49 protein-coding genes and 8 tRNA genes (2 of these 57 cut by a window edge) are annotated in these 57,671 nt (G+C 41.5%); 24 read left to right on the forward strand and 33 right to left on the reverse strand.

Annotated elements, in window-relative coordinates:
* From aroG to nadA, 3 genes are all read right to left on the reverse strand, one after another.
* Window positions 1–498, reverse strand: partial view of a 3-deoxy-7-phosphoheptulonate synthase AroG gene (gene aroG, locus M992_RS13250; RefSeq protein WP_053909025.1) — the beginning only. The gene continues 555 nt to the left of window position 1, outside the view; 498 of the gene's 1,053 nt are visible here — the first part of the coding sequence; the start codon lies at window positions 496–498; the stop codon falls past the left edge of the window.
* Between the two features lie 257 nt (window positions 499–755).
* Entirely contained in the window at window positions 756–1,478 is a 723-nt protein-coding gene (gene pnuC, locus M992_RS13255) for a nicotinamide riboside transporter PnuC (protein ID WP_053909026.1), read from the reverse strand.
* Window positions 1,479–1,537: 59 nt separating this feature from the next.
* Window positions 1,538–2,578, reverse strand: a complete 1,041-nt coding sequence (nadA, locus tag M992_RS13260; protein ID WP_053909027.1) for a quinolinate synthase NadA — start codon at window positions 2,576–2,578, stop codon at window positions 1,538–1,540.
* A gap of 193 nt (window positions 2,579–2,771) precedes the next feature.
* Between nadA and M992_RS13265 the strand changes: the two genes are divergently transcribed.
* Window positions 2,772–3,635 carry an aminoglycoside 6-adenylyltransferase gene (locus tag M992_RS13265; RefSeq protein WP_053909028.1) on the forward strand — a complete coding sequence of 288 codons (864 nt, stop codon included), beginning with the start codon at window positions 2,772–2,774 and terminating at the stop codon, window positions 3,633–3,635.
* Window positions 3,636–4,070: 435 nt separating this feature from the next.
* On the opposite strand, the gene M992_RS13270 is transcribed toward M992_RS13265, so the two are convergent.
* The 21 genes from M992_RS13270 to sdhC form a co-directional block, all read right to left on the reverse strand.
* Window positions 4,071–4,146 (reverse strand) — tRNA-Lys (locus tag M992_RS13270).
* A gap of 82 nt (window positions 4,147–4,228) precedes the next feature.
* A tRNA-Lys gene (locus tag M992_RS13275) sits at window positions 4,229–4,304 on the reverse strand.
* A 209-nt stretch (window positions 4,305–4,513) separates the two neighbouring features.
* The gene (gene ybgF / locus M992_RS13280) at window positions 4,514–5,278 is read right to left on the reverse strand and encodes a tol-pal system protein YbgF (RefSeq protein WP_053909029.1); all 765 of its coding nucleotides are present in this window, start codon (window positions 5,276–5,278) and stop codon (window positions 4,514–4,516) included.
* 18 nt (window positions 5,279–5,296) lie between these two features.
* Window positions 5,297–5,797, reverse strand: a complete 501-nt coding sequence (pal, locus tag M992_RS13285) for a peptidoglycan-associated lipoprotein Pal (protein ID WP_047255725.1) — start codon at window positions 5,795–5,797, stop codon at window positions 5,297–5,299.
* A 49-nt stretch (window positions 5,798–5,846) separates the two neighbouring features.
* Complete coding sequence (tolB, locus tag M992_RS13290) at window positions 5,847–7,151, reverse strand: Tol-Pal system beta propeller repeat protein TolB (RefSeq protein WP_053909030.1); 1,305 nt, start codon at window positions 7,149–7,151, stop codon at window positions 5,847–5,849.
* 135 nt (window positions 7,152–7,286) lie between these two features.
* A complete protein-coding gene (tolA, locus tag M992_RS13295) occupies window positions 7,287–8,471 on the reverse strand; it encodes a cell envelope integrity protein TolA (protein ID WP_053909031.1) in 1,185 nt (394 codons plus the stop codon).
* Between the two features lie 38 nt (window positions 8,472–8,509).
* A complete protein-coding gene (gene tolR / locus M992_RS13300; protein WP_047255728.1) occupies window positions 8,510–8,932 on the reverse strand; it encodes a colicin uptake protein TolR in 423 nt (140 codons plus the stop codon).
* A gap of 17 nt (window positions 8,933–8,949) precedes the next feature.
* Entirely contained in the window at window positions 8,950–9,633 is a 684-nt protein-coding gene (gene tolQ, locus M992_RS13305; protein ID WP_053909032.1) for a Tol-Pal system protein TolQ, read from the reverse strand.
* The gene (gene ybgC, locus M992_RS13310) at window positions 9,630–10,025 is read right to left on the reverse strand and encodes a tol-pal system-associated acyl-CoA thioesterase (RefSeq protein WP_053909033.1); all 396 of its coding nucleotides are present in this window, start codon (window positions 10,023–10,025) and stop codon (window positions 9,630–9,632) included. The genes tolQ and ybgC overlap by 4 nt, the downstream gene beginning before the upstream one ends.
* A gap of 130 nt (window positions 10,026–10,155) precedes the next feature.
* Window positions 10,156–10,443, reverse strand: coding sequence for a cyd operon protein YbgE (ybgE, locus tag M992_RS13315; protein WP_047255731.1), 288 nt, complete (start codon window positions 10,441–10,443; stop codon window positions 10,156–10,158).
* A complete protein-coding gene (gene cydX, locus M992_RS14850; protein ID WP_072057345.1) occupies window positions 10,443–10,559 on the reverse strand; it encodes a cytochrome bd-I oxidase subunit CydX in 117 nt (38 codons plus the stop codon). The genes ybgE and cydX overlap by 1 nt, the downstream gene beginning before the upstream one ends.
* Window positions 10,560–10,571: 12 nt before the next feature.
* Entirely contained in the window at window positions 10,572–11,711 is a 1,140-nt protein-coding gene (gene cydB / locus M992_RS13320) for a cytochrome d ubiquinol oxidase subunit II (RefSeq protein ID WP_053909034.1), read from the reverse strand.
* 14 nt (window positions 11,712–11,725) lie between these two features.
* Window positions 11,726–13,294, reverse strand: a complete 1,569-nt coding sequence (cydA, locus tag M992_RS13325; RefSeq protein ID WP_047255733.1) for a cytochrome ubiquinol oxidase subunit I — start codon at window positions 13,292–13,294, stop codon at window positions 11,726–11,728.
* 1,166 nt (window positions 13,295–14,460) lie between these two features.
* A complete protein-coding gene (gene sucD / locus M992_RS13330; RefSeq protein WP_053909035.1) occupies window positions 14,461–15,336 on the reverse strand; it encodes a succinate--CoA ligase subunit alpha in 876 nt (291 codons plus the stop codon).
* On the reverse strand, window positions 15,336–16,502 hold the full coding sequence (sucC, locus tag M992_RS13335) for an ADP-forming succinate--CoA ligase subunit beta (protein WP_053909036.1): 1,167 nt from the start codon (window positions 16,500–16,502) through the stop codon (window positions 15,336–15,338). The genes sucD and sucC overlap by 1 nt, the downstream gene beginning before the upstream one ends.
* A gap of 134 nt (window positions 16,503–16,636) precedes the next feature.
* Window positions 16,637–17,854 (reverse strand): 2-oxoglutarate dehydrogenase complex dihydrolipoyllysine-residue succinyltransferase, encoded by a 1,218-nt coding sequence (gene odhB, locus M992_RS13340; protein WP_047255736.1) that lies wholly within the window; start codon window positions 17,852–17,854, stop codon window positions 16,637–16,639.
* A 14-nt stretch (window positions 17,855–17,868) separates the two neighbouring features.
* Entirely contained in the window at window positions 17,869–20,676 is a 2,808-nt protein-coding gene (gene sucA / locus M992_RS13345) for a 2-oxoglutarate dehydrogenase E1 component (protein WP_053909037.1), read from the reverse strand.
* Between the two features lie 310 nt (window positions 20,677–20,986).
* The gene (locus M992_RS13350) at window positions 20,987–21,703 is read right to left on the reverse strand and encodes a succinate dehydrogenase iron-sulfur subunit (RefSeq protein ID WP_053909038.1); all 717 of its coding nucleotides are present in this window, start codon (window positions 21,701–21,703) and stop codon (window positions 20,987–20,989) included.
* Between the two features lie 35 nt (window positions 21,704–21,738).
* A complete protein-coding gene (gene sdhA, locus M992_RS13355; RefSeq protein ID WP_053909039.1) occupies window positions 21,739–23,505 on the reverse strand; it encodes a succinate dehydrogenase flavoprotein subunit in 1,767 nt (588 codons plus the stop codon).
* Window positions 23,506–23,850 carry a succinate dehydrogenase membrane anchor subunit gene (sdhD, locus tag M992_RS13360; RefSeq protein WP_053909040.1) on the reverse strand — a complete coding sequence of 115 codons (345 nt, stop codon included), beginning with the start codon at window positions 23,848–23,850 and terminating at the stop codon, window positions 23,506–23,508.
* Window positions 23,844–24,224 (reverse strand): succinate dehydrogenase cytochrome b556 subunit, encoded by a 381-nt coding sequence (gene sdhC, locus M992_RS13365; protein WP_134473743.1) that lies wholly within the window; start codon window positions 24,222–24,224, stop codon window positions 23,844–23,846. Before sdhC ends, sdhD begins: the two co-directional genes overlap by 7 nt.
* A gap of 637 nt (window positions 24,225–24,861) precedes the next feature.
* Here sdhC and M992_RS13370 point away from each other — a divergent pair.
* Window positions 24,862–26,166, forward strand: a complete 1,305-nt coding sequence (locus tag M992_RS13370) for a citrate synthase (protein WP_053909042.1) — start codon at window positions 24,862–24,864, stop codon at window positions 26,164–26,166.
* Between the two features lie 539 nt (window positions 26,167–26,705).
* Here the strand turns inward: M992_RS13370 and M992_RS13375 are convergent.
* Both M992_RS13375 and M992_RS13380 read right to left on the reverse strand, forming a co-directional pair.
* Window positions 26,706–27,449: a type 2 GTP cyclohydrolase I gene (locus tag M992_RS13375; protein ID WP_053909043.1), complete on the reverse strand. Its 744-nt coding sequence runs from the start codon at window positions 27,447–27,449 to the stop codon at window positions 26,706–26,708.
* 498 nt (window positions 27,450–27,947) lie between these two features.
* On the reverse strand, window positions 27,948–28,160 hold the full coding sequence (locus tag M992_RS13380; protein WP_053909044.1) for a YbfA family protein: 213 nt from the start codon (window positions 28,158–28,160) through the stop codon (window positions 27,948–27,950).
* A gap of 382 nt (window positions 28,161–28,542) precedes the next feature.
* Between M992_RS13380 and M992_RS13385 the strand changes: the two genes are divergently transcribed.
* A complete protein-coding gene (locus M992_RS13385) occupies window positions 28,543–28,971 on the forward strand; it encodes an EamA family transporter (protein ID WP_047255745.1) in 429 nt (142 codons plus the stop codon).
* Between the two features lie 131 nt (window positions 28,972–29,102).
* Here the strand turns inward: M992_RS13385 and glnS are convergent, their stop codons facing one another.
* A complete protein-coding gene (gene glnS / locus M992_RS13390; RefSeq protein WP_053909045.1) occupies window positions 29,103–30,773 on the reverse strand; it encodes a glutamine--tRNA ligase in 1,671 nt (556 codons plus the stop codon).
* 379 nt (window positions 30,774–31,152) lie between these two features.
* Window positions 31,153–33,180 carry an N-acetylglucosamine-specific PTS transporter subunit IIBC gene (gene nagE, locus M992_RS13395; RefSeq protein WP_053909046.1) on the reverse strand — a complete coding sequence of 676 codons (2,028 nt, stop codon included), beginning with the start codon at window positions 33,178–33,180 and terminating at the stop codon, window positions 31,153–31,155.
* A gap of 362 nt (window positions 33,181–33,542) precedes the next feature.
* Between nagE and nagB the strand changes: the two genes are divergently transcribed.
* From nagB to M992_RS13440, 9 genes are all read left to right on the forward strand, one after another.
* Complete coding sequence (gene nagB, locus M992_RS13400) at window positions 33,543–34,352, forward strand: glucosamine-6-phosphate deaminase (RefSeq protein WP_053909047.1); 810 nt, start codon at window positions 33,543–33,545, stop codon at window positions 34,350–34,352.
* A 75-nt stretch (window positions 34,353–34,427) separates the two neighbouring features.
* Window positions 34,428–35,585 carry an N-acetylglucosamine-6-phosphate deacetylase gene (gene nagA, locus M992_RS13405; RefSeq protein WP_053909048.1) on the forward strand — a complete coding sequence of 386 codons (1,158 nt, stop codon included), beginning with the start codon at window positions 34,428–34,430 and terminating at the stop codon, window positions 35,583–35,585.
* Window positions 35,586–35,603: 18 nt separating this feature from the next.
* Complete coding sequence (gene nagC / locus M992_RS13410; protein WP_053909049.1) at window positions 35,604–36,827, forward strand: DNA-binding transcriptional regulator NagC; 1,224 nt, start codon at window positions 35,604–35,606, stop codon at window positions 36,825–36,827.
* A gap of 564 nt (window positions 36,828–37,391) precedes the next feature.
* Window positions 37,392–37,468: transfer RNA gene (locus tag M992_RS13415), tRNA-Met, on the forward strand.
* Between the two features lie 12 nt (window positions 37,469–37,480).
* Window positions 37,481–37,565: transfer RNA gene (locus M992_RS13420), tRNA-Leu, on the forward strand.
* Window positions 37,566–37,618: 53 nt separating this feature from the next.
* A tRNA-Gln gene (locus M992_RS13425) sits at window positions 37,619–37,693 on the forward strand.
* Between the two features lie 39 nt (window positions 37,694–37,732).
* Window positions 37,733–37,807, forward strand: a tRNA-Gln gene (locus tag M992_RS13430).
* 53 nt (window positions 37,808–37,860) lie between these two features.
* Window positions 37,861–37,937, forward strand: a tRNA-Met gene (locus tag M992_RS13435).
* Between the two features lie 5 nt (window positions 37,938–37,942).
* Window positions 37,943–38,016, forward strand: a tRNA-Gln gene (locus M992_RS13440).
* A 189-nt stretch (window positions 38,017–38,205) separates the two neighbouring features.
* Here the strand turns inward: M992_RS13440 and ubiF are convergent.
* Window positions 38,206–39,387, reverse strand: coding sequence for a 3-demethoxyubiquinol 3-hydroxylase (gene ubiF / locus M992_RS13445; RefSeq protein ID WP_053909050.1), 1,182 nt, complete (start codon window positions 39,385–39,387; stop codon window positions 38,206–38,208).
* 510 nt (window positions 39,388–39,897) lie between these two features.
* Here ubiF and miaB point away from each other — a divergent pair.
* The 5 genes from miaB to lnt all read left to right on the forward strand — a co-directional run bounded on the left by miaB (window position 39,898) and on the right by lnt (window position 45,383).
* Window positions 39,898–41,328: a tRNA (N6-isopentenyl adenosine(37)-C2)-methylthiotransferase MiaB gene (gene miaB, locus M992_RS13450; protein ID WP_047255752.1), complete on the forward strand. Its 1,431-nt coding sequence runs from the start codon at window positions 39,898–39,900 to the stop codon at window positions 41,326–41,328.
* 87 nt (window positions 41,329–41,415) lie between these two features.
* Window positions 41,416–42,417 (forward strand): PhoH family protein, encoded by a 1,002-nt coding sequence (locus M992_RS13455; RefSeq protein WP_047255797.1) that lies wholly within the window; start codon window positions 41,416–41,418, stop codon window positions 42,415–42,417.
* The gene (gene ybeY / locus M992_RS13460) at window positions 42,414–42,881 is read left to right on the forward strand and encodes an rRNA maturation RNase YbeY (RefSeq protein WP_047255753.1); all 468 of its coding nucleotides are present in this window, start codon (window positions 42,414–42,416) and stop codon (window positions 42,879–42,881) included. The genes M992_RS13455 and ybeY overlap by 4 nt, the downstream gene beginning before the upstream one ends.
* 82 nt (window positions 42,882–42,963) lie before the next feature.
* Window positions 42,964–43,848 carry a CNNM family magnesium/cobalt transport protein CorC gene (gene corC / locus M992_RS13465; protein ID WP_047255754.1) on the forward strand — a complete coding sequence of 295 codons (885 nt, stop codon included), beginning with the start codon at window positions 42,964–42,966 and terminating at the stop codon, window positions 43,846–43,848.
* Window positions 43,848–45,383, forward strand: a complete 1,536-nt coding sequence (gene lnt / locus M992_RS13470) for an apolipoprotein N-acyltransferase (protein WP_053909051.1) — start codon at window positions 43,848–43,850, stop codon at window positions 45,381–45,383. Before corC ends, lnt begins: the two co-directional genes overlap by 1 nt.
* Window positions 45,384–45,482: 99 nt before the next feature.
* On the opposite strand, the gene M992_RS13475 is transcribed toward lnt, so the two are convergent.
* The 4 genes from M992_RS13475 to M992_RS13490 are packed head-to-tail and all read right to left on the reverse strand — an operon-like array spanning window position 45,483 to window position 49,288.
* Window positions 45,483–45,983: a protein disulfide oxidoreductase gene (locus M992_RS13475; RefSeq protein WP_053909052.1), complete on the reverse strand. Its 501-nt coding sequence runs from the start codon at window positions 45,981–45,983 to the stop codon at window positions 45,483–45,485.
* Window positions 45,984–45,991: 8 nt separating this feature from the next.
* A complete protein-coding gene (locus M992_RS13480; RefSeq protein ID WP_053909053.1) occupies window positions 45,992–46,735 on the reverse strand; it encodes a DsbA family protein in 744 nt (247 codons plus the stop codon).
* A complete protein-coding gene (locus M992_RS13485; protein WP_053909054.1) occupies window positions 46,732–48,837 on the reverse strand; it encodes a protein-disulfide reductase DsbD family protein in 2,106 nt (701 codons plus the stop codon). The genes M992_RS13480 and M992_RS13485 overlap by 4 nt, the downstream gene beginning before the upstream one ends.
* Before the next feature lie 49 nt (window positions 48,838–48,886).
* Window positions 48,887–49,288 (reverse strand): hypothetical protein, encoded by a 402-nt coding sequence (locus M992_RS13490; RefSeq protein WP_053909055.1) that lies wholly within the window; start codon window positions 49,286–49,288, stop codon window positions 48,887–48,889.
* Between the two features lie 799 nt (window positions 49,289–50,087).
* Between M992_RS13490 and M992_RS13495 the strand changes: the two genes are divergently transcribed.
* The 7 genes from M992_RS13495 to holA all read left to right on the forward strand — a co-directional run.
* Window positions 50,088–50,981, forward strand: a complete 894-nt coding sequence (locus tag M992_RS13495) for a glutamate/aspartate ABC transporter substrate-binding protein (RefSeq protein WP_053909056.1) — start codon at window positions 50,088–50,090, stop codon at window positions 50,979–50,981.
* Window positions 50,982–51,111: 130 nt separating this feature from the next.
* The gene (locus tag M992_RS13500) at window positions 51,112–51,852 is read left to right on the forward strand and encodes an amino acid ABC transporter permease (protein ID WP_047255760.1); all 741 of its coding nucleotides are present in this window, start codon (window positions 51,112–51,114) and stop codon (window positions 51,850–51,852) included.
* A 1-nt stretch (window position 51,853) separates the two neighbouring features.
* Window positions 51,854–52,534, forward strand: coding sequence for a glutamate/aspartate ABC transporter permease GltK (gene gltK, locus M992_RS13505; protein WP_047255761.1), 681 nt, complete (start codon window positions 51,854–51,856; stop codon window positions 52,532–52,534).
* Window positions 52,531–53,256 carry an amino acid ABC transporter ATP-binding protein gene (locus M992_RS13510; RefSeq protein ID WP_053909057.1) on the forward strand — a complete coding sequence of 242 codons (726 nt, stop codon included), beginning with the start codon at window positions 52,531–52,533 and terminating at the stop codon, window positions 53,254–53,256. The genes gltK and M992_RS13510 overlap by 4 nt, the downstream gene beginning before the upstream one ends.
* Before the next feature lie 317 nt (window positions 53,257–53,573).
* On the forward strand, window positions 53,574–56,156 hold the full coding sequence (gene leuS, locus M992_RS13515; RefSeq protein WP_053909058.1) for a leucine--tRNA ligase: 2,583 nt from the start codon (window positions 53,574–53,576) through the stop codon (window positions 56,154–56,156).
* A gap of 13 nt (window positions 56,157–56,169) precedes the next feature.
* Window positions 56,170–56,721, forward strand: coding sequence for an LPS assembly lipoprotein LptE (lptE, locus tag M992_RS13520; RefSeq protein WP_053909059.1), 552 nt, complete (start codon window positions 56,170–56,172; stop codon window positions 56,719–56,721).
* A protein-coding gene (gene holA, locus M992_RS13525; protein WP_053909060.1) for a DNA polymerase III subunit delta crosses the window boundary here: on the forward strand, window positions 56,718–57,671 show its 5' portion. It continues 84 nt past the right edge of the window; the window shows 954 of its 1,038 coding nt (coding positions 1–954); the start codon lies at window positions 56,718–56,720; its stop codon lies beyond the right edge, outside the window. Before lptE ends, holA begins: the two co-directional genes overlap by 4 nt.

The following is a 57,671-nucleotide window of genomic DNA, read 5'->3' on the forward strand; positions in this document are numbered from 1 at the left end:
GGTGCGCGCACCAATCGCGCCCCAACTCATTAAATCTGCAACATATTGTGGAGAAATCATGTCTAAGAATTCCCCCGCTGTCGGCATGCCTAAATCGTTTATTGTCAGCAATAACTGACGGGCGATTTTTAATCCCTCATTAATATTAAAGCTATTATCCATATGAGGATCGTTAATCAAACCTTTCCAACCGACCGTAGTCCGTGGTTTCTCAAAATAAACACGCATCACAATTTCAAGAGAGCCTTTTAACTCATCTCGCAAGGCATTTAAACGCTCCGCATATTCTAATGCAGCTTTGGTATCATGAATTGAGCAAGGCCCAATAATGACTAATAGGCGGTCATCTTCCCCTGTCAGTATGTTATGGATTGCATGGCGGGCTTCATGAACGGTAAACGCAGCTTTATCGGTCGCTGGAAATTTTTCTAATAATGCCACTGGCGGTAATAATTCTCTAATTTCTTTAATTCTTACGTCATCGTTCTGATAATTCATACCCGTTTAGTCCATTGTCAATTACATCATTAAAATATTATCTTTGTGATTTTAATTTAACTGTTCATTCACTCGGTGTAAACAGCCTTTCTAAGCACTAAAATGTTTTTTTCTTTGGCTTTATATGACATATAGGTATGAAAGGCTTTTTTATAGCAGAATATTTGGTGATTTAACCCAGATAATTGAGGAATAACTATAAAAAAGGCTAAAGTTCGAGAATGCTACTTTAGCCTTTTTACTTTGTTTTGCTTATCTTAATTGCGTTCTAATGGTACAGAACCATTTTCTTTAGCTGATTTTATCCATAAACGAGAACCATTAACGGCAATACCGAGAAGAATTAAATATTCTACTGACATCGCCAATACGCCCTGTTGATAGAAAATAACAATACTAATTACATTGATTACAGCCCAAACTAGCCAATTCTCAACATATTTACGGGTCATTAAGATCATTGCAACCACAGAAAGGATGGTCATTACTGAATCCCATAATGGGAATGCATCAGGCTCTAATAATGGCACACTTAAATCTGCACCCAGTATATTGAGGATCTTAATCGCCAGATCGGCTAAGACACCAAAAACTAGATCGATATTATAGGTAAGCAAAAGAATAGCTAAAATAGAGACTATCAAGGTAATCAAGGTCTTTGGTAGGCTCATCCAACGGATTTTTAATTCCACTTGTTGATGATTATCGACTCGACTCCATGCATACCAACCATAAATATTAGCTACAAAGAAAAATACTTGTAATAACAAACTCGCATACAGTTGGATTTGGAAAAAAATAATACCGAATAACACGACATTAATAATACCAAAAAAATAATTAATAATTTTTTCTTGGCTAGCTAACCAAATACATAATAATCCTGCTAACGTTCCAACTGCTTCAATATACGACAGCTGATACCCTTCTTGACCTAAGGGTATATATATCCAAATATTTGCTGTACTAAAGAAATCCATACCATCCCCTTAACTAAATGAATTAAATTTTAATTTGATCTTATTTAAATAGCCTTTAATTATTTCAATAATGTAGAAAAATCTAACATCCGCATTAACGGGCGCAACGCTTGTTGGCGTAATTCAAGATCAACATGGATTTCATGCTTTGCGCCCATCTCTTGTAACCCCTGAGCAATCGCCTGTAAACCGTTCATCGCCATCCATGGACAATGCGCACAAGTTCGGCAACTGGCACCTTCCCCTGCCGTTGGAGCAATAAGTAATGTTTTTTCAGGACAGACTTGTTGCATTTTGTAAAAAATACCTTTGTCTGTTGCCACTATAAGTTCTTGATTTGGCAGTGACTGTGCAGCCTTAATCAACTGACTGGTGGAGCCAACAACATCGGCAAGTTCAACTATCGCCTGCGGTGATTCAGGGTGAACAAGCAATGCCGCAGCAGGATACAACATTCTCATTTTAGCTAACGATTGAATTTTAAATTCATCATGAACAATACAGGCGCCCTGCCAACACAGAATATCAGCCCCTGTTTGCTGCTGAACATAATTGCCTAAATGGCGATCTGGTGCCCAAATGATTTTTTTACCCTGACTATCCAAATGATCAATTAATTCAACGGCAATACTAGAAGTCACTACCCAATCAGCTTGGGCCTTCACCGCCGCAGAGGTATTGGCATAAACTACCACGGTTCGTTCTGGATGTTGCGCACAAAATTGCCTAAAATCATCAGAAGGGCACCCTAAATCTAACGAACATTCAGCTTCTAATGTTGGCATTAATATCGTTTTTTGTGGGCTAAGTATTTTGGCTGTTTCCCCCATAAATCGCACGCCAGCAACTAATAAGGTGGAAGCCGGATGATTAGCCCCAAAACGTGCCATCTCTAATGAATCGGCAACACAGCCCCCAGTTTCTTCAGCCAGTGCTTGAATTTCAGGATCGGTATAATAATGTGCCACAATCACAGCATTGTGTTTTTTAAGTAGCGTTTTTATTTGTTGGCGATAAAATGATTTTTCTGCATCATCGAGCACAGCAGGTTTGGTCGGAAACGGATAAATAGACTGATTAAAATCAATAAATTCGTTCATAGCTTCTTTCTGTTTAGTATAGAGGTTAATTTGGTCGTTTATTGTAAGATAGTGACAGCTTTACGACCATTTTTGTTTAATATGCTAAACAAGATACCCGATCTAAATAAAGAAGTCTCTCCTATTTTCAATTGTTTCTCTCCGTATCATTTACAGGTATCCTTAAGGGTTAAATGCTTATCTGGATAAATATATGGAATCTACCGCTCAATTATTAAATCGTATTATTTCATTTGCTCTGTTAGATCCGCGCATTGACGCTGTAATTATGACCGGTTCTCGGGCGAGAGTGACTGGGGTAGATAATTATTCTGATTTAGATATTGAGTTCGTGGGGCATGGAGTCAATGATTTTACACAATCAACTCAATGGTTAAATCAATTTGGTAACCCATTAATTACTTTACAATTAGCTAATGAAAAGCCCAATGAACCCGACTGGCCAACCTGTTTAGTGATTTTTGAGCAAGGTCGAAAAATTGATTTTACATTTGCGGAGCCAATACGTTTAACCACCATGAAACATGCCGGACTCGATGCAATATACGCGCGCGGTTATGGGGTTTTATTAGATAAAAGCGGTGTTACTAATGGATTACCTGAATACATACCAGGGCAACATCCTCGCATATCACTGCCTAGCGCCGAGCAATTTAACGCATTAGTCACCGACTTTTGGTTTGAAGCCCATCAAGTGGCTATTTTACTTACTCGTGATGAACGTTGGTTAGCATGGCAACGCGATCACAGTATGAAAAATGGATTATTGACCTTACTAGAGTGGCTAGTCACGATTGATAATCCAAACCAAGATTGCTGGTATCAAGGTAAGTCTTTTAACCAATGGATGCCTAAGCGATATTTGGCCTGTATGGATAAAATATTTAATTTTAATAATGCGAATACAGCGGCGAGCGGATTAATATTATTATTAGATACCTTTGCTAAAGCCAGCAAAGAAGTAGCAAATGCATTAAATTATCCTGATTATTCTTCAGTTAGCCAAAAAATAACCGAGTTAGCGAATGATATTTTGCTAGATAACCAGTTAATTTAATTAAAAAACGATTATATCGTTTTGCCGCCCCCGTCATTGGGCGGCAATAGATCGCTTAAACTTACCCTAAAAGCGATTATTTAAAGTATCAATTCAAAAATTCATAATTCAATTAATTGTCAAAATATTAATACAATAACTAAATGGTTATTATCTAATTACAACGCCTCTGCACGGCTGTATATGCATAATTCTAATCAATATAGGCATGCCTATCTTTAAGTAGACAAAACGCATCAGCGAGCGTAGGTAAGCCAATAAATCAATTAGACTTTACCTAGCATCCAGTAATTAACGGTCAATTACTGCATTGATATACACATGTCTAATGAATCAAAAAATAATAATGATTTGGAATAAATGATTAAATAATCAGTTTTATACAAATGCGACTAAAATAATGAAAGAGATAATAATATGGGGGAATGTAAATGATGGTGGGTCGTGCAGGATTCGAACCTGCGACCAATTGATTAAAAGTCAACTGCTCTACCAACTGAGCTAACGACCCATTTGAAGCTGATGATATTAATTAATAATATCTATCTTTTGGCTTATTAAATGGCTTACTAAATACTTTACTCATAATAAGATGGTGGGTCGTGCAGGATTCGAACCTGCGACCAATTGATTAAAAGTCAACTGCTCTACCAACTGAGCTAACGACCCATCTTTCACTTTTTGTTGACATTAGTTACAGGCTAATAAATAGACTCTTTAATAACTTATCTGTAACAGGTAAGTTCCTAACTCAACGGCGGCTTATATTACTGATTTCTGACAGCGGTGCAATGATTTTTTTGAAAAAAATGCTTAAGTGCACACTTATCGTTCGCTTAACCCCGAAAATAACCGATATATCCCTTCGGGGTTAAGAATTAAAGGGCGCTAAGTTTCTTTTCAGCTTGTTTTGCGCCAGTACTGTTTGGATACTGTTTCAAAACTTGTTGATAAACCGCTTTGGCTTTATCTGTTTGTCCTTTATCTTGCATAATCAAACCGACTTTATACAATGATTCGCTGCTTTTTTGTGATTTTGGATACTGCTTAACCACGGTCGCAAAGTAGAATGCGGCATCATCTTTGCTACCTTTATTGTAATTAAGCTGCCCTAACCAATAATTAGCATTTGATTGATAAGAAGACTTAGGATAAGACTTAATAAAACCTTGTAATGCGTTTATAGCTTCATCGATTTGCGCTTTCGATTTACTATTCATCGCTAATTGTACTGCTTGATTATAATCATCTTTCTCGTTACCACTCTGGCTAGATATCGCTGGAGCTGGAGTTGTTGAAGATGAATTATCCGCAGATGCAGCGGGTGTATCGCTGCCACTCACCTGATCTAACTTCATGTACAGATCTTTTTGGTTTTCAACTAGCTGATTCAGTTTGTATTGATTTTCTTGAATTTGACCGCGGAGCATATCAATATCACGCTGGCTATCTGAAAGCTGCTGCTGAATTTGATATAACAATTGGCCTTGAGAATTGACCGCTGTCTCAATTTGAGAGAGGCGATCACTGTTAGATCCTGACCCGACATTAATGATTGGCGCGCGGGCTGTAGCGGTCCCATTGACCGCTACGCCAACCAATAACGACAGACCAACTACTACACGTCTGAAGTTACTGTTCATTAGATACTAAATCTCTTATTAGTAAGCCAGTACTGCGCGACGGTTTTTCGCGTAGTCAGCTTCAGTGTGACCTAACACTGCTGGTTTTTCTTTACCGTATGAAACGATAGAGATTTGGTCTGCTGCAACGCCTTTGCTTTGCAAATATTTTTTAACTGCATCCGCACGACGCTCGCCCAACGCTACGTTGTATTCTGGAGTACCACGCTCATCGGCATGACCTTCAACAACGATACGTACAGATGGGTTAGTGCGCAGGAATGCTGCATGCTTGTCTAACAGCTGAGCATATTCAGGCGAGATGCTATATTTATCAAAACCAAAATACACGACGTTCTCATTTTGCAGCTCTTGCATTTGCTGGCGTGCCAGTTCTTCTGCAGACAGACCAGAGTTAGTAGTTTGATTCATAGAAGAATCTGTACCAGTCTGATCAGTGTTTTTGTTTGAGCTACAAGCTGCAACAGCCATGATAGGTAACGCTAACATCAACCCTTTGAGCACTTTATTCAGTTGCATCTTTATAATCCTTAAATAGTTTGCCATACATTACATTTATTATTATGCATCACAGATACGGCGACCAGGCAGGGAATTTTACCTGTCCATCAGTTGCCGGAAGACGCGCTTTGAAACGCCCATCGGTCGAAACTAGCTGCAATACAGTGCCCAAGCCTTGGGATGAGCTGTAAATAACCATAGTGCCGTTAGGTGCGATACTTGGCGTTTCATCCAGAAACGTTTTCGTTAAATATTCAACGTTACCCGTTGCTAGATCCTGTTTAGCGATATGCTGTTGACCGCCACCGGAACTGACCATAACAAGGAAAGAACCGTCTGGGCTAACATCACCGTCCTGATTTTGTGTACCTTCCCAGGTCACACGTTCAGGCGTACCGCCATTAATATTAATTTTATAGATCTGTGGTCTACCGGCCTGATCAGAGGTATAAACCAATGTTTGACTATCAGGCATCCAGCTTGGCTCAGTATTATTATTACGGCCATCAGTCACTTGACGAATTTGACCACTCGCTAGATCCATAACATATAAATTCAAACTGCCTGTTTTCGATAAAGCAAATGCCAGTTTTTTACCATCTGGAGAGAACGATGGTGCACCGTTATGACGTGGGAATGAAGCAACCTGACGTACAGCGGTGGTTGATAACGTTCTAATAACCAGCGCAGAACTGCCACTTTCAAAAGTAACATACGCCAGTTTATCACCGTCCGGTGACCAAGCTGGTGACATCAAAGGCTCCGGAGAACGATGAATGGTAAATTGATTATATCCATCGTAATCAGAAACACGTAATTCATAGGGATATTTACCGCCATTGGTTTTTACCACGTAAGCGATACGTGTACGGAATGCTCCACGAATACCGGTTAATTTTTCAAATACTTCATCACTCGCAGTATGCGCCGCTAAACGCAATAAATCACCGGTGACTTTATATTGATTTTGCGATAGTACCGTTCCTGGTGAGCCAACGACATCAACTAACTGGTAGCTTACAATAAAGTTACCGTCTGCTGCCGGTTGAATTTGCCCGACAACCACAGCATTGATCCCCAGAGCTGTCCATGCATCAGGAACAACTTCTGACGCAGTTGCCGGTTGTTGTGGCATACGACTAGGTTCAATCGGATTAAATTTACCACTATTGCGTAAATCAGCGCTAATGATTTGTCCCACATCCTGTGGTGGCGTTGCAGAACCAGACCATTTAAATGGCACCACAGCGATAGGCTGTGCTGAATTGACACCTTCAGTGATTTCAATACGAACTTCAGCCTGAGCAAGGGTTGCCCATAACATTAAAAATCCAATCATGACTTTAAAAGTCTGTTTTACAGCCTGCTTCATTCTCATCTCCCTTACCGCGGTATTCATAAACGCAATAATTCGCTGAATATTAACAAAGGAACACTAACAAAACTAGATAGTGTGAAAACTATTTATGCTAAAGGACTGTAATTTATTATACAGCCTTAAGCAAAATTAAGGTTTAAACTCTAAAATATTCACCTGTGAATTTAGTGACTCATACACACTAGCTAATGGTTTTGGTATTTTTGCCGAATTAGCGGCCCGGATAGCTGCATTACACAGAGCAGGATCGTTATTAGGATTATTCGTAGGTGTTATGCTCGATAACATCCCCGTTGGAGCAAATTTAATCCTAAATTCGCACGTTCTTCCTTTGAACGTATTAGAGTCATAGAACTTACTTTCTATCGCTGCTTTTACTTTTCCGAGATAATTATCAACATCAGCATCTGATGCCCCTGATTTTTTGCCGCCTCCCTTCCCTGCTGCTGCAGCTCCCCCTTCTGAACTCGGTCCATTTGAGGTTAAGTCGCCTAATAAATCATCAACAGCAGATGATTGTTTGGCTGACTCGGAAGATTTTTTCTTCGCATCGGCTTTCGCTTTGGCCTCTGCATCCGCTTTTGCCTTAGCTTTAGCATCGGCATCGGCTTTCGCTTTGGCCTCTGCATCCGCTTTTGCCTTAGCTTTAGCATCGGCGTCGGCTTTTGCTTTGGCCTCTGCATCCGCTTTTGCCTTGGCTTTAGCATCAGCGTCGGCTTTCGCTTTAGCCTCTGCTTTTGCCTTGGCTTCAGCTTCGGCTTTGGCTTTATTCGCTTCAGCTTCTTTTTTGGCTTGAGCTTCAGCTTTAGCCTGAGCATCAGCTTGTTGCTTAATTAATTTTTCTTTTTCAGCTTGTGCTTTGGCCGTCGCTTCTTCCGCCGCTTTTTGCTGTTCTTGCGCTTTTTTAGCCGCTTCTGCCGCAGCTAGTTTTTGTGCTTCTTCAGCCTGCTTGCGCTGTGTTTCTGACATCCGCTCTGCTTGGATTCGTTCTTCTTCCAATTTTTGCAGTCGTTTTTGTTCCTGCGCTTGCTGTTCTCTTAATTCTGCCGCTTGTTTTTCTTCTTGCTTTTTACGTTCTTGTGTCGCCTGTTTAGCACTGTTTTGTTGCTGCTGCATTTGGTTGTATTGTTCAACGACTGCGCCTGGATCCACCATCACAGCATCAATCACAGTACCTTCCTGCCCGCCACCACCTAATTTAACCACAGAGGTTAGTGAGCCAATAACGATCAAGCCAATTAAAACGACGTGCAAAACCACCGAGGTGAGCACTGAGCGGCTTAACTTATTTTTTTGCTCTTTTGTCTTTCCCACGACTGGTATCCAAAATTAGAATCAATGCTAACCCGGCACTAAAGTGGCTGAGTCATTAAACCCACTGACTTAATGCCCGCTTGATGAAGAAGATTTAATGCTTTGATCACTTCATCATAAGGAACCTCTTTCGCACCGCCAATCAAAAAGACTGTTTTCGGATTTTTTTCAAGCTGAGATTTTGCTTCAGCAGCAATTTGTTCCGGTGGCAGTAAATCAAGGCGTTCGCCATCAATCAGCATGTTATATTGTCCAACACCTGCGACTTCAAGGATGACAGGTGGATTATCGGTGCTTGCAACGGTTTGTGTGTCCGTTGCCTCCGGCAGATCAACTTCTACACTCTGTGAAATAATGGGTGCAGTTGCCATAAAAATTAACAACAGAACCAAAAGCACGTCCAGCAGAGGAACGATATTGATTTCGGATTTCAGCTCACGTTTGCGACTATTGCGCGCCATTCGCTTCTCTCCCCATTTTATTTCTTATCAGAGGTGAAGGCCTGACGATGTAAAATCGCCAAAAACTCTTCCATAAAGTTGTCATAACCTTGTTCTAGCTTATTTACGCGCTGATTAAGTCGGTTAAATGCCATAACAGCGGGAATTGCTGCAAACAGACCAATAGCCGTTGCAATTAATGCTTCTGCAATCCCAGGAGCGACCATCTGTAATGTTGCTTGTTTAACCGAACCTAGTGCGATAAAGGCGTGCATAATTCCCCATACCGTACCAAATAAGCCAATATATGGACTAATTGATCCGACGGTACCTAAAAAAGGAATATTATTTTCTAAGGACTCGATTTCTCGATTCATTGATATACGCATTGCTCGAGTTGCCCCAGTCACTACTGCTTCTGGTGCATGTAAATTCGCTTGATGTAAGCGGGCAAACTCTTTAAATCCAGAATAAAAAATCTGCTCAGTGCCACTCAGATCATCACGACGAGCCTGACTTTCTTTATATAAACGAGATAATTCAATTCCAGACCAAAACTTATCTTCAAAGGCTTCCGACTCTCGGGTCGCCGCATTTAATACTTTTGTCCGTTGAAAAATAATCGCCCAAGATGCAATCGAAAAACAGATTAAAATGAGCATAATGAACTGAACCAATAGGCCCGCTTTCAGGAATAAATCCAGGATATTCATGTCAGTCACTGTTTAAACTCCGCGACAATAGACTTAGGAAGCGCTGTAGGCTTCATTTTAGATATGTCAACACAAGCAATAAGGGCTTCTGCCCGACAAAGTACTTTCCCTTGTGAATTAACTAACCGCTGAGCAAAAGTTAAAGAGGCCCGTTTTATCTCAATAAGGCTAGTTTCAACTTCTAACAAATCATCTAATTTGGCGGGTGCTAGAAAATCAGTTTGCATACTACGAACCACAAATCCAATATTCATCGCCAATAAACTCTGCTGATTAATACCTTTCTCGCGTAGCATTTCTGTTCTGGCTCGTTCAAAAAAAGCCAAATAGCGTGCATGATAAACTACCCCACCCGCATCAGTATCTTCGTAATAAATGCGAATAGGCCATCGAGACAACATATTAATCACTCCAGCTTAGTTAAATTAATTAACCGTGCCACTATACTGAAGACGCTGCATTATTGGAATGATTTGCACGTAAAGAACAGAAAAAATATTATGGGCCGAGTAGCCCATAATAGATAGGGGATTAACTGAAGAAGCGGAAAAGTCCCCAAATGAGGATGATTGCGGCGATGAGCGGATGAAAAATAACTCGCCAAATCAATTTATGTGGGCGAAAACCTACCCCAAAAATCACAGCAGCACACGTAGCCCAAATAAGAATAATACCCTGCCAAATCTTAAATGAACTCGTATTCGCAGCGAACTGGGAAGGATCCCACATGACACAACCTGCCATGACGAGCGCTAAAATGAGGATAAGGGCCCTCACTGGCCCCTTATCCATCAGTTGGTAGCATTTATCTGCCAACATTATTCTTCGCCATCATTAGCAGCTTTTGAGCTTTCCGCATGCTCTAGCGCTAAAGCTGCTATCACTGCAAAGCTACATGCTAACAGCGTGCCAAGTATCCAGGCAAAATACCACATGTGTTATGCTCCTTAGTACAGTGAATGATTGTTGCTTTCGATGAATTTTTTGTCCAGACGACCAAACATTTTGTAATAACACCAAGAAGTGTAAGCCAAAATAATCGGAACAAAAATAATCGCAACAACAGTCATAACCTGAAGTGTGAACAAGCTAGAAGTTGCATCCCACATTGTCAGACTTGCATTTGGCATGATGCTTGAAGGCATGATGAATGGGAACATCGCAACACCACAAGTCAAAATGATACATGCAATCGTCAATGAAGAGGTTATGAATGCCAAAGCACCTTTATCTGCTTTAGTAAATAGTATGGTCAATAAAGGACACACTAAACCTAATGCAGGTAATGCCCACAGCGCTTGATAGTTATGGAAGTTAGTTAACCAAGCACCTGCCTGAACAGCAACTTCTTTATTTAACGGATTAGAAACACTTTTGGTGTCTAATACTGAAGTCACAACATAACCATCGATGCCCATGACTAACCATACACCTGCCCCGCCAAACGCTAAAAGCGTGAGTAATGCAGTCAAATAAGTTGTTTTGCGGCTACGCAAATGTAACTCACCCGAAGTACGCATCTGTAAATAGGTTGCGCCCTGTGTAACGATCATCATCAAGCTGACAACACCTGCAAGCAGACCATATGGGTTTAATAAACCAAATAGATTACCGGTGTAATTCAAATACAGCTGTGAATTAACTTCAAATGGAACACCTAATAGCAGGTTACCAAATGCAACGCCGATAACTAATGGAGGAACAAAACCACCGATAAACAGGCCCCAATCCCACATGTTACGCCATTTTGGATTTTCTAACTTCGAACGATAGTCAAAGCCTACCGGACGGAAAAATAATGCAGCTAGAACCAAAATCATAGCCATGTAGAAACCGGAGAATGCCGCAGCATAAACCATCGGCCATGCAGCAAATAGTGCACCACCTGCAGTAATTAACCAAACTTGGTTACCATCCCAGTGCGGCGCAACTGAGTTAATCATAATGCGGCGTTCGGTATCCGTTTTACCAATAATTGGTAATAAAAAGCCAACGCCCATGTCAAAACCATCTGTGACAGCAAACCCAATCAGTAAAATACCGATCAGTATCCACCACACAAATCTAAGAACTTCATAATCAAACATAAGTGGACTCCTGTTTACTGAACGTCTTGTGCAGAGGTGTTTTTCTGTTCAAAGTGATAACGACCAGTTTTCAGACTACTTGGTCCTTTGCGAGCAAATTTGAACATTAAGAACATTTCAGCAATTAAGAACAGCGTATACAGACCACAGATCAGCGCCATTGAGAAGATGAGGTCAGTAGTAGTCAAAGTAGAATGAGCTACAGCAGTTGGTAATATTTCCCCAATTGCCCAAGGCTGACGACCATATTCTGCAACAAACCAACCAGCTTCAACGGCAATCCACGGTAATGGAATACCAAATAGCGCCATACGCAGCAGCCATTTACTTTTGCCGATACGGTTACGAACAACAGATAAGAAAGAAAGACCAATAATAAGCAGTAACAGGAAGCCAACAGCAACCATGATACGGAATGCCCAGAACAGAGGACCTACATTAGGGATACTGTCTTTCGCTGCAGCTTTGATGTCTGCTTCGCTCGCATCAGTAACATTTTCAGTATAACGTTTCAGCAACAGACCATAACCGAGGTCTTTTTTGTTTTCGCCAAAAGATTCACGCAGTGCTGGATCTTTATTACCCGCTAATAATTCTTGTAGCTGACCATAAGCCACCATACCGTTACGGACGCGAACTTCATGCTGAGACATTAAGTCTTTCAGACCTAAAACTGGAGTATCGATGGAACGCGTTGCAATGATACCCATCAACCATGGGATCTGAATCGCAAATTTATTTTCCATTTTTTCGGTATCAGGCCAAGCAATCAAGTTAAATGATGCTGGCGGTGCATGGGTTTCCCACTCGGCTTCAACCGCGGCGAGTTTGGTTTTCTGCACATCACCCATTTCGTAACCCGATTCATCACCCAGTACGATAACGGATAATACCGCAGCAATACCAAAACTTGCAGCAACTGCAAATGAACGTTTTGCAAACGCAACATCACGACCTTTAAGCAAGTAGTAAGAGCTAATACCCAGAATAAACATTGCACCTGTACAGTAACCAGCCGCCACTGTATGAACAAATTTGACCTGTGCTACTGGATTAAGTACTAACTCAGAGAAGCTGAGCATTTCCATGCGCATAGTTTCAAAATTGAAGTCGGCAGCAACAGGGTTTTGCATCCAAGCATTGGCAATCAAAATCCACAATGCTGAGAAGTTAGAACCTAAAGCAACTAACCAGGTAACGGCGAGATGTTGTTTTTTACTTAAACGATCCCAACCGAAGAAGAATAGACCAACGAAGGTAGATTCTAAGAAGAACGCCATCAGGCCTTCGATTGCCAGAGGAGCACCGAAGATATCACCCACGTAATGAGAGAAATATGACCAGTTAGTCCCGAATTGGAACTCCATAGTCAAACCTGTAGCAACACCCAGAGCAAAGTTAATACCAAATAACTTACCCCAGAACTTAGTCATATCTTTATATATTTGCTTGCCCGACAGCACATATATCGTTTCCATAATCGCTAACAAAAACGCCATACCTAGCGTTAATGGAACGAATAGAAAGTGATACATTGCGGTTAAGGCAAACTGTAATCGTGACAGTTCGACAATATCAAACATCTTGACTCCTTGCTCCTAGCAGGAAGACACCGACATGCGGCAACCCGGCTTCCGATTTTTTATAATAGGAAAACCTCTTAACTACCAGCAATAAATGCCTCTATGACAACAAAACAAATAATTAACCAAACCAAAAACTCAATAGATACCTTAATAATAGTACGCTTATCTTCACATACAATAAACTAATTTTGCGTGACTCAGATTCGAATTCTGACTTTACATCAAATTTTATATCCAAGACTAAAAAATAGAGTAATTGATCTAGCAACAATTTAAGCAATTTAGATGAATATTGCCAGTACTTAATAAATTGATTTACTGCATTTTTTAGTAATTGTTAATTAATTATCCTATGACACTATTTTGAGTTATTTAGATGTTAATCATACGTTATTTATGGATAACAAAATTAGCGTCTAATTTTAAAAAATGGCACAAGAAAGTTAAGTCTCATCTTTTATTGACACAAAGGATAGATATTCTATTTTTTCCGATTTTATCGAAAAAATATAGTGAATATATCATCACCTCTATTCACTATATTTAAAAATTTGATTAACACTGTCTAATTTATATATTATTTTTTGTTTTATATTTACGTTTATAAAAAACAAAATAGCCTAATAAAGGCTATTTAATAACTATTATTTATATCATTAATTATGATAGTTATTTATATTTGACTATTTTACTCAGGTAAATAAATTGAATAACTGATCTATAAAAAAATTAAAAATCATACCAATTCAATTAGTTGAGGTTGTTTAAGCTGACTATCCTATCCTGAAAATATATTATTAAATATACATTAATAATTAATATATAATCTTAGATAAATATATCTAGACAGCTAGGTAATCACACCGAAAAAACGGTTAAAATACACACTAACAGCATGTTAATCGTGCAATAAAACACTTAATATAAGTCAAATGTGATCCTTCTATTGCATATGAATATAAATCATATCAATTAACTTAAAAGTAATCATTAAATTTTCAAGCTAAAAATCACTCATAACTTAATTTAAACATAAAAAAAGCCACCTATAAGGTAGCTTTTAAAGTGTCTTGCTGATGTTTAACTCATTTGTTTAATAACCATCTAATTTATTGATAATTATAATTTTTATCAAACTATTTATCAAACAATCACACATTATCCTATTTAGCAGCTAATAGAGAGTTAACTGCTTCTCCGATATCAGCGAGGCTGCGTACTGTTTTGACGCCTGCGGCTTCAAGAGCGGCAAACTTCTCATCAGCTGTACCTTTACCGCCAGCAATAATTGCGCCAGCGTGGCCCATACGTTTACCTTTAGGTGCCGTAACACCCGCGATATAAGCAACAACAGGTTTAGTCACATGTTCTTTTATAAACGCCGCGGCTTCTTCTTCTGCCGTACCACCAATCTCACCTATCATAACAATAGCTTCAGTTTGTGGATCTTCTTGGAATAATTTCAGAATATCAATAAAGTTAGAGCCTGGGATGGGATCGCCACCAATACCCACACAGGTTGATTGGCCTAAGCCTGCGTCAGTGGTCTGTTTTACCGCTTCATAGGTCAATGTTCCTGAGCGCGAAACAATCCCAACTTTACCCGGTAAATGAATATGGCCCGGCATAATACCAATCTTACATTCACCCGGAGTGATAACTCCCGGACAGTTAGGACCTATCATACGAACACCGGCTTGATCTAATTTCACTTTAACCACCAGCATATCCAACGTAGGAATGCCTTCTGTAATAGTGATAATCAGTTTAATCCCCGCGTCGATAGCTTCCAAAATCGAATCTTTGCAAAATGGTGCTGGCACATAAATAACGGAGGCAGTAGCGCCTGTAGCTTCGACAGCTTCACGAACTGTATTAAATACTGGCAGACCTAAATGTTCAGTACCACCTTTGCCCGGAGTAACTCCACCGACCATTTGCGTGCCATAAGCAATCGCTTGTTCTGAATGGAAAGTTCCTTGGCTACCGGTGAAACCTTGGCAAATTACTTTAGTATTTTTATCGATTAAAATAGACATTATTTAGCCTCCGCTGCTGCTACTGCTTGTTTCGCTGCATCTGCCAAGCTGGTTGCGGCAATAATATTTAAGCCACTATCTGCCAGTTTTTGTGCACCTAATTCTGCGTTATTACCTTCAAGACGTACCACAACCGGAACATTAACGCCCACTTCTTCAACCGCACCAATAATGCCGTCAGCAATCAGGTCACAACGAACGATCCCACCAAAAATATTAACAAAAACAGCTTTTACATTGTCATCCGACAAAATAATTTTGAAAGCCTCAGTCACTCGTTCTTTAGTTGCACCACCGCCAACATCCAGGAAGTTAGCCGGAGAACCACCATGTAATTTAACAATATCCATGGTGCCCATCGCTAATCCTGCACCGTTAACCATACAACCAATATTGCCATCAAGCGCAACGTAGTTTAACTCCCACTGCGCTGCTTGCGCTTCGCGGGCATCTTCTTGCGATTCATCGCGCATTTCGCGCAATTCAGCTTGACGATACAGTGCGTTACCATCAATACCTAATTTACCATCTAAACAAATTAGTTCGCCCTGGGTATTAATTACCAATGGGTTAATTTCAGCCATCGCTAAATCACGCTCTAAGAACATGGTTGCTAAGCCCATGAAAATTTTAGCGAATTGACTAACTTGTTTACCGCTAAGGCCCAATTTAAATGCTAACTCACGGCCTTGATACGGCATAGGACCAGTTAATGGATCAATAATTGCTTTGTGGATAAGCTCTGGCGTTTCTTCCGCCACTTTTTCAATTTCCACACCACCTTCTGTCGATGCCATGAACACTACACGACGTGTGCCACGGTCAACTACTGCACCTAAATATAATTCTCTCGCGATATCTGTCGCTTCTTCAACCAATACTTGATTAACTGGCTGACCATGTGCATCTGTTTGATAAGTAACTAAATATTGACCTAACCATTTTTCTGCAAATGCTTTTATCTCATCAAGATTACTGGTAACTTTCACGCCACCCGCTTTACCACGTCCACCTGCATGAACCTGACATTTAATCACCCAAGGGCCATTACCGATTTTTTTTGCGGCTTCAACAGCCTGTTCTGCAGAATCGCAAGCATAGCCTGTCGGTGCTGGCAAACCATAGCGTGCAAATAACTGTTTCGCCTGATACTCGTGTAAGTTCATGATGTTCTATCCATAATTGAGTCTGAAGAGGCGCAAATACGCCTCCTACTGTTGTTACGGTAATAGCGCACTTTAAAACGCTATTACCTCCTTTATTTCAGACCGGGTAGCTCTCGGGCTACCCTGTTATGTTGCTATACGTCCAGTAATAAACGCGCTGGATCTTCCAGCATATCTTTAATTGTTACCAAGAATCCAACGGATTCACGACCATCAATCAGACGGTGGTCATAAGACAGTGCTAAGTACATCATTGGTAAGATTTCAACTTTACCATTCACCGCCATTGGACGATCTTTAATCGCATGCATACCTAAAATCGCACTTTGTGGTGGATTAATAATAGGCGTAGACATGAGTGAGCCAAACACACCACCATTAGTGATAGTGAAGTTACCTCCGGTTAAATCCTCAACCGTTAGTTTACCGTCACGACCTTTCACCGCGAGTTCTTTAATCGCTTTCTCGATATCCGCCATGCTCATTGCATCAACATCACGCAAGACTGGAGTTACCAGACCACGCGGCGTGGATACCGCAATACTGATATCAAAATAGTTATGATAAACAACATCAGTCCCATCGATAGATGCATTCACTTCTGGATAGCGTTTTAAGGCTTCAACTGCGGCTTTAATGTAGAAGGACATAAAGCCCAAGCGAACACCGTGACGTTTTTCGAACGCTTCACCGTATTGCTTACGCAGGTCTTTAATTGGCTGCATATTGATTTCATTGAATGTTGTTAGCATAGCCGTGCTATTTTTAGCTTCTAACAGACGTTCAGCGACACGTTTACGTAAGCGTGTCATTGGTACTCGTTTTTCACTGCGGTGAGCTAATGGAGCCGCAGGCGCTTGAGGCGCAGAAACCGGGGCTGCTGGCGCGACAGATTTTGCAGTAGCAACATGTTTTTCAACATCTTCACGAGTTAATCGTCCACCGACCCCGCTGCCTTTAATATCAGCAGGATTAAGGTCATGCTCTGCGACTAAACGACGTACTGCTGGGCTAAGCGCATCGTTATGTTCAGTTTCTAAGCTTGCTGTTTGACGCTGTGCAGGCGTTGAACTCTGTACATCTTTAACTTCTGCTGGAATGCCAGTGCTATCACCAAGACGAATACGTCCTAACAATTGTTTAGATAGAACAGTGGCGCCTTCTTCTTCAATAATTGCTTCTAGCACCCCGGCTTCGCTAGCTGGAACTTCTAACACCACTTTATCGGTTTCAATCTCAACCAGAACTTCATCACGTTCGACGCTGTCACCTGGTTTTTTATGCCATGTGGCAACCGACGCATCAGCAACGGATTCAGGAAGATCGGGAACAAGAATTTCTACACTACTCATTTTCTATCCTTTAATTATTCAATGTTCAGAGCGTCATCAACTAAAGCTTTTTGCTGCTCTAGGTGAACGGAGGTGTATCCAACTGCCGGGGAAGCGGAAGCAGGACGACCCGCATAACGTAAAGATGCCCCACATGGGATGGCTTCACGGAAATTATGTTGGCTACAATACCAAGCACCTTGATTTAAGGGTTCTTCTTGGCACCAAACGAAATCTTTGACATGTGCATATGCAGCAAAAATTTGTTGGATATCTTCATGAGGGAACGGATACAGCTGCTCCACACGGATAATAGCCACGTCAATTTGGGCATTTTTGCGACGTTGTTCTAATAAATCGTAATAAACTTTACCGGAACACATCACAACGCGTTTCACATTTTTCGTATCCAGCGGATCAATTTCATCGATGACTGGTTGGAATTTACCGTGAGCTAATTCTTCCAAGCTAGAAACCGCTAATGGGTGACGTAACAGTGATTTAGGTGACATCACGATTAATGGACGGCGCATTCCACGTAATGCTTGGCGGCGCAACATGTGATAAACCTGAGCTGGTGTCGACGGGACACAAACTTGCATATTTTGCTCAGCGCATAATTGCAAATAACGCTCCAATCGCGCAGAAGAGTGCTCTGGGCCTTGGCCTTCATAGCCGTGAGGTAGCAGCATGACCAGACCGCACATACGTCCCCATTTTTGTTCGCCAGAGCTAATAAACTGGTCAATAACAACTTGAGCAACGTTGGCGAAGTCACCAAATTGAGCTTCCCAGATAGCTAGTGTACGGGGCTCGGTGGTCGCATAGCCATATTCAAACGCCAGTACTGCTTCTTCTGACAGCACGGAATCCCAGACATTAAATACGCCCTGACCATTATGAATATTGGCTAATGGAACGTAAACTGAGCCGTTGGTTTGATTATGGATAACCGCATGGCGATGGAAAAACGTGCCACGGCCAGCATCTTCACCAGATAAACGGATAGGAATGCCTTCATCAACTAAGGTTGCGTACGCTAAAGTTTCAGCCGCACCCCAGTCTAATAACTTCTCACCTTTGGCCATTTCAGCACGGTCGTTATAAATCTTCTCAACCCGAGACTGCATGACCACTTCTTCTGGAATAGTGCTCAGTTTAGTACCGAGTTCTTGCAGTCGTTTTAAATCGAACTGAGCTTTATAATCTTGATCCCAATCGTGATTAAGATACGGTTCCCAAGTGTAAGCATTCAGCCCCATTGGACGCCATTCTTCGACCACACAATCACCACGATCTAATGCATCACGATAAACGTTAACCATTTCTGTGACATCATTCGCAGTAACGATATTTTGCTCGATTAATTTATCCGCATAGATTTTACGTGGTGTCGGATGTTTCTTGATTTTTTGATACATTATTGGCTGCGTTGCACTTGGCTCATCAGCTTCGTTATGACCATGGCGGCGGTAGCAAACCAAATCAATCATCACATCGCGTTTAAAGGTATTACGGAAATCTAACGCCAAACGAGTCACAAATGCGACAGCTTCAGGATCATCCGCATTAACGTGGAAAATTGGCGCCTGCACCATTTTCACTACATCGGTACAATATTCGGCTGAACGTGCATCTTTCGGGTTAGACGTTGTAAATCCAATCTGGTTATTGATCACGATACGAACAGTACCGCCAACTTCATAGCCTCGCGCTTGAGACATATTTAACGTCTCTTGAACTACGCCTTGGCCTGTCACCGCCGCATCACCATGAATAGTAATTGGCAAGACCATATTGCTACGAGCTTCATCTAAACGGTCACGACGCGCACGAACAGAACCAATAACCACCGGGCTAACAATCTCTAAATGAGATGGGTTAAACGCTAATGCCAAGTGAACTTTGGCACCTTCAGTGGCGAAATCAGAAGAGAAACCTTGATGGTATTTAACGTCACCTGTACCTAGGTGATCTTTATGCTTACCGGCAAACTCATCAAATAGCTCTGAAGGAATTTTACCTAAAATATTAACCAGAACGTTTAGACGACCACGGTGCGCCATACCCAGTACCACTTCACGGGTATCTTGTTTTCCTGCATGACGAATCAAATCTTTTAGCATTGGGATCAGTGCATCACCACCTTCCAATGAGAAACGTTTGGCCCCCGGGAATTTAGCTCCCAGATAGCGTTCTAAACCTTCAGCTGCGGTTAACTCAGCTAAAAAACGGCATTTTTCTTCTTTAGTGAAAATGTCACTGACTTGTACAGATTCTAAACGTTGTTGGATCCAGCGTTTTTCTTCAGTATTGGTAATATGCATATACTCAGCACCAATTGAACCGCAATAAATACGTTTCAGGGCATCGTATAGTTCGCCTAATTTCATCGTTTCTTTACCAATAGCAAAAGAACCGACGTTGAAGGTTTCGTCTAAATCAGCTTTGGTGAGATTATGAAAAGTAGGGTCTAAATCAGGAACGGGTTCCTGTTTCCATAATCCGAGGGGATCTAAATTCGCATTCTGGTGTCCTCGGAAGCGGAATGCGTTAATCAGCTGCAATACTTTAACTTGTTTTGCATCTAATTGAGGATCGCTGACAGATGTATTATAGCGGGTAGATTCTTTCGCTAGGCGGCGAAAGTAATCGCGCGTCTGTGAGTGGGGTTGCTCTCCGTTGGAGCCTGCGTCAGGTAACTGCTGGAAAATTTCTCTCCAGCCGGCATCAACGGAATTAGGGTCAGTTAAATAATCTTCATAGAGCTGCTCTATGTAAGACTGGTTTGCGCCAGCCAGAAAACTTGAATCCAGCCAGTCCTTCATTACGCCGTTCTGCATTGTGATCCCTCAAGCTACTAAAGCTTTAGTTTTCGCCGTTATTAACTAATACCGCGGTTAAGCGGTGTCGATAAAGGTTCATCTGGACGTGCTTTGTGCATGTTCTCTCTTTGGGTCCTCTTATTGCTGAGGATTTCCCTTTTTAAGGAACCTTTAAGAACTGTCGGCAGTTTTTAAAGGTCCCTCACTAAGCACGTATCTTCATCATTTGCAGTTGGCACTTATTGCTCTTCGTCATCGTATTTTTCGATTAAACCCTGCGGTGAAAATCACACCGCAGGAGACTCATAATTACACCACTAACATCCTATTATGCACTATGTTTTAATAACATAGACTTAATATGACCGATAGCTTTGGTTGGATTTAGCCCTTTAGGGCATACATTGACACAATTCATTATGCTATGACAGCGGAAAACACTAAAAGCGTCGTTCAGATCATCTAATCGGCCATCGGTTTCAGTATCTCTACTATCTATTAAGAAACGATATGCAGCGAGTAACCCTGCGGGCCCGATAAATTTATCTGGATTCCACCAAAATGATGGGCAAGAGGTTGAACAACATGCGCACAAAATACACTCATACAAACCATCTAATTTTTCACGCTGAGCAGGTGTCTGTAGATTTTCACGCGCAGGTAGATTTTTGTTGTCATTGATTAAATAAGGACGAATTTTTTCGTACTGAGTATAAAATTGCGTCATATCAATAATCAGGTCGCGAACAACCGGCAACCCTGGTAATGGACGGATCACTATTTTCTTGCCCGGGCGCGATAATGCAGACAATGGCGTAATACATGCCAAGCCATTCTTACCGTTCATATTTACGCCATCTGAGCCACAAACACCTTCACGGCAAGAACGACGGAATGACAACGTGGGATCTTGTTCTTTTAGCGCAATCAACGCATCGAGCAGCATCATGTCACGGCCAGCAGGAACATCAAGCGTGTAATCCTGCATGCGTGGCGCATTATCTGCATCGGGGTTATAACGATAAATCGAGAATTCTAATTTCATAATTTATTTCTCCGCAACTGGATTAACACCACGCATTAATAGGTACGTATTTTCGGTGGGAAGGCTTCACGCAATTTAGGCTGCATGTTGACTTCGCGACGTGTCATCGTTTCAGATTGCGGTAAATACAGAGAGTGACACAGCCAGTTAGCATCATCGCGATCCGGATAGTCAAAGCGGCTATGCGCTCCACGGCTTTCTGTACGATAGTTAGCTGCTTGCGCGGTGGCATAAGCAGTTTCCATCAAGTTATCCAGTTCTAAACATTCAATTCGTTGGGTATTAAACTCTGTTGAGGTATCATCAAGACGCGCATTTTGTAAGCGTTCACGGATAGTTTTTAGCTCTTCTAGTCCTTTCGCCATCGCATCACCTTCACGGAATACCGAGAAATTATGCTGCATGCAGGTTTGTAGCGCTTTACGAATTTCAACCGGATCTTCACCCGTACGAGTACTTTCCCAACGATTAAAGCGACTTAATGCAGCATCAATATCAGATTCGCTAGCATCACGCATAGTACCTTGTTCCATCAGTGACTCTTTCAAATGCAAGCCCGCAGAACGGCCGAAAACCACTAAATCAAGCAAGGAGTTACCGCCTAAACGGTTAGCGCCATGAACAGATACACAAGCAATCTCACCGACAGCGAACAGGCCCGGGATGACTTCATCTTCGCCGTTAGCATTAATCCGTAATGCTTGCCCCGTCACTTTGGTCGGAATACCGCCCATCATATAATGACACGTTGGAATTACTGGAATAGGTTCTTTGATAGGATCGACATGAGCAAATGTGCGAGATAATTCTAAAATACCCGGCAAGCGTGATTCCAAAACTTCTTTGCCTAAATGATCGAGTTTTAATTTCGCGTGAGGTCCCCACGGGCCTTCACAACCGCGGCCTTCACGAATTTCAATCATAATAGAACGCGCCACTACATCTCGACCGGCTAAATCTTTGGCGTTTGGCGCATAGCGCTCCATAAAACGTTCGCCATCTTTATTCAGCAAATAACCGCCTTCACCACGGCAACCTTCGGTAACCAATACCCCCGCGCCTGCGATTCCGGTAGGATGGAACTGCCACATTTCCATATCTTGTAGAGGCACACCTGCACGAACGGCCATACCAACACCGTCGCCAGTATTTATATGTGCGTTAGTGGTGGATTGGTAAATCCGCCCTGCTCCACCGGTCGCCAAGATTGTCGCTTTGGCTTTAAAATAGACGACTTCGCCAGTTTCCATACAAATAGCGGTACAACCGACAATATCGCCGTCTTGGTTTTTCACCAGATCAAGCGCATACCATTCAGAGAAAATCGTAGTATGGTTTTTCAGATTTTGTTGGTACAGAGTATGCAATAAAGCATGGCCCGTACGGTCAGCTGCAGCCGCAGTACGTGCCGCTTGCTCACCACCAAAGTTTTTAGATTGACCACCAAATGGGCGTTGGTAAATTGTTCCGTCATCTAAACGAGAAAAAGGTAATCCCATATGCTCCAGCTCTAAAATAGCTTCTGGACCGGTTTGACACATATATTCAATAGCGTCCTGATCCCCAATATAATCAGAGCCTTTGACAGTATCGTACATATGCCATTCCCAATTATCCGGGTGGGTATTTCCTAGAGCAACGGTAATGCCCCCTTGCGCGGATACTGTATGAGAACGGGTCGGAAAAACTTTAGATAATAAGGCGCAACTAAGGCCCATTTGAGAAATCTGTAGTGCGGCGCGCATACCTGCCCCCCCCGCACCAATAACGATAGCGTCAAACTCTCTTACTGGCAGTTTCATTTATACACCCCACACCACAATTGTTCCGTAAATTAAGTAAGCCAGCAGCACCACAACTAATAAAAATTGTAGAACTAGGCGCAACGCGACCGGTTTAATATAGTCAGTCAATACCTGCCACAAACCTATCCATGCGTGTACTAAAATCGATAACAATGTAAGGACAGTAAATACTTTAGTTACTGAGGAGGCAAAGAAACCACGCCAAACTTCGTAAGTTATATCGTTAATAGCCACAAAGCCAACAAGATAAATCACATATAAAGCGATGATGATTGCAGAGGCGCGGATCAGTAACCAATCGTGGATACCGGAACGACCAAAAGTAGATGCATTGCTTACCATACCAATACCCCCGCTAGAATTGACAAGATGATGGTGATAGCAAATGCGGCTTTTGCAGAAAAATTACCTACCGCTAATGTTTCGTCAATAACACCGAAATCCATCAGCATATGACGAATACCGCCACAGATATGGTAGGCCAATGCAGTAAGAATGCCCCAAAGAATAAACTTAGCAAAAAAGCCAGTCATTAATTCAGACGCATATTGAAATCCATCTGGCGAAGATAGAGAGGTGCCCAATAACCACAGCAGTATACCAACTGCGATAAAGGTAATTACGCCAGAGACACGGTGTAAGATCGAGGCGATAGCAGTGATCGGAAATTGGATCGTCTGCAAATCAAGGTTGACAGGTCTTTGTTTTTTCACAATTTAGCCCACACAGCTCTTTTATTATTTTCCTTCCTCCGGACCTGGGGCGGGAAATCATACAGCGCTACGGGATACAAAATACAACTTAACTAAAACTTTAATCCATCATGTTTAAAAAAGTTGTACGTTGATTACGCTGGGTGCTCCTACATCAGGCAATCCGGAGACCTTGCCGCAGTATATGTGCTTCACATCATCATTACAATTCCCACACAATATGTTTGGAGACATTTAGCCTGAACAGTGAGAAGGATCACGATTTAAACAATTTATATAAATTCGCTCGTCTCATTTGACAAAGAATCAACATTTACTTTACATATAGGGCTAGCAAATAGACTAAATGCCGTTAATTAAGATTATCGGCAGGAAAAGCAAAAACAAAAGTTATGAAATAATTGTTATCCATACAAAGTTTAGTGTTATTGTGGAATAAAACAACAATAGAACATAACATCGACATCGACAGACCTGTTAACAACCTATAAAAATATTGTTGGCACAAATTAAATTATATATGTTTGTGTGATAGCTGCCTGATTTCCTTCATGCACTAATGGCACAATGCCGTAAGACACAGTATAACGCTAAGATTAGGTTGTTAGGGGTTGATTATCGCGCGCTAAGGAGACAGTAAATGGCTGATAACAAAGCTAAGCTAACCATTGAGAGTGCTGGCAGCAGTGAAAAATCTATTGATTTGGGTATCCTAACTCCAACATTAGGCCAACCGGTTATTGATGTACGAGCGCTTGGTTCTAAAGGGTATTTTACCTACGATCCCGGCTTCACATCCACCGCGTCCTGTGAATCAAAAATCACCTTTATTGACGGTGATAAAGGTATCTTACTGCACCGTGGCTTCCCGATTGATCAGCTTGCGACGCAATCGACCTACCTCGAAGTTTGCTATATTTTGCTGTATGGCGAGATCCCGACTGTCGAACAGTATGAAGAATTCAAATATACGGTGACTCGCCACACTATGATCCATGAGCAAATCACCCGTCTGCTGCAAGGCTTCCGCCGCGATTCACATCCAATGGCAGTGCTCTGTGGTGTTACTGGTGCGCTAGCTGCTTTCTATCATGATGCACTAGATGTTAATAATCCACGTCACCGTGATATTACCGCCTACCGTCTGCTGTCCAAAATGCCGACTGTCGCCGCAATGTGTTATAAATACTCCATCGGCCAACCTTTTATTTATCCACGTAATGACTTGTCATACGCAGGTAACTTCTTGCATATGATGTTCGCTACACCATGTGAAGAATACAAAGTAAATCCGGTGCTAGAACGTGCAATGGACAGAATTCTTATTCTACATGCTGATCACGAACAAAATGCATCGACTTCTACCGTGCGTACCGCCGGCTCTTCTGGCGCTAATCCATTCGCCTGTATAGCGGCAGGTATCGCATCACTATGGGGACCCGCACATGGCGGGGCTAACGAAGCCTGCTTGCGGATGCTCGAAGAGATCAAAACCGTAGAGCATATCCCTGAGTTTATTAACCGCGCTAAAGATAAAAACGATTCATTCCGTCTGATGGGCTTTGGTCACCGCGTATATAAAAATCATGACCCACGAGCCACCGTTATGCGCGAAACCTGCCATGAAGTTCTCACCGAACTGGGTCTAAACGACAGTTTGTTAGAAGTGGCTATGGAGTTAGAACGCATCGCATTAAACGACCCATACTTTATTGAGAAAAAACTGTATCCAAACGTGGATTTCTATTCAGGTATCATACTGAAAGCTATGGGAATTCCATCAACAATGTTTACAGTGATTTTTGCTATTGCTCGTACTATTGGTTGGATTGCGCACTGGAATGAAATGCATGATGATGGCCTAAAAATCGCGCGTCCACGCCAGCTTTATACCGGTTATGATAAACGTGATTTTAAAAGTAATACCATTAACAGCCAAAAATAATTGCTGAAAAATACCGCTCGACTAACGATCTAAAGCTAAAGATATCTGCCCTACAACAGAACTAAAACCCCACATTCGTGGGGTTTTTTATCTCTTATTTACAGCAATTATTAATACTAGCCGCCTATTTTAACTGGCCAAATCTATCTATTATTTCTGTTTAATCGACCCCATCGAGCCAATATCAAGCAGGTGAATGTAAAAAATATAATTTTACCGTCCCTATTTTCATCGATAATTAGGTATATAAAATTTATACAAATGCGATATCAATCACATTTTAGAATATTAATTAATTCAATTATTTGCCGATAAAGACTAATTTTAGAGAAATAAACCGCATATTTTAAGCGGATTAAATATTAGAATAGCTAGCTAGTGGATTAATGATATGTGAATGATACTCAAAAAATCAGCTGATGCTGGGCTGTCATTGTGCGATTTATATGGGTTCATCAATAATTAGGCCAAATAAAAGCGGTCAATTTGACCGCTTTAGCGAGAGAAGCTCAACTATAATCTATCGTCAGACAGGCTCATTAGGCTGGATTATCGATATCAACAAAAGTAACATCCAGATTATGTTCATCGGCTAACCATTTTCCCAGTGCCATAATGCCAAAACGTTCGGTTGCATGATGCCCGGCAGAGAAGAAATGGATCCCCATTTCACGCGCAATATGGATAGTTTGTTCAGAAACTTCACCGGTCACAAATGCATCGACACCAAACTCGGCAGCTTGTTGAATAAAGCCTTGCCCACCGCCGGTACACCAAGCGATTTGACGGATTTCATCTTTTGCATTATCGCCACAGTGCAATACTTTACGTCCCATGCGATGCTCTAAACGTGCAAGTAATTCTGCCGCTGGAATCGGCTGATCAAAAAAACCAAACGGTAGCAGAGGCTCAATATAACCATCCACTTTCACTCCCATTTGATAGGCTAATTGAATATTATTGCCATATTCAGGGTGTGCATCTAATGGTAAATGATAACCATACAAATTAATTTCATTACACAGTAAGGTTTGTAAACGCTTACGTTTCATTCCTTTAATAACGACCGGTTCATTTTTCCAAAAATAGCCATGATGAACAATAATCGCGTCCGCATCTAGCTCTACAGCTTTATCCAATAATGCTTGGCAAGCGGTCACGCCAGTGACAACTTTTTGTACATGCGGTCGCCCTTCTACTTGCAATCCATTAGGCGCATAATCCTGAAATTCATTAACTTTTAATTCATTATTAATCAGGTTTTCTAGAAATAAATTACGCATCGTTTGATCCTTTTACCGCTTAATAAATCACACCTTGGCTATGTTTATAACGCCAATAACAGTTATTAATATTAGCACAAACCGCGCGATTACTCTCTGCAGAGAAAAAAACAATCATGGAAAATAAATAAAAAATCATAACACGACAATTATGTTGAGCACCTTACAGCACAGCGTTATTCATTATATTATTGGCGCTGAGCAACACTACTTTCATCATCTTGTCTAAAATTAGGGATACTAATATAGCTTTAAAATATAGCTTAAAGAAAAATTTAGCCTAGAATTAATTGTCAGCCAGAGAATTAATCATCAATAACCGCCTCCGGGATACAAGCACTGCGGCAGGATGCCATCAATCAGCGAATATAAAACTATTCATCTTAATTCTGCGTATTAATTATGCCCACATCATTGCCTGTAACCAAAAACTTATCATCCATTATTTACTATTTTTTTAACGCTTAATTTTATACATTAGGTTTAGGTAAACACCCATTAAGAGCGTTTAGTCATTTCTAACGTCAATTCCGATTGCTCTAACCAAACGGGTTTATCACTTGTTTTGGCCCATACACGGTGCAAATAGCTATAAAAACGCCCGCGATCTCGATAAAAGATCATAATTGGAAAAGCAAGAACGCCAACAATAACAGCGGCAGTACGGCGTAAGATAATCTGACGTTGGGTATATTCGCGATAATATGTCATCACCGATCCCCCTATAATATTACATCGTAGATAATGGTTATTATTGGTAAATACATAGATTGGTAAATACTAAAAATAACCGCTTAAATAATCACTAACTTAAATCGATTAGGTTAATACGCTGAAATTTTACGCCATGTCGTGTAATTTTACTACTCATCTGACCACTTTTATTGTGATAAAATTCACTATAAATGGGTAACACCTGTAACTGACTTACAATTAGCAACAAATTAATATCATTTGATGGTTATTTGTAGCATATCAATAACATTAAACGGCAATACCTTACCGCTAATTTGAACGCAAAATGTCATACACATTTAAGTCAATATATTCTATCATTCCAATCTATTCATAATGAGAATGAGATTTATTGTCTATGAGCGTTTGGCTTATTTATGCATTGCTATCAGCGATCACCGCTGCTTTAGTGGCTATTTTCGGAAAAATTGGTTTACAAAATCTAGATGCCAATACAGCGACTGCGATTCGTGCGGTTATCATGGCGATATTTTTAGTCGGTGTGGTGGTTGTTCAAGGCAAATTGAATTTGATCAGTGAAATTATTGCAAATAAAAAAGCCATTGTTTTTATTGCATTAAGTGGGATTGCTGGGGCACTATCGTGGCTATTCTATTTTTTAGCCATCAAAAATGGCAACGTATCTCAAGTTGCGCCAATTGACAAACTCAGTGTGGTATTTGCCGTTATTTTTGCGGTCATTTTATTTGGCGAAAAACTGTCGTTAGTCGCAGCTGGAGGCGTGGCATTGATCACTGCTGGCGCGTTAATGGTCGCTTTGGGCTAAAATCTAAAAGTAACTAGTCGCTCACACAATCAACTTTATCGCGGTATAAAATTAAACTAATTACTCTTACTCAAAAAAAACCCGCCATGAAATTAGCGGGTTTTTAGTCTGATAATTAGAAATAAACGCGATTAGCCTTTATTTTCAATCTTCGTCCAAGTATCTCTCAGACCAACAGTGCGATTAAACACCAATTTATCTGTACTGCTTAGGCGATTATCAACACAGAAATAACCTTCACGCTCAAACTGATACGGTTTTTCTGGTTCAGCTGCTCGTAATCCTGGCTCAACAAAGCCTTGGCGGATCACTAATGATTCGGCATTAATTGTTGATAAGAAATCTTCTTCTGCGCCTGGGTTTGGCACAGTAAACAGACGATCATAAAGACGAATTTCAGCCGGCGCTGCATGCTGAGCACTGACCCAATGAATAACACCTCTTACTTTGCGGCCATCAGCAGGATCTTTATTCAACGTATCAGCATCATAGGTGCAATAAATCGTGGTGATATTGCCTTCAGCATCTTTCTCAACACGCTCTGCTTTAATGATATACGCATTACGCAAACGCACTTCTTTATCCAGCACTAAACGCTTGTACTGACGGTTAGCTTCTTCACGGAAATCAGCACGATCGATATAAATTTCACGACTGAAAGGCACTTGACGAGTTCCCATCTCCGGTTTATTCGGATGATTAGGCATCGTCAGCATTTCTTCGCCTTCTGGCATGTTTTCAATCACTAAGCGAACGGGATCGATTACTGCCATGGCGCGTGGTGCGTTTTCATTTAAATCATCACGAATACACGATTCTAATGAGGCCATTTCAACATTGTTATCTTGTTTAGTCACACCAATGCGCTGACAAAATTCACGGATTGATGCCGCTGTATAACCACGGCGACGTAAACCTGAAACTGTTGGCATACGGGGATCATCCCAGCCATCGACAACTTTTTCAGTCACCAATTGGTTCAGTTTACGTTTTGACATCACGGTGTATTCAAGATTTAAACGCGAAAACTCGTACTGTCTTGGGTGACAATCAATCGAAATATTGTCTAATACCCAGTCATACAAACGGCGATTATCTTGGAATTCAAGAGTACACAGTGAATGAGTAATTCCTTCCAATGCATCAGAAATACAATGGGTAAAATCGTACATCGGGTAGATGCACCATTTATCGGCAGATTGGTGATGATGAGCAAATTTAATCCGATAAATAACCGGATCGCGCATCACAATAAAAGGTGATGCCATATCAATTTTAGCTCGCAAACACGCAGTACCTTCGGCAAATTCACCGGCACGCATTTTTTCAAATAGCGCTAAGTTTTCTTCTACTGTTCTGTCACGATATGGGCTATTTTTGCCCGGTTGCTTTAACGTGCCACGGTATTCACGAATTTGTTCTGGGCTAAGTTCATCAACATAAGCTAAGCCTTTGTTAATCAGCTCAATTGCATATTGATAAAGTGTATCGAAATAGTCCGATGAATAATGAACCTTTCCGCTCCACTCAAATCCTAACCATTTGACGTCATTCTGGATAGAATTAACATATTCCACATCTTCTTTCACTGGATTGGTATCATCAAAACGCAAATTACATTGCCCTTGATAATCTTTCGCGATACCAAAATTCAGGCAGATTGATTTAGCGTGTCCAATATGCAAATAGCCATTTGGTTCTGGGGGAAAACGCGTATGAACAGTCGCATGTTTTCCAGTGGCCAGATCTTCATCTATGATCTGACGAATAAAGTTTGTTGGGCGGGCATCAGCCTCATTCATTGTCATCATTCCTCAATGCAAAAGCGCGATAATAACCGTGTATATTCTACTATAAAACAGTAGGAAACAACCGTTTGATGTTATTCGCGGGGGGAAAAGCTAAATTTATTATTCAGTATGAAATAATTCAACTTTATTTGAAAGTTATTCTGCAATATATATTGCTATTACAATACGATGAATAACCTAATTTTTTTACTTTATCATGTCACAGCTAATTATTTTATCATTGGCGGCTAAAAGACAAAAAATGATAGCTAAAAGTAAAAAATCAAATCCACAAAATAAAAACAGGGAAGACTTCGCTCCCCTGTTTAACAACGATAATTTAATCGCTACGGCTTATTAGCGGCGACTTAACCGTCAATATAAACCGCCTTTATTTAAGGATCCGATATAGAACCGTTTCACCGGCTTTAACTTCGCCAGTTGCCAGAATTTCTATCTCAGCATAATCGTCGATATTACTAATAATTACAGGGCTAATCATTGACTTAGCATTAGCGTTTAAATACGCCAAATCTAAATTCAAAATAGGCTGTCCAGCGTCAACTACTGTACCTTCCTCGACTAAACGCGAGCAACCTTTACCTTTCAATGCCACAGTATCAATCCCCATATGGACTATCAGCTCTACGCCATTATCGGTTTCAATACAAAAAGCATGATTAGTTTCAAAGATTTTAACCACTGTTCCTGCGGCTGGTGCTAAAACTTCGCTGCTAGTCGGTTTGATAGCCACGCCGTCGCCAACAATTCGGCTAGAAAAAGCTTCATCAGGTACATCATCCAGTGTATATAATTGACCACTGACCGGTGCAACTAACGATAATACCACTTCGCCTTTGGCTTCTTTAACCACCGCTTGCTGTTGCGGCTGAGAAGCTACAGCCACGCTTGCTGCTGCAACCGAACCTTTAGCGATAACTTCACCCATTGCGCTAGCAATTAATTCTGCTCGCGTACCGACAATCACTTGAACACTTTGCTTATTTAAACGAATAACACCAGAAGCGCCTAAACGTTTAGCAACGGCATCATTGACACGTTCGGAATCTTTTACCGCCAAGCGTAAACGCGTTATACACGCATCAATATTAGTAATATTTTCGCTGCCACCCACCGCAGCAATATATTGACGAGCTTCTTTTTGAATATCAGTATCAGTTGTATCTGCCGGGCTTACATTTTCATCATAACCATCGACAGTTTCATCTTCTGCATTCTCTTCACGACCAGGTGTCATTAAATTGAATTTTTTAATCACTGTACGGAAAATAATATAATATAAGCAGAAGAAAACTAAGCCCTGAACAATCAACATATACCAATGAACAGCTAATGGATTACGCGATTGCAACAGCATATCAACCAGACCCGCACTGAAGCCAAAGCCTGAAATCCACTCCATCGTTGCAGCAATATAAACCGAAACCCCGGTTAAGAACGCATGAATAACATACAGTACTGGCGCCACAAACATGAATGAGAATTCTAAGGGCTCAGTGATACCAGTAAAGAAGGCGGCGAAAGCCCCCGCCATCATAATACCCGCCACTTTAGCTTTATTTTCAGGCTTAGCACAATGATAAATAGCTAATGCCGCTCCCGGCAGACCAAACATCATCACCGCAAAGAAACCTGCTTGGTAACGACCAGTAATTCCCGGAGTCGCTAAGCCTTCTTCAATCGATTTAGCACCACCAAGGAAATTAGGAATATCGTTAATGCCCGCAACATCAAACCAAAATACCGAGTTCAATGCATGATGTAAGCCAACAGGAATTAATAAACGGTTAAAGAACGCATAAATCCCTGCACCGACCGAGCCGAGATCTTTAATACTTTCACCAAAAGCCACCAGCGCGTTATAAATGAATGGCCATACATACATTAAAATGAAAGCCAATAAAATCATTAAGAACGAAACAAGGATCGGAACCAAGCGCCGTCCACTAAAGAATGACAACGCGCGAGGCAGCTCAACACCGCTATAGCGGTTATACAATTCAGCAGACAACACACCGACTAGAATGCCGACAAACTGGTTATTAATATGATTAAATGCCGTAGGTACCTGATCTAAAGGTATGCTCATTATCATTGAATAAGAGCCCGGGGCGCAGAGTGTAGTGACAACCAGGAATCCCACAAAGCCGGTTAATGCTGCCGCACCATCTTTATCTTTCGACATCCCGTAGGCAATACCGATAGCAAACAATACCGACATATTATCGATAATGGCCGCACCGGATTTGATTAATAAGGCAGCAATTGCACTATTTGCTCCCCAACCGTTAGGATCGACCCAGTAACCAATCCCCATTAAAATTGCAGCAGCCGGTAATACCGCGACCGGGACCATCAATGCCCGCCCTATCCGCTGTAAATAGCTCAGAATATTCACTAAATTCCCCTTTTATAGCCCATAGTTACGGGATTTTATTTGGCCTAATTCTTTTTAAGCAGTATTAAGTTAACCCAATAAAGAATTATATATGTATGTACCGCAATACATAGTTTAAATTAATTATTTCGCGATGCGAAAAAAATAACACTCAAATGTGATTAACTTCAAGATAAAAATTAATCAACAGCGCAAAGCACTAGCAAACTAACGCAACTTATTTTAAGATGAAAATTATCTTATCTACTGGATTTACCCGAACGACTCATAGAGAATCACGTTCCCTACGCAATATATACAATAAATTAATATATTGAAGGAACATCTTGCAACTTAATTGATTTATTTGAGGAAACTTAATCATGAGGCTTTTACCTCTAGCAAATGCGAAAGATGTTGGTATCTGGTCTGCTCAATATATCGCCAACAAAATCAATGCATTTAATCCAACAGCCGAACGTCCTTTTTTATTGGGATTACCGACCGGTGGCACACCTTTAGCGACTTACCAAGCCTTAATAAAACTATATAATCAAGGTCAAGTCAGCTTTAAACACGTGGTCACGTTTAATATGGATGAATATATTGGTATTCCTGCTGTTCATCCACAGAGCTACCATACATTTATGCATGAAAACTTTTTTAACCATATTGATATTCCCGAAGAAAACATCAATCTTCTTAATGGAAATGCAGCCGATGTCGAGGCTGAATGTCAACGTTATGAAGATAAAATTCGTAGCTACGGAAAAATTAATTTGTTTATGGGTGGGGTAGGCAATGACGGCCATATTGCCTTTAATGAACCTGGTTCTTCATTGTCCTCACGTACTCGGATTAAAACTTTAACTCCCGAAACTCGTGTGGCTAATTCACGTTTCTTTGATAATGATATCAATCAAGTTCCTAAATATGCATTAACTGTCGGTGTTGCTACATTAATGGATGCGGAAGAACTTATGATTTTAGCTACCGGTGCCAATAAAGCGATGGCGGTACATGCGGCAATTGAAGGATCTGTCAATCATATGTGGACGATTAGCTGCGTACAAATGCATCCAAAATCAATCATTGTATGTGACGAAAATGCTACGCTCGAATTAAAAGTAAAAACCTTAAAATATTTCCGCCAATTAGAAGCTGATATTATTAATCAATTTAGCGCTAAATAATTCAATCACCCGGCCTGCGCAGTACAGTACAGGTCGGTGTCCCTCATATTGCAGTAACCTCAGGAGGCTACATCGATGTATGCTTTAACTAATTGTATTATTTACACTGGTCATGAAAGACTAGAAAATCATGCGGTTATTATCGAAGGTGAATTGATTAAACAAATTTGTTCGGTCGATGAACTGCCCACCGAGATAACTTGCCATGATCTGAACGGTGCAATTTTATCTGCAGGATTTATTGACTTACAAGTTAATGGCTGTGGTGGCGTGCAATTCAATGATAATTATGAAAATGTCAGCATTGAAAATTTAGAAATCATGCAACAATCCAACCAGCAGACCGGCTGTACTAGCTATCTGCCAACATTAATCACCTGCTCCGATGAATTAATGAAGCACGGTATCGATGTAATGAGCCAATACCTAAAAACTAATAAAAATCAGGCATTAGGATTACATCTTGAAGGCCCTTATATTAATTTAATTAAAAAAGGGACCCATAACCCTGAATTTATTCGTCAGCCTTCTGCTGAAATGATTGATTATCTGACTGCACATGCCAGTGCTATTACTAAAGTAACTTTAGCGCCAGAAATAGTTGATAAGCAATTTATTCGTCAACTAACTGACGCTGGAATTGTCGTATCTGCTGGGCACTCTAATGCTACTTATGAAGAAGCACGCCAAAGTTTTCAAGCTGGTATCCGTTTCTCAACTCATTTATTTAATGCCATGCCTTATATTTCAGGCCGTGGTCCCGGTTTAGTCGGTGCAATTTATGATACTCCTGAAGTCTATGCCGGCATTATTGCTGATGGACTGCATGTACAATGGGCGAATATCCGCAGCAGTAAACAATTAAAAGGCGATAAGTTAATCTTAGTCACCGACGCGACAGCACCCGCAGGTTTGGATCCTAAAACCAGTGAAATGGATCATTTTATCTTTGCAGGTAAAACCATATACTACCGCAATGGATTGTGTGTCGATGAAAATGGCACACTCAGCGGCTCCTCATTAACCATGATTGGAGCGGTAAAAAACAGCGTTGAACATGTTGGGATTGCATTAGACGAAACACTTAGAATGGCGACTCTCTATCCGGCCCGTGCAATTGGTGTGGAAGAGCGCTTAGGCTCTATCGAGCCGGGAAAAGTAGCTAATCTAACCGCATTCAGCAACGATTATCGCGTTCTCGCCACTTTTGTTAACGGACAACAAGTCTATTGATAATGAGCAAATAATCTGATGAATTATAACCACTCGCTAAAGCAAATTGGTAACATCGATCTAGTCAAACAATTAAACAGTGCCGTTGTTTATGGGCTAATCGATCAGCAAGGGCCCATCTCGCGCATACAAGTTGCCGAACAAAGCCAATTAGCCCCGGCGAGTGTGACTAAAATCACCCGTCAGTTATTAGAGCGCGGTTTAATCAAAGAAGTGGATCAACAAGCATCCACGGGCGGACGCCGCGCAATTTCTATCGTTTCTGAGCACAAAAATTTTCATACTATTGGGGTTCGCCTTGGCCGTTATGACGCCACTATCGCGTTATACGATTTAAGCGGCAAAGCCCTGTGCGAGCAGCATTATCCAATCCCTGAGTCAGAACAGCAACAAGTAGAAGATAAACTAATCGCTGCCTTAGAGGAGTTTATCAGCCATTATCAACGACGAATTAAAGAGTTAATTGCGATTTCAGTTATCTTACCGGGCCTGGTTAATCCAGATAACGGTATTATTTACTATATGCCACATATTAAAGTAAATAACTGGCATCTCGTCGATAATTTACAGCATCATTTCAAAGTAACCTGCTACGTTGGACATGATATCCGCAGTTTGGCACTGGCTGAAAATTATTTCGGCGCCACTCGGGATAGCGCTGATTCATTATTAGTCCGTATTCATCGAGGTACAGGCGCAGGGGTAATTATTAATAATGAAATACTGCTCAATCAACGCGGAAATTTAGGCGAAATTGGGCATATTCAAATTGATCCTCTCGGTGAGCCTTGCCATTGTGGTAATTTTGGCTGTTTAGAAACAATTGCCGCTAACCCAGCAATTGAACAACGGGTTCGTCAGCGTATCGAACAAGGTTATTCAAGTAGCCTGACCTTACAAAATTGCTCAATTAAAGCCATTTGCCAAGCTGCTAATAAAAATGATCCTTTAGCCACAGAAGTTATTCAAAATGTTGGGCGACAACTTGGTAAAGCAATTGCTATCGCTATCAATTTATTTAATCCACAAAAAGTCGTTATTGCTGGTGAAATAACCGAAGCAGAAAAAATCTTATTGCCCGCGATTAAAAGCTGTATTCAAGCACAAACGTTAAAAGAATTTCGTGAGGATTTACCGATTGTCACCTCTCAGTTAGTTCATAACTCCGCAATAGGAGCATTTGCCCTCACCAAACGCGCTATGCTCAACGGAGAGCTATTACAATTATTATTAGATAGCTAAAATATAACTTGATGTATAACATGGCCTGTAAACGATACAGGCCATATCGGGTGTTTCAATCGTTTGCCTTACACCTCTATTTGCTGTACTGCTTGATTGTTTGGCTATTTTTTTCTTTTTCTCCACACGTCTTCTCCTCACATCCGAAGAATTAATCTGTAACACCGTAGCCTAATTTTCATATCATCGATTAATATAATCTTGTACATCGATGGCATACTAAATTTCCACGACATGATCTCACACTGATAACCTAACATTCAGGCATTTTTATTATTGAGCTATAACCGGCTTTTTGATCTGACGATTATATTGGACTTTAATATTACGCTATCACGATAAACTTTCTGTTTTAGGCCATTTTATTTTTATCGATTAAAATGAATTAAACTGGCTAAATGATCAATTCATCCTTGTTTTTTGATTAATTTGACGACAAAATGATTATTGAACAGACAAACAAACACATTTCTACAAGTTTTTTTAAAAAAGCAGTTGACGAGTTTGTCTGTAATACGCATAATGCGCCCCGCAACGCCGATGAAGGTTTGCAGAAAAAAAGATGGCTATGTAGCTCAGCTGGTTAGAGCACAACACTCATAATGTTGGGGTCACAGGTTCGAATCCCGTCATAGCCACCATCTTTTTTATTTGCGGGAGTGGCGAAATTGGTAGACGCACCAGATTTAGGTTCTGGCGCCGCAAGGTGTGCGAGTTCAAGTCTCGCCTCCCGCACCATTTCCTTCTTCACGTTGTTAGTAAAACAAGTTAAAGTAGTTCAGTTATTCAGGTGGGGTATCGCCAAGCGGTAAGGCACTAGGTTTTGATCCTAGCATGCCCAGGTTCGAATCCTGGTACCCCAGCCATCCTGACTAACATATTTAGTTTTACGATAGCCTTTCAGGTGGGGTATCGCCAAGCGGTAAGGCACTAGGTTTTGATCCTAGCATACCCAGGTTCGAATCCTGGTACCCCAGCCATCTTCCTGATATTCCAATCGTTATAAAAAATTGAATAGACAGAGTTACCCAAAGGCTATGTAGCTCAGCTGGTTAGAGCACAACACTCATAATGTTGGGGTCACAGGTTCGAATCCCGTCATAGCCACCATCTAATGGGGTATCGCCAAGCGGTAAGGCACTGGATTCTGATTCCAGCATCCCAGGTTCGAATCCTGGTACCCCAGCCATATCTCCCTACTCTCTATTTCGCATTATCTACAACCTTCTATATTAATCCCTATTATTTTATGTAACTTCAATAAGCTCCATATTTATTCTATGGTTTATACTTCGCTTAAATAAGCAAATAAACGCAGAAATTGGCTCCCCATTACGCTATAACCGTCATGGAGAGAGCAACGGCTAATCGCAATAAACTACAAACCTAACGCATACTTAAGGGCGATCTTTTTGGCTTCTCCGGCGCGTTGTGCCGTCATTAATCCCAAATTACGCAGCGTTTTTAAGCCCGGCAAGCTTTCGCTAAAGGCCAGATAAAAAATATCCATTCCTGCCTGCATAATCAAATTGTCCGGCATTCTACGGCGTTGATAACGTTTAAGAACTGAAAGCGTATGCCATGGTTGTAAATATTGCTTAGCCTCTGTCAGCACTTGCAGCAAGACATCCACATCCCGATAACCTAAATTGACCCCTTGCCCCGCTAACGGATTAATTGAATGTGCCGCATCACCAATTAACACCAATCCTTGAGCAACGTAACGATTAGCATGATGTCTATTTAATGGAAAAGCCCCCGTTGCGAGAGGGGTCACTGCGCCTAAACGCTCAGGAAATGCCACTTGAATAGCTTGGCTTAATTGTGGCATCGACATCGCCTGTAACTGGCGAATTTTTGCTGGGCTATCGTACCAAACAAGTGATGCCCAATTATCATACAGCGGTAAAAAAGCACGAGGACCGGAAGCATGAAACTGCTGCCAAGTAGTCTCTTGCTGAGGCGTCTCAGTTTGTACTGTAATCAACATACAAGATTGACGATACTGCCAACCACGGCTACCTATCCCGGCAAATTGCCGCACTTGTGAACGCGCACCATCAGCCCCAATAACTAATTTAGTTTCGATGGCCTCATGCCCTTCTAGCGTCAATAACCAGCCGTCGATTTGTTTTTCCATTTGCAGCAACGTGGCAGGGCAAATAAGCTGTAAATTAGGATATTTTTCACATTCTTGCCACAACGCAAGCTGTAACACTCGGTTTTCGATCATAAAACCTAATTCAGGCAGACCCAGGCTCTTGGCATCAAAAATCACATTTGAGCCAGGTTCTTCCCATGTTTCTAATTGTCGATATGGTGCTGAACGCATGTTAAGAACATTTTTCCATGCGCCAAGTTGTTTTAGTAATTCAACAGACGCACAGCTAATCGCTGAGATCCGTACATCGGGTGGGCAGTTAGCATCAAAAGGTACTGGCGGTGCTTTTTCGAGCAGCGCCACATTAAAACCTTCTTGTGCTAACCCCAATGCTGCTGCTGCGCCCGTCATACCGGCACCAACAACTACAATATCATAATTTTTTATTAACTTATTCATCACATTAGCCGCTATTAACTGTTTGATTTCTGTAGTTTACCGAAAAATTTCTCCGCTGACAGGGAATATCTCTTCGTGTAACGCTGGTCACTGCCATCGCAAATGAATACAATAACAATTAAACTTATTACAGGCATTCTGCCTGCTCTGTGGATACAGATTCCAAGTGATAATTTACAACAAGGCAGCGATTGATTATTACATTTATCGCATGATCGCATACTGTCCATAATCAAAATGTAATACTGTATTCACTAACGGATCGGACTTTGGATTTTTACCCAACATGCTAAACTTATAAATACAGCCATTATTATTATAACGACTGTAGGAATAAACGTTATTTTGTCACAATCCGTCGCGCGCTCTTATACCTGAGCCAGGAAACAGCTAATAGGTTCAAATAATTAGCTAATTTAACGGTTGTAGAAATAACAAAAAAGTATGGTGGGTTTACAATGCGTTTCGGAGTCCATTACACTAGCTACTCTGAAAACATCGGATAGAGAAATGTCGACAATAAAAAAACTGTACATTAAAACCTGGGGCTGTCAGATGAATGAGTACGATTCATCTAAAATGGCAGATCTACTCGAAAGTACTCACGGTTATCAATTGACCGAAGTGCCTGAAGAAGCGGATATTTTACTGTTAAATACCTGTTCTATCCGTGAAAAAGCACAAGAAAAAGTATTCCATCAATTAGGTCGTTGGAAATATTTCAAGGACAGTAGACCCGATATTATCATTGGCGTCGGTGGCTGTGTTGCCTCTCAAGAAGGCGATTTTATACGGCAGCGCGCGCCGAGTGTTGATATTATCTTTGGTCCACAGACACTGCATCGTCTGCCAGAAATGATTAATCAGGTTAAAGGAACTCGTAGCCCTGTTGTCGATATTAGTTTCCCTGAAATAGAAAAATTTGACCGTTTGCCGGAGCCGAGAGCAGAAGGCCCAAGCGCATTTGTTTCAATTATGGAAGGCTGCAATAAATACTGCACATTCTGTGTGGTTCCCTATACCCGAGGCGAAGAAGTTAGCCGCCCATCAGATGATATTTTATTTGAAATAGCGCAACTAGCAGCCCAAGGAGTACGTGAAGTTAATCTGCTTGGTCAAAATGTTAACGCCTATCGTGGAGCCACTTACGATGGTGATATTTGCACTTTTGCCGAATTATTACGTTTAGTTGCAGCAATTGATGGTATCGACCGTGTTCGCTTCACTACTAGCCATCCAATTGAATTTACTGACGATATTATTGAGGTGTATAAAGATACGCCCGAATTAGTCAGCTATCTACACTTACCAGTACAAAGTGGCTCAGACCGAATTCTTACCTTGATGAAACGCGCGCATACCGCATTAGAATATAAAAGCATTATTCGCAAATTGCGCAAAGCACGACCTGATATCCTGATAAGTTCTGATTTTATTGTCGGCTTCCCCGGCGAAACTCAGGATGATTTTGAAAAAACGATGCAGTTAATTGCTGATGTTAATTTCGACCTCAGTTTTAGCTTTGTTTATTCCCCACGCCCAGGAACACCGGCAGCCGATCTGCCTGATGATGTGAGCGAAGAAGAGAAAAAACAACGTCTATTTTTACTGCAACAGCGAATCAACCAACAAGCTATGAATTTTAGCCGTGCCATGGTAGGCAGTGTTCAACGTATCTTAGTTGAACGCCCTGCGCGTAAAAATGTGATGGAACTGGCTGGGCGAACTGAAAGTAACCGCGTGGTTAACTTTGAAGGCACACCAGATATGATAGGCAAATTTGTCGATGTAGAAATTGTCGGTGTTTATGCTAACTCACTGCGCGGTAAAGTTATCCGTACCGAAGATCAAATGGATTTACGCGTACATGAATCCCCAGAGTCTGTTATTGCTCGCACCCGTAAGGAAAATGAAATCGGTGTTGGCAGTTATCAGCCTTAAACATAGAGATAATCAGTGACTGAAAAAAAATCTTCGCAAATAGCGACCCAAGAAATATTCCTTGAACCCGCAGATAATCAGCGCTTAATGAGCCTCTGCGGGCCATTTGATGACAATATCAAACAGCTTGAGCGTCGTCTGGGCGTAGAAATAAATCGCCGAGATAATCGTTTTAAACTGGCGGGCAAGGCATTAAATATCCAGGCAGCTAGCGCAATTTTGCGTCAATTGTATGTGGATACTGCGCCAATTCGAGGGGTGATCCCCGAGATTGAACCAGAACAAATTCATTTAGCGATCACTGAAAGCCAAGTTTTAGAGCAATCAGCCGATAGTATTCCTGACTTTGGTAAAGCGGTTAATATCAAAACTAAACGCGGTGTGATTAAACCGCGAACACCAAATCAAGCGCAATATATTGCTAATATTCTCGATCATGATATTACCTTTGGGATTGGTCCCGCGGGAACCGGGAAAACTTATTTGGCGGTAGCGGCAGCAGTAGATGCTTTAGAACGCCAAGAAATTCGTCGAATTTTATTAACTCGTCCGGCAGTTGAAGCGGGTGAGAAACTGGGCTTTTTGCCCGGTGATTTAAGTCAAAAAGTTGACCCTTATTTACGTCCACTTTACGACGCATTATTTGAAATGTTAGGCTTTGAGAAAGTTGAAAAACTGATTGAACGTAACGTTATCGAAGTCGCTCCTCTGGCTTATATGCGCGGACGTACATTAAACGATGCATTTATTATCTTGGATGAGAGCCAAAATACCACCATTGAACAAATGAAAATGTTCTTAACCCGAATTGGGTTTAATTCCAAAGCGGTGATCACTGGGGATATTACTCAAATAGATTTACCACGCGGTAATAAATCGGGATTAAGACATGCTATTGAAGTGTTGTCTGACGTCGATCAGCTAAGCTTTAATTTCTTCCATAGTGAAGATGTGGTACGACACCCTATCGTGGCCAAAATTGTTATGGCCTATGAAGCATGGGAAGAACAAGACCAAAAACGTCGTCATGTGCTGCGTCTCGAAAAAGAACAGCAAAAACTGATTGAAAAACAAGAAGACAATTCATGAGTTCAGTTATCCTTGATTTACAAATTGCCAGTGAAGATCTCACTGGCCTTCCTGATGAAGCGCTATTTCAACGCTGGCTAGATGCAGTATTGCCTCAATTTCAGCCAGAAAGCGAAGTGACTATTCGTATCGTTGATGATGCAGAAAGCCATCAGTTAAATTTAGCTTATCGTGGAAAAGATAAATCGACTAATGTACTATCATTCCCTTTCGAAGCACCGCCAGAAATAGAATTACCGCTATTAGGTGATTTGATTATCTGCCGTCAAGTTGTTGAGTTGGAAGCAAAAGAACAGCAAAAAACTGCCGAAGAACATTGGGCTCATATGGTAATTCATGGCTGTCTGCATCTGCTAGGCTATGACCATATTGAAGATGAAGAAGCCGAAGAAATGGAATCACTGGAAACAGAAATTTTAGCTCAATTAGGTTACTCAGATCCCTATTTGATTGAAAAAGATTAATCATTCTTTGATTTTTATGCTAAATATTAGCACTATAACAATCCATTATTACTTCTATATAGGAAACTAAAAATAAAACGCCATGAGCGACGATCATTCTTCTAGTAATGACACCCCTGGTCCTAAGAAAGGGTTCTTTGCACTGTTAAACCAATTATTTCACGGTGAACCAAAAAATCGTGATGACTTGGTAGAACTCATTCGTGATTCAGAACAAAACTCACTCATCGATCCTGATACCCGAGAAATGCTCGAAGGTGTGATGGATATTGCCGATCAGCGAGTTCGCGATATCATGATCCCTCGGTCACAAATTGTGACACTAAAACGGAATCAACCACTCGATGAATGCCTCGATGTCATTATTGACTCTGCACATTCTCGTTTTCCGGTGATCAGCGAAGATAAAGATCATATTGAGGGATTGCTGATGGCAAAAGATTTACTGCCATTCATGCGCTCCGACTCCGAACAATTCAGCATCGATAAAGTATTGCGTCCTGCGGTTGTGGTGCCCGAAAGTAAACGTGTTGACCGTTTACTGAAAGAATTCAGATCTCAGCGCTACCATATGGCGATTGTGATTGATGAATTTGGTGGCGTCTCCGGCTTGGTGACTATCGAAGATATTCTTGAGTTGATTGTCGGTGAAATTGAAGATGAATACGATGATGAAGATGATGTTGATATCCGCCAACTGACTCGCCACACTTTTTCTGTTCGTGCATTAATGCAAATTGAAGATTTCAATGAAGCCTTCAATACCCATTATAGCGAAGAAGAAGTGGATACTGTAGGCGGTTTGGTGATGCAAGCCTTTGGTCACTTACCTTCTCGTGGTGAGACCATCACCATCGATGATTATGTGTTCAAAGTTGCTATGGCCGACAGTCGTCGGATTATTCAGCTGCATGTAAAAATCCCCGACGAAGCATCTATTCCTGATTTGGATGAAGAACAAAAATAATGGCAGCTGCTTCATTATACTCACGCCAATGGCCACGATTGCTGTTGGCGTTAATTTTCGGAGCCAGTGGAACGCTGGCTTTTTCTCCTTTTGACTTCTGGCCGGCGGCAATTGTTTCGTTATCTGCCCTGCTGTGCTTAACCTTACAACGCACCACTAAACAAGCATTCAATATTGCGTTTTGCTGGGGATTCGGCTTATTTGGTAGCGGTGTTAATTGGGTTTATGTCAGCATTGCTGATTTTGGCGGTATGCCCACCGCGGTTAACGTACTGCTGGTTATCTTACTGGCTGCTTATTTAGCTCTTTATCCGGCGTTGTTTGGGGCATTACTGAATAAATTCTTTCCTAAAACAACCGTTTATCGATTAGTTTTCGCTGCGCCCGTAATCTGGCAACTCACTGAATGGCTACGCGGTTGGGTATTAACTGGCTTTCCGTGGTTGCAATTCGGCTATAGTCAAATTGATGGTCCATTAAAAGGACTGGCGCCAATTGTTGGCGTAGAAATGATAACCCTGCTGTTAATGGTTATTAGTGGGTTAATTGTGTTTTCCCTCGCTCAGCGTCGGTTTATCGCGCTAGGGATTGCCGCCCTATTATTATTGCTACCGCTAAGCGTTAAACAACTTCAGTGGTATACGCCTATTAATGAGAAAACCCGTGAAATCGTGCTTATCCAAGGCAATATTCCCCAATCATTAAAATGGGATCCTGAATTTCTCGATAAAACTAAACAGATTTATATTCAGCTCTCTCTGCCCTATATCGGTAAAGCATCGACCATTATTTGGCCTGAATCTGCGGTTCCTACTTCTGAAGCTGATAGCCAAGCCTGGCTACAGTCTCTTGACACCTTGCTGCGAACTGAAAATACGCGTTTAGTTACCGGAATTGTTGATGTACAACAACAGGCAGAAGGTGGCTATAAATTTTATAACAGTATTATAGTGTTAGGCGAAAAAACACCTTATCGCTATCTCTCTCAAGACCGCTATAACAAACATCATTTAGTGCCTTTTGGCGAGTTTGTACCGCTTGAGGATCTGCTACGCCCTATTGCTCCATTCTTTAATCTGCCCATGTCCGGTTTTAGCCGAGGTGATTATCAGCAAGCACAGCTGATAGCGGGTAACATGCGGCTTACTGCGGCAATTTGCTACGAAATTATTTTGGGTCAACAAGTTAGAGATAACTTTAAACCTGATACCGATTATTTACTGACTATTTCCAATGATGCATGGTTTGGGCGCTCAATTGGGCCATGGCAGCATTTCCAGATGGCAAGAATGCGAGCACTTGAGCTAGGCCGTCCATTATTGCGCGCTACTAATAATGGGATCACTGCGTTCATTCGCCCAGATGGGTCTATCCAAGCACAATTACCTCAATTTGAAGCCGCCGCACTCTCAGCACAAGTCACGCCAACCCAGGGTTTAACTCCTTATGCCCGTTGGAGTCACTGGCCATTATGGATTGTGGTCGTCTTATTCGGTGCCATCGCCTTGATTGCTGGGCGAAAATACCGCCGCTAAATTTTCGTGCAGATCAAAAAAGCCTGCCATGGAATAGATATTCTCCATGGCAGGCTTTTCAATATTATGCCTAAAATAGTTAGCTATCGATGGCTTAAATCATAGGGCGGCCAGCAATAAGCGCGCTTTTAGTCCCCAATAACTGGTCCAGCCAGAAGTAAAACTGACCATTTCACCATGATCAATAATCATAAAACTCGGCGTGGCACTCACGGCAGCTAAGGCTGATATTTGGCCATCTATATCATTGATCACAGGAAAATTAAGCCCTTTTTTGTGCATTCCCTGCAATAATCGCTGACTATCGCCAGAGCGGAGCGCCACTGAAATTACCGGCACGCCCGCCGCGGCTAGCTCAGCCACCATAGGTGAGGTCATTTTACACACCCCGCACCATGTCGCCCAAAAGTAGACTAAAATCGGTTTATCTCGGCTTAACTGTGCCAATGAAACAGATTCGCCATTAGCTAACGTCATCGGGGCTAATAGCTGCGGAGCAAGATGAGCCGGTTTGCGCCACCAGTCCATAGCAGTAGTGGCGATAAAAATTATCACCACCAGCACAATAATCTCTTTCAACCATTTTCTTAGTCGGGTCATGAGATTAATTATTTAACTTTTGCCAATTGCTGCTTAACAATCTGCTCCAACTGCTGCTGATCGATAGCACCGGGGATCATTTCTTCCCCTACTAACGTTGCAGGCGTCCCCTGAACGCCTAATTTCTCGGCTAATTGTAAATTATTTTTGACGGTCAATTTACTTTTATCATTCGCCACCAACGTCTCATTACCCGTCGCTTTTAATGCTTGTTTAATATTATCTTCGGTCAGCATGCCTTGTTTTTGCATCAATTTTTGATGTAATTTTTGAAATGCCTCAGGGTTTTGCTCCCACAGAGTTAAAACTAATTGAGATGACTCTAATGACGTCTGCCCCTTGAACGGTAACGGTTTTATCACCACGGCTACTTCTGGATATTTTTTAACAATCTCTTCCAATTGTGGATCAAAGCGTTTGCAATACGGGCAGTTATAATCGGTAAAGCTCACTAAGACTAATTTGGCATCTTTGGCGCCAATACGAGGGCTGGCGGGATCGTTAAATAGTGCATTATGTTCTGCTTTGATCGTATCTTGCACTTGAGCCTGTTGTTTCTCAAATTGTTTAGCCTGCAATGCTTGGATAGCCTCTTCCAGAATTTCTGGATTTTTAATCAACGTATCACGCACTAATTCACGCACTTGTGCTTCCTGATCTGCCGATAATGGGGCAGCTTGTACGCCCATACTGACTGCGCCTAAACTTAGGGTGAATGATGAAAGTAATATTGCTAGCAGTGTTTTTTTCATTTCTCGGCTCCTTGCGCCTGATTGGCCGTCGATACCTGATTTAAGGTCGATGCCTGATTTAAAACGGATAAAAGCTCTTCTCGATCAAGCAATGTAGATAATATTTTGCCTTCTTTAATTGCAGTACCATAAATTTGGTTAAACGGCACCGCAACCTGTCCACGTTGTTGTAAAAATTGATTAATTTCAGCTGACGGTTTAGTCCAATCGCCTCGTAACGCTACCACATCTGGCGCACTTAATGCTTGTTGAACGTCGTCTCGCAGCAATACATTATATTTATTCGCCTTACAGGTAACGCACCAGTCGGCGGTGACATCAACAAAAACCCGTTTGTTCGCAGATAATGCCTGATCGATAGCAGCTTGTGTCAATGGCTGCCAGTTAATGCTATCTCGAACCAACGAGCGATTGGTCGCCGAATTATCGCTATAAGTTGACCATGCAAAGCCCGCGGCCAGTAGACTAAATAAAAGAAAAGTCATTGCCGCTACTCGATAACCATAATGCTTCGCAATAAAAATTAATAAAACTAACAATAGTATAATGGCAATAATTAACGAGTAGATATATCCGATATGCGCGCTCATTAAGCTAATTAGCCATAAGCACGAAATCAACATCATCGCCCCCAGTACTGCACGCAAGATATTCATCCAGCGACCGGGTTTAGGAAGAAGCCGGGCCACCGCAGGGAAGGCGGCAATTAATAACCATGGCAAGCTCATTCCTATCCCTAAGGCAGTAAATATTAGCCATAATTCTGCGATAGGTGCAGCTAATGCAAATGCGACCGCAGTACCCAAAAAAGGCGCGGAGCATGGGGTCGCTAATAATGTGGCAAAAACGCCCTGCCAAAAATGACCGGCATTACCTTGCCCGCCCAACGTCGCTAGACGAGTATTGGTTTTACTGCCTAAGTTTATTTCAAATAATCCCAGTAAATTGGCACTAAATAGCGCAGTTACTAGCACCATAAAGCCGATAAACCAAGGATTTTGGAACTGTATTCCCCAGCCAATCACCTGCTGCCCAGCCCGGAGTAACGTCATAAACAGCGCTAACAGCCAGAAAGAGGCTAAAATTCCTGAGGACGAAAGTAAAAACTGGCGCCGAATTGTCTGCTGTTGGCCTTGCGGCACATACAGAATTGATCCCAATTTCATCGCTAATACCGGCAATACGCATGGCATTAGATTCAATATTAAGCCGCCTAATAGCGCAAAGGCGACCATTTGCCACAAAGGAATAGCAGCTAACGAAGACGTCGAAGTATTTATCTGGGTGACATTACCGCCATGCGGTGTAATTTGCTGTTTAATCTGCTGAGAAACCCCATGATCAACAACTACAAAAGAGAGCGTTTCTCCGCTAAGATCTGGCGCGCTATCCCCCCAATCATCAGTAACATCAATAATCGCGGTTAATGTCTGTGCTGAACTATTTATTTTCGGCACACTCAGTGCGGTACCCTCGGGATAATCAATAAATAGCTCGGGCTGTTGCCACGACAACTCATTGGTTTTATTTAAGTTAATGACCAATTGATTACCAGTAAATCCTACTGTTGCCTGCTCAACTAATCCTTTTTCAGCCGGAACTGTGCCTTTAGCTTGATTAAATAACCATGCAAAATCGGCCGGTGCCGATTGGGTAAGATCTAGCTCAAAAGGATAATCAGTCAATACACAAACATTACTGCACGTTGATAAGGTTAATACGCCCGCTAATGATTTCAGTGATTCTGAAACCTTGAGTTCGATAGGCAGACTGACATCGCCAGAATAGCCTTGGGTAGAAATACCGGCCACATCAAAACGATGAGGGGTCGGCCAAAACCATTGGCTGGCTTCAACCGGTGATTGCCATTTAATTTCAGGCGCGATCCCACCTTCACCCGGCGAGCGCCAATAGGTTTTCCATCCCTGAGCTAATTTAATATCCAGCAATAATTCAATATGCCCATTAATAGGCGCAGATGATAATAAGCGAACAGCGGCATGAGAATTATTTTTTTCTGTTAACCAACCACTGTCTGCCGCGTGCAGGTTAATCGAAAAAAATATGATAACAGTTAAAAACGAATTAATAATAAAACGCATGGTTTCCTCCAAAGTTAAAATCCATTAATTAATTGAATTTAATGGGTTTCTAATCTCGAAGGTTACAAAATTGGAGGTGCAGCCGAACCCGGGGGGGTGGATATTTATCACTGCGTTGTTTGGCGCGACGCGGAAAACGATAACAGAGTAAAGTTAATGCCGCCAAAGTAAAGTACCAGATAAATAAAGGTTCTAAAGCGAGGGGAAATAAAGGCAATAACGACTTAGCGCTGAGTTCACAAATAGAAATTTTACCGTTGTCATTATAGCCAGATGCGTGTGATTGAATTGATTCTACGGGCAAGAAAAGACTGCCCGAGACGACTGGCGATGATAAGTGATGATGGGACAATCGTTCACCTAGCGCTCGCTGATTGAGGCAAAATAGCACCATCAGACAAAGCAAAATAGCTAATACTTTTCCTTTCGCTAACGCCATGCTGCTATTCATTATCTGTTAACCTAATCCTAAGCAAACCTATTAATTATAGGGGATTTTATCCGTAACTTGGCACATATCAAATCGTAGCTTCGCGCGTATAAAATCATAACTTAGCGCATCTAGTATCGTACTTAGCACAATTTAGCCGCAATATTAACGGCTAATCTTACACAGCCAATCTATTGAAACAAGCAACATCATTTAACTTTACAAAGCCAAATCGCACTCTCACACAGTAAATCTAGACAATAATGAAGGAATAACTGAACAACTCAGCCTAATTAAATTTTGTCGATTTAAAATCAACTCAGCCCACAATATCACTTTAAAACAACCGTCTATTCATCATCTTAAAACAACTGCTTATTCATCGATTGTGTCACTATTTCTATTATTCAGAATAAATATTATTCCGACTAAATATTATTCCGATTCAATTTGGCATTGAACTTGCAAAGTTATCTTACTGTGGAAGTAATAATCGTCTTAATTGCTGTTTTAATGCTCTATTATTGCCATTTTATTGCAATTAGTTATTTTGCATTCACCACAACAGTGAATCACGAACCAAAATAGTGCAGTAATAGTGCAGTAATAATACAGCAACAGTGCAATAAATGATGAAAATCCAAGCAATATGCGAAGCAGCTCGCGAACTGAAAACAAAATGTTATCAATTAATAACAAAGTTAATTAGATTTTAACATTAACTAAACACATATCAAATGAACAGCCGGTGATCGCCAAGGCGAGACATTAGCAAACACAACAGACCACAAGTCTAAATGATGTTATCAAGGAGCTGTATATGCGTATGAATAAACTGATTTTATCAATGATGATACTGGGCGCAACGTGCGCAGCTCAGGCAGAAGAATTAACCGGTACATTGAAAAAAATCAAAGATAATGGAGTCATCGTAGTTGGGCACCGTGAATCTTCAGTTCCCTTTTCTTATTATGATAATAGCCAAAAAGTCGTCGGCTACTCACAAGATTATTCAGATCAAATTGTTGCCGCAGTCAAGAAAAAGCTCGATATGCCGAACTTAGACGTTAAATTAATACCAATCACTTCACAAAATCGCATTCCGTTACTGCAAAATGGAACTTATGATTTTGAATGTGGTTCCACTACTAATAATGCAGAAAGACAAAAACAAGCCGCCTTTTCTAATACTATCTTTGTGGTAGGTACCAGATTATTAACCAAAAATAGTTCTGGTGTAAAAGATTTTGCTGATTTAGCCGGTAAAAACGTGGTTGTTACTTCAGGAACTACCTCCGAAGTTATGCTAAATAAACTCAATGATGAGAAAAAAATGGGCATGCGCATCATCAGTACCAAAGATCATGGCGATGCTTTCCGTACTTTAGAATCTGGGCGTGCAGTCGCTTTTATGATGGATGATGCGTTGCTTGCAGGTGAACGCGCCAAAGCTAAAAAACCAGATATTTGGGAAATCGTTGGTAAACCGCAATCCGAAGAAGCTTACGGTTGCATGCTGCGCAAAGATGACCCGCAATTTAAAACACTGGTTGATGACACCATTGCCAGCGCCCAAACTTCTGGCGTAGCCGACAAATCATATAACCGTTGGTTTGAACAACCCACACCACCGAAAAACCTTAACTTACATTTTGCCATGTCAGATGAAATGAAAGCTCTGTTTAAACATCCAAATGATAAAGCGCTGAACTAATTAAAAAATTAGACTGACTAAAATAAATATGGGGTAGTACTGGCAGTACTTATCGCGAGGCGGTCGTTCCCCGCCTCGCATATTTTTGCCGGTTATTGGGGCTAAATTTATAACCCACAGGGAGTTGCATATGTCTATTGATTGGAACTGGGGGATATTCTTACAGGATGCTCCATTTGGTAATACTACCTATTTAGGCTGGTTAATCTCCGGTTTTGAAGTCACTGTCACACTGTCGATTTGCGCATGGATTATTGCTTTTCTGGTGGGCTCATTTTTCGGGATTTTACGTACTGTACCCAATAAATCTGTAGCAATGATTGGCACGATATATGTCGAGTTATTTCGTAACGTTCCGCTAATTGTACAATTTTTCGCTTGGTATTTAGTGGTTCCAGAACTGCTTCCTGAATCTCTCGGGGACTGGTTTAAAGGCGAACTCAATCCTAATATTCAATTCTTTGTTTCATCAACATTATGCCTAGGCTTATTTACCGCAGCCCGCATGACAGAGCAAGTTCGTGCCGCGATTCAATCACTACCACGAGGACAAAAAAGTGCTGGCCTCGCCATAGGTCTAACATTACCGCAAACATATCGCTATGTATTACTGCCTAATGCCTACCGGGTTATTTTGCCGCCAATGACCTCTGAAATGCTCAATTTGGTCAAAAACTCTGCGATTGCATCCACCATTGGATTAGTCGATATGGCAGCACAAGCTAACAAATTACTCGATTACTCTTCTCATGCTTGGGAATCATTTACCGCTATCACCTTAGGCTATGTCGGCATTAATCTAGTCATTATGCTGTTAATGCATTTAGTTGAACGCAAAGTGCGGTTACCTGGCTCCACCGGAGGGCGCTGATATGTTTTATGAATTTAACTGGAGCTCAATCGTTCCTAGCTGGCCATTTCTGGTCGACGGATTGATTATTACCGCAAAAATTACCCTCACAGCAATCGCCGTCGGAATTGTGTGGGGTACAATACTTGCTATGATGCGTCTTTCACGCTTTAAGCTAGTCAGCTGGTTTGCCGCATTATATGTAAATATTTTTCGCTCCGTGCCTTTAGTGATGGTGCTGCTATGGTTTTATTTAATAGTGCCTAACTTATTACAAAATGTTCTAGGTATATCCCCAAAAAGTGATATTCGTTTAATCTCTGCGATGATAGCCTTTTCACTTTTTGAAGCAGCTTACTATTCAGAAATTATACGGGCAGGCATTATGAGTATTGCTCGCGGACAGTCTTCAGCGGCTTTAGCGTTAGGGATGACACGCATGCAGTCGATGAGATTAGTTATATTACCTCAGGCATTTCGTGCGATGGTTCCCCTACTATTAACTCAAGGGATTGTGCTCTTTCAAGATTCATCGTTAGTCTATGTATTAAGTTTGACTGATTTCTTCCGTATGGCGACCAATATCGGCGATCGCGATGGAACCCAAGTAGAAATGGTATTATTTGCAGGTTTTGTTTACTTTATTATTAGTTTTTCTGCGTCTATGCTGGTGAACTATCTTAAGAAAAGGACGGTTTCATGATTACCCTGAAAAATGTATCCAAATGGTATGGTCAGTTTCAGGTGCTTACTGACTGCTCAACAGACGTCAAAAAAGGCGAAGTTGTGGTAGTTTGTGGGCCTTCTGGTTCGGGCAAATCCACCTTAATAAAAACAGTCAATGGCTTAGAACCTATCCAGCAAGGCGATATTTTTGTCGATGAAATTCATGTAAACGACAAAAAAACAGATTTAGCGAAATTGCGCTCCCGAGTGGGTATGGTTTTCCAGCACTTTGAGCTATTCCCTCACTTATCTATCATTGAAAACCTGACCTTGGCACAAATCAAGGTGTTAGGCCGCAGTAAAGCGGATTCCGAGGCGAAAGCGTTAAAATTATTAGAGCGTGTCGGCCTTTCGACCCATGCCAATAAATTTCCATCACAGCTCTCTGGTGGTCAACAGCAGCGGGTCGCCATTGCTCGCGCCTTATGTATGGATCCTATCGCCATGCTGTTTGATGAGCCGACCTCGGCCCTTGATCCTGAAATGATTAACGAAGTTCTGGATGTTATGGTCGAGCTAGCCAATGAAGGGATGACCATGATGGTTGTCACTCATGAAATGGGATTTGCGAAAAAAGTAGCGAATCGAGTGATTTTCATGGATGAAGGTAAAATTGTCGAAGACAGTAAAAAAGAAGATTTCTTCGCCAATCCTAAATCCGAGCGAGCTAAAGATTTCTTAGCTAAAATTCTGCACTAATCAGATACTCACCCCGCTATTTATTATCATTATAATCCCAAGGAGCGGTGCTCTTTGGGAATTTGTTTTTATCGCTATTACTATTTTTTCACGTCAAACAATACCAATCACCTTCATTTTTAGTTAAGTTGTTAGATTCAAGAGAGTAAAATCATCGGATATACTCATCAAGATGCAATAAAAACGGTTTTCTGTTTTATTCAACAGGTAACAGCTATTGTTGTTTTACGGTGTAATCCGCTATGCTATGCGGATCTAAACTAATTAAGACATTCACGCTACTGAGTAGCTTTACTCACCACAGGATTATCGGTGCCATGCAAGAACAATATCGTCCAGAAGACATAGAATCTCAAGTACAGCGTCACTGGGAAGAAAAAAGAACATTCAAAGTGACAGAAGACAACAGCAAAGAAAAATACTATTGCCTGTCAATGCTACCTTACCCTTCTGGTCGACTGCATATGGGCCACGTTCGTAATTACACCATTGGTGATGTTATTTCTCGTTATCAGCGTATGCTCGGCAAAAACGTGCTACAACCAATTGGGTGGGATGCTTTTGGTCTGCCAGCAGAAGGTGCCGCAGTTAAAAACAACACTGCACCCGCGCCTTGGACCTATGCAAATATCGATTACATGAAAGGCCAACTCAAAATGTTAGGCTTTGGTTACGATTGGGATCGCGAAATTGCCACCTGTACACCAGAATATTATCGTTGGGAACAATGGTTTTTCACTAAGCTGTATGAAAAAGGATTAGTGTATAAAAAAACCTCAGCCGTTAACTGGTGCCCACATGATCTGACCGTATTAGCTAACGAACAAGTAGTTGATGGCTGCTGCTGGCGCTGCGATACTCCGGTAGAACGCAAAGAAATTCCACAATGGTTTATTAAAATTACCGATTATGCGGAAGAACTGCTGAATGATTTAGATAAGCTAGATGAATGGCCTGAACAGGTTAAAACCATGCAGCGTAACTGGATCGGTCGTTCTGAAGGGGTAGAAATCACCTTCAATGTAGCTGACCGCGATGACAAGTTAACGGTTTATACCACTCGCCCAGATACCTTTATGGGAGCGACTTATGTTGCCGTAGCTGCTGGGCATCCGTTAGCTCAAGAAGCGGCAGCGAATAATCTTCAACTAGCTGGTTTTATTGAAGAATGTCGTGCGACTAAAATGGCAGAAGCTGACATGGCGACCATGGAGAAAAAAGGTTTAGCCACCGGCTTTTATGCTGTCCATCCTTTAACTCAAGAAAAACTACCTATTTGGGTAGCTAACTTTGTGCTGATGGAATACGGCACCGGAGCAGTTATGGCTGTTCCTGCACATGACCAACGTGATTGGGAATTTGCACATAAATATTCATTACCTATTAAAGCAGTAATCGCTGATGCCGAAGGAAATCAACCTGATATCAGCGAAGCTGCAATGACGGATAAAAACAGCCTGATTAACTCGGGTGAGTTTGACGGCTTATCAAACGAAGCCGGCTTCAATGCGATTGCAGATAAACTGGTTGAGATGGGGGTAGGTCAACGTAAAGTTAACTATCGTCTGCGCGACTGGGGAGTTTCTCGTCAACGTTATTGGGGCGCACCAATTCCAATGGCAACGTTGGAAGATGGCACTGTGGTTCCTGTTCCTGAAGACCAACTGCCGGTGATCCTACCAGAAGATGTCACCATGGACGGCATTACTAGCCCAATAAAAGCAGATCCTGAGTGGGCAAAAACTACCGTTAATGGCCTGCCAGCACTGCGTGAAACCGATACCTTTGATACCTTTATGGAATCATCATGGTATTACGCGCGTTATACTTGCCCTCAATTTGATGATGGCATGCTTGATCCCGCAGCGGCAAACTATTGGCTGCCTGTTGATCAATATATTGGCGGTATCGAACACGCTATCATGCATTTAATGTATTTCCGTTTCTTCCATAAATTAATGCGCGATGCGGGTTTAGTGAACTCTGATGAACCAGCCAAACGTCTGCTGTGCCAAGGTATGGTACTCGCCGATGCGTTTTATTATATTGGTGAAGATGGTCAGCGTGTATGGATCTCGCCAGTCGATGCTATTGTTGAACGGGACGAGAAAGGCCGCATCACTAAAGCGGTGGATAGTGAAGGACGTGAGCTTGTCTATACTGGCATGAGCAAAATGTCGAAATCAAAAAATAACGGTATCGACCCACAATTGATGGTCGAAAAATACGGTGCTGATACCGTTCGTTTATTCATGATGTTTGCTGCGCCACCAGAATTAACTTTAGAATGGCAAGAATCTAGCGTTGAAGGGGCTAACCGCTTCGTCCGTCGTGTTTGGCGTCTGGTCCATGAGCATTCCCAAAAAGGAACCGCTGCAGCATTAAATATCACAACATTGACCGCTGAACAAAAAGATCTACGTCGTGATCTGCATAAAACGATCGCCAAAGTAACCGATGATATTGGTCGTCGTTATGCCTTTAACACCGCTATTGCCGCGATAATGGAGTTCATGAATAAACTGACCCGTGCGCCGCAGGAAACTGAACAAGACCGTGCGTTAATGCAAGAGTCATTAGATGCAATCGTCCGCATGTTGTCACCAATTATTCCTCACGCCTGTTTCGAAATGTGGAAAGCGTTGGGTCATAATGAAGACATCGATTTCTCCGCATGGCCAGTTGCTGATGAAAAAGCTATGGTCGACGACACTAAACTGGTTGTCGTGCAGGTTAACGGAAAAGTACGTGGTCGAATTACTGTTCCAGCAGATGCCACGCAAGAGTTTGTTCAAGAAATGGCATCACAAGAGTACAGCGTGACTAAATATCTTGAGGGTGTCACTATTCGCAAAGTGATTTATGTACCAGGTAAATTATTGAATCTGGTTGTTGGCTAATAAAGGAGGCCAGGTGCGATATCTGATAACTCTATTATTAAGCATGGCGGTGCTAGTCACCGCCGGTTGTGGCTTTCGTTTACAAGGAACCACTCAGGTTCCTGAAGAACTGAGAACCCTTCAGCTTAGTACGTCGGACCCTTATGGTCCGCTAGCTCGCGCTGTGCGCGAGCAGCTACGTCTTAGCAATGTAAAAATTGTAGAACATGGACGCGCAGATATTCCGGTACTGAAAATTACCGGATCATCTGAAAATACAGAAACAGTATCAATCTATCAAGATGGTAAAGCAGCAGAAAAACAGCTGAATTTCTATCTGAATGCTCAGGTAATTATGCCTGATGGTGCTGTATACCCATTGCAAAGCCGAGTTGAGCGTGCATTCTTCGATAACCCATTAGAAGCACTAGCAAAAGATGCTGAAAATGATTTAGTTAAGCAAGAAATGCGTGAACAAGCTGCGCGTATATTGGTTCGTAAATTGTTAATTATCCATAGCGCAGAGCAACAAAAAGCCGAAGCGCGTAATGCGATTCAACCGACCGATACCGTAACTCAGCAATGACACGTATCTATCCAGAACAACTGTCCTCTCAATTGCAAGATGCATTGAGAGGGAGTTACTTGCTGTGGGGCAACGAGCCTCTGCTGTTACAGGAATGCCAAGATAAAATTCGTCAAGCCGCCCTGCATCAAGGGTTTACTGAACATTTTAGCTTTTCATTAGATGCTCAAACTGATTGGGATGAAATTTTTTCTCTCTGTCAATCCATGAGCCTATTTGCAAGCCGTCAGATATTAACCTTGATGTTGCCTGAAAATGGCCCCAATGCGGCCATGGCTGAAAAACTAACTCAATTATCGACACTGCTACATTCTGATCTGCTGTTAATTTTGCGTGGACACAAACTCACCAAAGCTCAAGAAAACAGCCGTTGGTTTAAAGATATCAGTAGCAATGGGTTATACATCAGTTGCTTAACCCCTGAGTATCAGCGCCTACCACAATGGGTGGCTCAACGAGCTAAACATTTGGGGCTCACTTTAGAAGAGCAAGCCAATCAACTGTTATGTTACTGCTATGAAGGCAATTTATTAGCTTTATCGCAAGCGCTTGAGCGCTTATCTCTGCTGTACCCTGATGGTAAATTGACCCTGCTACGCGTTGAAACGGCGGTCGATGACGCGGCGCATTTTACTCCATATCATTGGATTGATGCACTACTGGCGGGTAAACCTCAACGTGCATGGCATATATTAAATCAATTACATCAAGAAGATATGGAAGCTGTTATTTTACTGCGTTCAATTCAACGTGATTTAATGTTATTGCTTACGCTCAAAAAACAATCGACACACACCCCATTAAAAAACTTATTTGATCAGCATAGAGTCTGGCAAAATAGACGCGCGTTGCTCTCCAGTGCTCTGCAACGATTAAGCCTAGCGCAATTACAATCGGCCATTCAACTACTCACGCAAGCCGAACTAAAAGCTAAACAAGATTATAGCCAA

The sequence above is a fragment of the Moellerella wisconsensis ATCC 35017 genome, from assembly GCF_001294465.1.
Lineage (GTDB): Bacteria > Pseudomonadota > Gammaproteobacteria > Enterobacterales > Enterobacteriaceae > Moellerella > Moellerella wisconsensis.

Bases quoted from the DNA above. Each gene is read 5' to 3' on its own strand.
- nadA (WP_053909027.1), bottom strand. From the start codon at position 2,578: ATGAACGAATTTATTGATTTTAATCAGTCTATTTATCCGTTTCCGACC.
- cydB (WP_053909034.1), bottom strand. From the start codon at position 11,711: ATGTTTGATTATGAAGTTCTTAGATTTGTGTGGTGGATACTGATCGGT.
- odhB (WP_047255736.1), bottom strand. From the start codon at position 17,854: ATGAGTAGTGTAGAAATTCTTGTTCCCGATCTTCCTGAATCCGTTGCT.
- ybgF (WP_053909029.1), bottom strand. From the start codon at position 5,278: ATGAACAGTAACTTCAGACGTGTAGTAGTTGGTCTGTCGTTATTGGTT.
- M992_RS13495 (WP_053909056.1), top strand. From the start codon at position 50,088: ATGCGTATGAATAAACTGATTTTATCAATGATGATACTGGGCGCAACG.
- sdhD (WP_053909040.1), bottom strand. From the start codon at position 23,850: ATGGTAAGCAATGCATCTACTTTTGGTCGTTCCGGTATCCACGATTGG.
- M992_RS13375 (WP_053909043.1), bottom strand. From the start codon at position 27,449: ATGCGTAATTTATTTCTAGAAAACCTGATTAATAATGAATTAAAAGTT.
- M992_RS13370 (WP_053909042.1), top strand. From the start codon at position 24,862: ATGGCTGATAACAAAGCTAAGCTAACCATTGAGAGTGCTGGCAGCAGT.
- corC (WP_047255754.1), top strand. From the start codon at position 42,964: ATGAGCGACGATCATTCTTCTAGTAATGACACCCCTGGTCCTAAGAAA.
- M992_RS13485 (WP_053909054.1), bottom strand. From the start codon at position 48,837: ATGCGTTTTATTATTAATTCGTTTTTAACTGTTATCATATTTTTTTCG.
- tolR (WP_047255728.1), bottom strand. From the start codon at position 8,932: ATGGCGCGCAATAGTCGCAAACGTGAGCTGAAATCCGAAATCAATATC.
- pal (WP_047255725.1), bottom strand. From the start codon at position 5,797: ATGCAACTGAATAAAGTGCTCAAAGGGTTGATGTTAGCGTTACCTATC.
- M992_RS13380 (WP_053909044.1), bottom strand. From the start codon at position 28,160: ATGACATATTATCGCGAATATACCCAACGTCAGATTATCTTACGCCGT.
- cydX (WP_072057345.1), bottom strand. From the start codon at position 10,559: ATGTGGTATTTTGCCTGGATACTTGGCACGCTGTTAGCATGTAGCTTT.
- ubiF (WP_053909050.1), bottom strand. From the start codon at position 39,387: ATGAATAAGTTAATAAAAAATTATGATATTGTAGTTGTTGGTGCCGGT.
- M992_RS13475 (WP_053909052.1), bottom strand. From the start codon at position 45,983: ATGACCCGACTAAGAAAATGGTTGAAAGAGATTATTGTGCTGGTGGTG.
- M992_RS13500 (WP_047255760.1), top strand. From the start codon at position 51,112: ATGTCTATTGATTGGAACTGGGGGATATTCTTACAGGATGCTCCATTT.
- nagA (WP_053909048.1), top strand. From the start codon at position 34,428: ATGTATGCTTTAACTAATTGTATTATTTACACTGGTCATGAAAGACTA.
- glnS (WP_053909045.1), bottom strand. From the start codon at position 30,773: ATGAATGAGGCTGATGCCCGCCCAACAAACTTTATTCGTCAGATCATA.
- tolB (WP_053909030.1), bottom strand. From the start codon at position 7,151: ATGAAGCAGGCTGTAAAACAGACTTTTAAAGTCATGATTGGATTTTTA.
- ybgC (WP_053909033.1), bottom strand. From the start codon at position 10,025: ATGTTGTCTCGATGGCCTATTCGCATTTATTACGAAGATACTGATGCG.
- sucD (WP_053909035.1), bottom strand. From the start codon at position 15,336: ATGTCTATTTTAATCGATAAAAATACTAAAGTAATTTGCCAAGGTTTC.
- ybeY (WP_047255753.1), top strand. From the start codon at position 42,414: ATGAGTTCAGTTATCCTTGATTTACAAATTGCCAGTGAAGATCTCACT.
- cydA (WP_047255733.1), bottom strand. From the start codon at position 13,294: ATGTTTGATATTGTCGAACTGTCACGATTACAGTTTGCCTTAACCGCA.
- leuS (WP_053909058.1), top strand. From the start codon at position 53,574: ATGCAAGAACAATATCGTCCAGAAGACATAGAATCTCAAGTACAGCGT.
- M992_RS13490 (WP_053909055.1), bottom strand. From the start codon at position 49,288: ATGAATAGCAGCATGGCGTTAGCGAAAGGAAAAGTATTAGCTATTTTG.
- M992_RS13480 (WP_053909053.1), bottom strand. From the start codon at position 46,735: ATGAAAAAAACACTGCTAGCAATATTACTTTCATCATTCACCCTAAGT.
- pnuC (WP_053909026.1), bottom strand. From the start codon at position 1,478: ATGGATTTCTTTAGTACAGCAAATATTTGGATATATATACCCTTAGGT.
- M992_RS13455 (WP_047255797.1), top strand. From the start codon at position 41,416: ATGAGCCTCTGCGGGCCATTTGATGACAATATCAAACAGCTTGAGCGT.
- gltK (WP_047255761.1), top strand. From the start codon at position 51,854: ATGTTTTATGAATTTAACTGGAGCTCAATCGTTCCTAGCTGGCCATTT.
- nagB (WP_053909047.1), top strand. From the start codon at position 33,543: ATGAGGCTTTTACCTCTAGCAAATGCGAAAGATGTTGGTATCTGGTCT.
- sucC (WP_053909036.1), bottom strand. From the start codon at position 16,502: ATGAACTTACACGAGTATCAGGCGAAACAGTTATTTGCACGCTATGGT.
- M992_RS13350 (WP_053909038.1), bottom strand. From the start codon at position 21,703: ATGAAATTAGAATTCTCGATTTATCGTTATAACCCCGATGCAGATAAT.
- miaB (WP_047255752.1), top strand. From the start codon at position 39,898: ATGTCGACAATAAAAAAACTGTACATTAAAACCTGGGGCTGTCAGATG.
- sdhA (WP_053909039.1), bottom strand. From the start codon at position 23,505: ATGAAACTGCCAGTAAGAGAGTTTGACGCTATCGTTATTGGTGCGGGG.
- lnt (WP_053909051.1), top strand. From the start codon at position 43,848: ATGGCAGCTGCTTCATTATACTCACGCCAATGGCCACGATTGCTGTTG.
- M992_RS13265 (WP_053909028.1), top strand. From the start codon at position 2,772: ATGGAATCTACCGCTCAATTATTAAATCGTATTATTTCATTTGCTCTG.
- M992_RS13385 (WP_047255745.1), top strand. From the start codon at position 28,543: ATGAGCGTTTGGCTTATTTATGCATTGCTATCAGCGATCACCGCTGCT.
- nagC (WP_053909049.1), top strand. From the start codon at position 35,604: ATGAATTATAACCACTCGCTAAAGCAAATTGGTAACATCGATCTAGTC.
- M992_RS13510 (WP_053909057.1), top strand. From the start codon at position 52,531: ATGATTACCCTGAAAAATGTATCCAAATGGTATGGTCAGTTTCAGGTG.
- ybgE (WP_047255731.1), bottom strand. From the start codon at position 10,443: ATGTTGGCAGATAAATGCTACCAACTGATGGATAAGGGGCCAGTGAGG.
- sucA (WP_053909037.1), bottom strand. From the start codon at position 20,676: ATGCAGAACGGCGTAATGAAGGACTGGCTGGATTCAAGTTTTCTGGCT.